Annotated in this window: 56 protein-coding genes (2 of these 56 cut by a window edge); 32 read left to right on the top strand and 24 right to left on the bottom strand. The window is 65.0% G+C overall.

Translation table 11 applies throughout. The features are described 5' to 3' along the window. The 8 genes from AC6IY7_RS01960 to lnt all read right to left on the bottom strand — a co-directional run. Positions 1-476: the 5' portion of an acyl-CoA thioesterase gene (locus AC6IY7_RS01960; RefSeq protein WP_497781337.1), read on the bottom strand. Its footprint begins 412 nt before the window's first position; 476 of the gene's 888 nt are visible here — the first part of the coding sequence; its start codon is at positions 474-476; its stop codon lies off the left edge, out of view. Positions 477-482: 6 nt separating this feature from the next. Beyond that, positions 483-713, bottom strand: coding sequence for a Trm112 family protein (locus AC6IY7_RS01955; RefSeq protein WP_497781336.1), 231 nt, complete (start codon positions 711-713; stop codon positions 483-485). A 56-nt stretch (positions 714-769) separates the two neighbouring features. Further along, a complete protein-coding gene (locus AC6IY7_RS01950; protein WP_497781335.1) occupies positions 770-1438 on the bottom strand; it encodes an LON peptidase substrate-binding domain-containing protein in 669 nt (222 codons plus the stop codon). 46 nt (positions 1439-1484) lie between these two features. Then, entirely contained in the window at positions 1485-2378 is an 894-nt protein-coding gene (locus AC6IY7_RS01945; protein WP_497781334.1) for a tetratricopeptide repeat protein, read from the bottom strand. A gap of 88 nt (positions 2379-2466) precedes the next feature. Next, complete coding sequence (trmB, locus tag AC6IY7_RS01940) at positions 2467-3204, bottom strand: tRNA (guanosine(46)-N7)-methyltransferase TrmB (RefSeq protein ID WP_497781332.1); 738 nt, start codon at positions 3202-3204, stop codon at positions 2467-2469. A 53-nt stretch (positions 3205-3257) separates the two neighbouring features. Then, entirely contained in the window at positions 3258-4448 is a 1191-nt protein-coding gene (gene metK, locus AC6IY7_RS01935; RefSeq protein WP_497781331.1) for a methionine adenosyltransferase, read from the bottom strand. Positions 4449-4586: 138 nt separating this feature from the next. Beyond that, positions 4587-5027: a helix-turn-helix domain-containing protein gene (locus tag AC6IY7_RS01930; RefSeq protein ID WP_497781330.1), complete on the bottom strand. Its 441-nt coding sequence runs from the start codon at positions 5025-5027 to the stop codon at positions 4587-4589. A gap of 122 nt (positions 5028-5149) precedes the next feature. Next, positions 5150-6832 (bottom strand): apolipoprotein N-acyltransferase, encoded by a 1683-nt coding sequence (gene lnt / locus AC6IY7_RS01925; RefSeq protein ID WP_497781329.1) that lies wholly within the window; start codon positions 6830-6832, stop codon positions 5150-5152. Positions 6833-6990: 158 nt separating this feature from the next. On the opposite strand from lnt, the gene AC6IY7_RS01920 reads away from it, so the two are divergent. From AC6IY7_RS01920 to AC6IY7_RS01905, 4 genes are all read left to right on the top strand, one after another. Further along, positions 6991-7452, top strand: a complete 462-nt coding sequence (locus tag AC6IY7_RS01920) for a flavodoxin family protein (RefSeq protein ID WP_497781328.1) — start codon at positions 6991-6993, stop codon at positions 7450-7452. A 72-nt stretch (positions 7453-7524) separates the two neighbouring features. After that, the gene (locus AC6IY7_RS01915) at positions 7525-7932 is read left to right on the top strand and encodes a DUF350 domain-containing protein (protein WP_497781327.1); all 408 of its coding nucleotides are present in this window, start codon (positions 7525-7527) and stop codon (positions 7930-7932) included. Between the two features lie 9 nt (positions 7933-7941). Continuing rightward, entirely contained in the window at positions 7942-8424 is a 483-nt protein-coding gene (locus AC6IY7_RS01910; protein ID WP_497781326.1) for a hypothetical protein, read from the top strand. Then, a complete protein-coding gene (locus AC6IY7_RS01905) occupies positions 8421-9575 on the top strand; it encodes a glutathionylspermidine synthase family protein (RefSeq protein ID WP_497781325.1) in 1155 nt (384 codons plus the stop codon). Before AC6IY7_RS01910 ends, AC6IY7_RS01905 begins: the two co-directional genes overlap by 4 nt. A 15-nt stretch (positions 9576-9590) precedes the next feature. Here AC6IY7_RS01905 and AC6IY7_RS01900 read toward each other — a convergent pair whose 3' ends face one another. After that, positions 9591-10589, bottom strand: coding sequence for a DUF4062 domain-containing protein (locus AC6IY7_RS01900; RefSeq protein WP_497781324.1), 999 nt, complete (start codon positions 10587-10589; stop codon positions 9591-9593). A gap of 180 nt (positions 10590-10769) precedes the next feature. Between AC6IY7_RS01900 and AC6IY7_RS01895 the strand changes: the two genes are divergently transcribed. From AC6IY7_RS01895 to AC6IY7_RS01880, 4 genes are all read left to right on the top strand, one after another. Then, a complete protein-coding gene (locus tag AC6IY7_RS01895) occupies positions 10770-11135 on the top strand; it encodes a 2Fe-2S iron-sulfur cluster-binding protein (RefSeq protein WP_497781323.1) in 366 nt (121 codons plus the stop codon). 379 nt (positions 11136-11514) lie between these two features. Then, complete coding sequence (locus tag AC6IY7_RS01890; RefSeq protein ID WP_497781322.1) at positions 11515-12204, top strand: tetratricopeptide repeat protein; 690 nt, start codon at positions 11515-11517, stop codon at positions 12202-12204. Positions 12205-12338: 134 nt separating this feature from the next. Then, positions 12339-13736, top strand: coding sequence for a ribosome biogenesis GTPase Der (der, locus tag AC6IY7_RS01885; protein ID WP_497781321.1), 1398 nt, complete (start codon positions 12339-12341; stop codon positions 13734-13736). 77 nt (positions 13737-13813) lie between these two features. Continuing rightward, positions 13814-14482 (top strand): hypothetical protein, encoded by a 669-nt coding sequence (locus tag AC6IY7_RS01880; RefSeq protein ID WP_497781320.1) that lies wholly within the window; start codon positions 13814-13816, stop codon positions 14480-14482. A gap of 59 nt (positions 14483-14541) precedes the next feature. Here AC6IY7_RS01880 and AC6IY7_RS01875 read toward each other — a convergent pair whose 3' ends face one another. Beyond that, positions 14542-15048 (bottom strand): J domain-containing protein, encoded by a 507-nt coding sequence (locus AC6IY7_RS01875; RefSeq protein WP_497781319.1) that lies wholly within the window; start codon positions 15046-15048, stop codon positions 14542-14544. Between the two features lie 244 nt (positions 15049-15292). Between AC6IY7_RS01875 and AC6IY7_RS01870 the strand changes: the two genes are divergently transcribed. The 6 genes from AC6IY7_RS01870 to AC6IY7_RS01845 all read left to right on the top strand — a co-directional run bounded on the left by AC6IY7_RS01870 (position 15293) and on the right by AC6IY7_RS01845 (position 21460). After that, positions 15293-15712, top strand: a complete 420-nt coding sequence (locus AC6IY7_RS01870; protein ID WP_196409150.1) for a rubrerythrin family protein — start codon at positions 15293-15295, stop codon at positions 15710-15712. A gap of 401 nt (positions 15713-16113) precedes the next feature. Next, a complete protein-coding gene (locus AC6IY7_RS01865) occupies positions 16114-17454 on the top strand; it encodes a heterodisulfide reductase-related iron-sulfur binding cluster (protein WP_497781318.1) in 1341 nt (446 codons plus the stop codon). A gap of 153 nt (positions 17455-17607) precedes the next feature. Beyond that, the gene (locus tag AC6IY7_RS01860; RefSeq protein ID WP_497781316.1) at positions 17608-18198 is read left to right on the top strand and encodes a DUF3501 family protein; all 591 of its coding nucleotides are present in this window, start codon (positions 17608-17610) and stop codon (positions 18196-18198) included. 236 nt (positions 18199-18434) lie between these two features. Next, positions 18435-18908, top strand: a complete 474-nt coding sequence (locus AC6IY7_RS01855; protein WP_497781315.1) for a hypothetical protein — start codon at positions 18435-18437, stop codon at positions 18906-18908. 115 nt (positions 18909-19023) lie between these two features. Beyond that, the gene (locus AC6IY7_RS01850) at positions 19024-20619 is read left to right on the top strand and encodes a peptide chain release factor 3 (RefSeq protein ID WP_497781314.1); all 1596 of its coding nucleotides are present in this window, start codon (positions 19024-19026) and stop codon (positions 20617-20619) included. Between the two features lie 457 nt (positions 20620-21076). After that, positions 21077-21460: a hypothetical protein gene (locus tag AC6IY7_RS01845; RefSeq protein ID WP_497781313.1), complete on the top strand. Its 384-nt coding sequence runs from the start codon at positions 21077-21079 to the stop codon at positions 21458-21460. A gap of 51 nt (positions 21461-21511) precedes the next feature. Here AC6IY7_RS01845 and AC6IY7_RS01840 read toward each other — a convergent pair whose 3' ends face one another. Both AC6IY7_RS01840 and AC6IY7_RS01835 read right to left on the bottom strand, forming a co-directional pair. Further along, positions 21512-21862 (bottom strand): hypothetical protein, encoded by a 351-nt coding sequence (locus AC6IY7_RS01840; RefSeq protein WP_497781312.1) that lies wholly within the window; start codon positions 21860-21862, stop codon positions 21512-21514. Positions 21863-22025: 163 nt separating this feature from the next. Then, the gene (locus tag AC6IY7_RS01835; RefSeq protein ID WP_497781310.1) at positions 22026-23771 is read right to left on the bottom strand and encodes an alkaline phosphatase family protein; all 1746 of its coding nucleotides are present in this window, start codon (positions 23769-23771) and stop codon (positions 22026-22028) included. Positions 23772-24203: 432 nt separating this feature from the next. Here AC6IY7_RS01835 and glyA point away from each other — a divergent pair, with 432 nt between their 5' ends. The 8 genes from glyA (at position 24204) to AC6IY7_RS01795 (ending at position 32744) form a co-directional block, all read left to right on the top strand. Next, entirely contained in the window at positions 24204-25478 is a 1275-nt protein-coding gene (gene glyA, locus AC6IY7_RS01830) for a serine hydroxymethyltransferase (RefSeq protein ID WP_497781309.1), read from the top strand. Positions 25479-25549: 71 nt separating this feature from the next. Further along, positions 25550-26059 (top strand): transcriptional regulator NrdR, encoded by a 510-nt coding sequence (nrdR, locus tag AC6IY7_RS01825; RefSeq protein WP_497781308.1) that lies wholly within the window; start codon positions 25550-25552, stop codon positions 26057-26059. After that, on the top strand, positions 26056-27195 hold the full coding sequence (ribD, locus tag AC6IY7_RS01820) for a bifunctional diaminohydroxyphosphoribosylaminopyrimidine deaminase/5-amino-6-(5-phosphoribosylamino)uracil reductase RibD (RefSeq protein WP_497781307.1): 1140 nt from the start codon (positions 26056-26058) through the stop codon (positions 27193-27195). Before nrdR ends, ribD begins: the two co-directional genes overlap by 4 nt. A gap of 1 nt (position 27196) precedes the next feature. Next, the gene (locus tag AC6IY7_RS01815) at positions 27197-27802 is read left to right on the top strand and encodes a riboflavin synthase (protein ID WP_497781306.1); all 606 of its coding nucleotides are present in this window, start codon (positions 27197-27199) and stop codon (positions 27800-27802) included. A 369-nt stretch (positions 27803-28171) separates the two neighbouring features. Then, the gene (gene ribH, locus AC6IY7_RS01810; RefSeq protein ID WP_497781304.1) at positions 28172-28672 is read left to right on the top strand and encodes a 6,7-dimethyl-8-ribityllumazine synthase; all 501 of its coding nucleotides are present in this window, start codon (positions 28172-28174) and stop codon (positions 28670-28672) included. After that, entirely contained in the window at positions 28669-29127 is a 459-nt protein-coding gene (gene nusB, locus AC6IY7_RS01805; RefSeq protein ID WP_497781302.1) for a transcription antitermination factor NusB, read from the top strand. The genes ribH and nusB overlap by 4 nt, the downstream gene beginning before the upstream one ends. 247 nt (positions 29128-29374) lie before the next feature. Further along, positions 29375-30358 (top strand): thiamine-phosphate kinase, encoded by a 984-nt coding sequence (thiL, locus tag AC6IY7_RS01800; RefSeq protein WP_497781300.1) that lies wholly within the window; start codon positions 29375-29377, stop codon positions 30356-30358. A 202-nt stretch (positions 30359-30560) separates the two neighbouring features. Further along, complete coding sequence (locus tag AC6IY7_RS01795) at positions 30561-32744, top strand: sodium-translocating pyrophosphatase (RefSeq protein ID WP_497781299.1); 2184 nt, start codon at positions 30561-30563, stop codon at positions 32742-32744. Between the two features lie 145 nt (positions 32745-32889). On the opposite strand, the gene AC6IY7_RS01790 is transcribed toward AC6IY7_RS01795, so the two are convergent. From AC6IY7_RS01790 to AC6IY7_RS01780, 3 genes are all read right to left on the bottom strand, one after another. Next, a complete protein-coding gene (locus AC6IY7_RS01790; protein WP_497781297.1) occupies positions 32890-33663 on the bottom strand; it encodes a hypothetical protein in 774 nt (257 codons plus the stop codon). Between the two features lie 52 nt (positions 33664-33715). Continuing rightward, entirely contained in the window at positions 33716-35221 is a 1506-nt protein-coding gene (locus AC6IY7_RS01785; protein ID WP_497781296.1) for a YcjX family GTP-binding protein, read from the bottom strand. 467 nt (positions 35222-35688) lie between these two features. Then, positions 35689-36228, bottom strand: coding sequence for a SixA phosphatase family protein (locus tag AC6IY7_RS01780; RefSeq protein ID WP_497781295.1), 540 nt, complete (start codon positions 36226-36228; stop codon positions 35689-35691). Positions 36229-36588: 360 nt separating this feature from the next. On the opposite strand from AC6IY7_RS01780, the gene AC6IY7_RS01775 reads away from it, so the two are divergent. The 4 genes from AC6IY7_RS01775 (at position 36589) to AC6IY7_RS01760 (ending at position 38419) form a co-directional block, all read left to right on the top strand. Next, the gene (locus tag AC6IY7_RS01775; RefSeq protein ID WP_497781294.1) at positions 36589-36894 is read left to right on the top strand and encodes a hypothetical protein; all 306 of its coding nucleotides are present in this window, start codon (positions 36589-36591) and stop codon (positions 36892-36894) included. 114 nt (positions 36895-37008) lie between these two features. Next, on the top strand, positions 37009-37374 hold the full coding sequence (locus AC6IY7_RS01770; RefSeq protein ID WP_497781293.1) for a tRNA-binding protein: 366 nt from the start codon (positions 37009-37011) through the stop codon (positions 37372-37374). An 87-nt stretch (positions 37375-37461) separates the two neighbouring features. Beyond that, the gene (locus AC6IY7_RS01765) at positions 37462-37722 is read left to right on the top strand and encodes a hypothetical protein (RefSeq protein ID WP_497782888.1); all 261 of its coding nucleotides are present in this window, start codon (positions 37462-37464) and stop codon (positions 37720-37722) included. 13 nt (positions 37723-37735) lie between these two features. Next, positions 37736-38419: a hypothetical protein gene (locus AC6IY7_RS01760; protein WP_497781292.1), complete on the top strand. Its 684-nt coding sequence runs from the start codon at positions 37736-37738 to the stop codon at positions 38417-38419. 147 nt (positions 38420-38566) lie between these two features. Here the strand turns inward: AC6IY7_RS01760 and AC6IY7_RS01755 are convergent, their stop codons facing one another. Both AC6IY7_RS01755 and AC6IY7_RS01750 read right to left on the bottom strand, forming a co-directional pair. Next, entirely contained in the window at positions 38567-39652 is a 1086-nt protein-coding gene (locus AC6IY7_RS01755; RefSeq protein WP_497781291.1) for a cell wall hydrolase, read from the bottom strand. Positions 39653-39804: 152 nt separating this feature from the next. Next, a complete protein-coding gene (locus tag AC6IY7_RS01750) occupies positions 39805-40224 on the bottom strand; it encodes a secondary thiamine-phosphate synthase enzyme YjbQ (protein ID WP_497781290.1) in 420 nt (139 codons plus the stop codon). A 230-nt stretch (positions 40225-40454) separates the two neighbouring features. Here AC6IY7_RS01750 and AC6IY7_RS01745 point away from each other — a divergent pair, with 230 nt between their 5' ends. Continuing rightward, complete coding sequence (locus AC6IY7_RS01745) at positions 40455-40895, top strand: hypothetical protein (protein ID WP_497781289.1); 441 nt, start codon at positions 40455-40457, stop codon at positions 40893-40895. Between the two features lie 104 nt (positions 40896-40999). Here AC6IY7_RS01745 and ppdK read toward each other — a convergent pair whose 3' ends face one another. Beyond that, positions 41000-43681, bottom strand: a complete 2682-nt coding sequence (ppdK, locus tag AC6IY7_RS01740) for a pyruvate, phosphate dikinase (RefSeq protein ID WP_497781288.1) — start codon at positions 43679-43681, stop codon at positions 41000-41002. Positions 43682-43977: 296 nt separating this feature from the next. On the opposite strand from ppdK, the gene AC6IY7_RS01735 reads away from it, so the two are divergent. Then, positions 43978-44199, top strand: a complete 222-nt coding sequence (locus tag AC6IY7_RS01735) for a DUF1192 family protein (protein ID WP_497781287.1) — start codon at positions 43978-43980, stop codon at positions 44197-44199. 233 nt (positions 44200-44432) lie between these two features. Here the strand turns inward: AC6IY7_RS01735 and AC6IY7_RS01730 are convergent, their stop codons facing one another. Beyond that, positions 44433-45848 (bottom strand): hypothetical protein, encoded by a 1416-nt coding sequence (locus AC6IY7_RS01730; RefSeq protein ID WP_497781286.1) that lies wholly within the window; start codon positions 45846-45848, stop codon positions 44433-44435. Positions 45849-46173: 325 nt separating this feature from the next. Here AC6IY7_RS01730 and AC6IY7_RS01725 point away from each other — a divergent pair, with 325 nt between their 5' ends. Both AC6IY7_RS01725 and AC6IY7_RS01720 read left to right on the top strand, forming a co-directional pair. Further along, positions 46174-47601, top strand: coding sequence for an MBOAT family O-acyltransferase (locus AC6IY7_RS01725; RefSeq protein ID WP_497781285.1), 1428 nt, complete (start codon positions 46174-46176; stop codon positions 47599-47601). A 3-nt stretch (positions 47602-47604) separates the two neighbouring features. Then, positions 47605-48819 carry an alginate O-acetyltransferase AlgX-related protein gene (locus tag AC6IY7_RS01720; protein ID WP_497781284.1) on the top strand — a complete coding sequence of 405 codons (1215 nt, stop codon included), beginning with the start codon at positions 47605-47607 and terminating at the stop codon, positions 48817-48819. A 72-nt stretch (positions 48820-48891) separates the two neighbouring features. Here AC6IY7_RS01720 and AC6IY7_RS01715 read toward each other — a convergent pair whose 3' ends face one another. Then, a complete protein-coding gene (locus tag AC6IY7_RS01715; RefSeq protein WP_497781283.1) occupies positions 48892-49695 on the bottom strand; it encodes an EcsC family protein in 804 nt (267 codons plus the stop codon). Between the two features lie 274 nt (positions 49696-49969). Here AC6IY7_RS01715 and AC6IY7_RS01710 point away from each other — a divergent pair, with 274 nt between their 5' ends. Continuing rightward, on the top strand, positions 49970-50530 hold the full coding sequence (locus AC6IY7_RS01710; RefSeq protein ID WP_497781282.1) for a DUF992 domain-containing protein: 561 nt from the start codon (positions 49970-49972) through the stop codon (positions 50528-50530). Positions 50531-50566: 36 nt separating this feature from the next. Here AC6IY7_RS01710 and AC6IY7_RS01705 read toward each other — a convergent pair whose 3' ends face one another. The 3 genes from AC6IY7_RS01705 to AC6IY7_RS01695 are packed head-to-tail and all read right to left on the bottom strand — an operon-like array spanning position 50567 to position 52476. Beyond that, entirely contained in the window at positions 50567-51298 is a 732-nt protein-coding gene (locus tag AC6IY7_RS01705; RefSeq protein WP_497781281.1) for an SDR family NAD(P)-dependent oxidoreductase, read from the bottom strand. Further along, complete coding sequence (locus AC6IY7_RS01700) at positions 51295-51846, bottom strand: Uma2 family endonuclease (protein WP_497781280.1); 552 nt, start codon at positions 51844-51846, stop codon at positions 51295-51297. The genes AC6IY7_RS01705 and AC6IY7_RS01700 overlap by 4 nt, the downstream gene beginning before the upstream one ends. Positions 51847-51852: 6 nt before the next feature. Continuing rightward, positions 51853-52476, bottom strand: coding sequence for a DUF938 domain-containing protein (locus AC6IY7_RS01695; RefSeq protein ID WP_497781278.1), 624 nt, complete (start codon positions 52474-52476; stop codon positions 51853-51855). A 141-nt stretch (positions 52477-52617) separates the two neighbouring features. On the opposite strand from AC6IY7_RS01695, the gene AC6IY7_RS01690 reads away from it, so the two are divergent. Beyond that, positions 52618-55758 carry an autotransporter family protein gene (locus AC6IY7_RS01690; protein WP_497781277.1) on the top strand — a complete coding sequence of 1047 codons (3141 nt, stop codon included), beginning with the start codon at positions 52618-52620 and terminating at the stop codon, positions 55756-55758. A gap of 62 nt (positions 55759-55820) precedes the next feature. On the opposite strand, the gene AC6IY7_RS01685 is transcribed toward AC6IY7_RS01690, so the two are convergent. Next, positions 55821-55926 carry the 3' portion of a PIN domain-containing protein gene (locus tag AC6IY7_RS01685; RefSeq protein ID WP_497781275.1) on the bottom strand. It continues 314 nt past the right edge of the window, so only the last 106 of its 420 coding nucleotides appear in the window; its start codon lies beyond the right edge, outside the window; the stop codon is at positions 55821-55823.

Raw genomic sequence — 55926 nt, 5'->3', positions numbered from 1 at the left:
ACGGCCGGCGATCCGGCGAGGCATTTCGCCGCGTCGAGCGGCAGGAAATCGGCGAAGCGCTCGGCCAGCGCATTTTTCGTCGGCAGGCTCTCGGGATCGGGAGCGGCCGGCGCGGGAAAAGCGTGCTCCAGGCCGGGCTCGTCGATCTGAAACGACGCCTCCATGGAGAAGATCTCGCGCCCCCGCTGCCGCGCCACGCAACGTCGCGTCGTGAAGCTCTTGCCGTCGCGCAGGCGCTCGACCGAAAAATCGATCGGCGCCCCGGGATCGCCGGGCAGGATGAAATAGGCGTGCAGCGAATGGGTGGGTCGGTCGGACGGAACGGTCCTCTGCGCGGCGACGAGCGCCTGCGCCACGACCTGCCCGCCATAGACGCGGGGGCTGCGGGATCTGCTATAGCCGCGGAAGGCGTCTTCGCCGATGGGCTCGAGATCGAGCAGCGCGACCAGCTCTTGCGTGGGGCGGGGGGCGTCCATGCGGGTTCAGTCGACCGGCCGCGCCTCCTCCGGCAGCATGATGGGGATGCCGTCGCGGATCGGATAGGCGAGCCGCGCGGAGCGGGAGATCAGCTCCTGGCGCTCGGCGTCATATTCGAGCGTCGATTTGGTGAGCGGGCAGACCAGAATCTCCAACAGGCGAGGATCGACCTTCGTCGCTGCGGAGGCGGGGACCTCCTCGCCCTCCGGCGCGGACTTCTCGGATTTGTCGTTCATCGGAGCGCCTTTCTGTAGGTCAGAAGCGGAACATGCCGCAGCGGCGGAAATAATCTCTAATGAAATTGTGGCGGATCGTCGCTGTTCTGCGCCAGATCGAGCTCGGCCAGCGCGACGAGAATCTCGGCGCGCGAGCGCAAATCGACCGCCTCGAGCAGCGCTTGCTTCTCGCTCGAGCCGAAGGGGCTCATCATCGCGAGCGCATTGACCAGCGCCTCGTTGGGAGCGGCGTCTATGCTGGTCCAGTCGACGTCGAGCTGCGAGCCGTCGGCGAATTCGCGCAGCATGCGGATCATTCCGGCGCGGTCGACGTCGTCCTCGCCGGCGCCGGGCTCGAGATCGACGAGGAAATCGTCATAGCTGACCCGGCAGGTCCGATAGGCCAGCGTCGTCGGCACTTCTTCCTCTATGCGGAAGCGCGCAATGCCGGTGAGGGAGATGAGATAGCGGCCGTCGCCGGTCTCGGAGAAGCGCGTGATGCGTCCGGCGCAGCCGATGCGATGCAGGACGGGGGTCGGCTCGCGCTCGTCCTGGCCGGGCAGCGGCTGGATCATGCCGATGACGCGCTGCGAGGCGATGGCGTCGTCGACCATCGCCAGATAGCGCGGCTCGAATATGTTGAGCGGCAGCTCGCCGCGCGGCAGCAGCAGCGCGCGGGTGAGCGGAAACACGGGAACGACGTTGGGCAACGCGTTCGGATCTCTATAGGGTTGATTGACGCTCATGTCGGTCGGCGGCGATCGCCGCCACTCCTCGAGAAACTCGCTCGCATCAGGAGAACAGCAGCGACGACAGGCGCCGCCTCGCGCCGATGGTCGCTTTGTCGAGCGGCCCCCAGGCGTCGAAGAATTGGATGAGTTGCTTCCTCGCCCCGTCGTCGCTCCAACTACGGTCCTTTCGGATGATGTCAAGGAGCACGGCGGCGGCCTCCTCGCGCTTGCCTTTCGCGTTGAGCGCGAGGGCGAGATCGAAGCGCGCCTGCAGATCGTCGGGATCGAAGGCGACGCGCTTCTGGAGCTCGTCGATCTCGCCGAGATCGGAGGCGGCGAGCGCATTCTCCAGCGACGCCGCCGCCGCCGCGACGAGCGGGTCCGCGGCGACCGCGGCGGGCAGGCCGTCGAGCAGCGCCTGCGCGTCGGCGAGACGGTCCTGCTCCACATAGAGGCGGATGAGTTCGGCCGCCGCTTTGGCGAAGGGCGGGGTCGCGCCGACGAGCTCGAGCAGGATCGCCTCGGCGGCCTCGAATTGGCCTTCGCCGATCAGCGCCTCTGCGGTCAGAAAATCGTCGGTTCCCTCGTCCTCGAGCGGTCCGGCGAGCCGTTCGATGAAGCCGCGCAGCTGCTTCTCCGGCAGCACGCCGACGAAACCGTCGGCCGGCCGGCCGCGCTGGAAGGCGACCACGGCGGGAATGGATTTGACGCCGAGCTGTCCAGCGACCTCCGGATGCTCGTCGATATTCATCTTGACGAGCTTCACCCGTCCGCCGGCGGCTTTGACGGCGCGCTCCAACACGGGCGCGAGCTGCTTGCAGGGCTCGCACCAAGGCGCCCAGAAATCGACGAGCACGGGCTGGCGCAGCGACGCCTCCAGAACGTCGGCGCGAAACGCCGCCGTCGTCGTCTCGGTCGTCCGGGCGTCGTCTTGCGCCGTCAGTTCCGCCGCCATCGCACCGTCTCCCGCACCGTCCCGCTCGAGCGTTTCCAGTCGAAGTAGACGCCGGTTCGGCGTTGGAAACGCGTCAAATCAAAAGCCTCTAGGCGTCGCTCGCGAGGTCTCGCTCGCGTTCTCGACCCCTCACGAAAGTCAGATAGACCGGTTTGCGTCCGGCCGCCATCGCTTTCGCCTCGTATTTCGTCTGCGTCCAGCCCTCCCAGGGCGTGAGCCAGTCCGTCGACGTCGCCGCGGTCCATGCAAAATCCGTGGCCTCCCGGACGCGCGCCAGCGTCCAGCCGGCATAATCGTCGATATCCGTCGCAAAACGCAATTGCGCGCCCGGCCGCATGACCCGCGCGAGCGCCTCCAATGTCTCTTTCGAGACGAAGCGCCGTTTGCGGTGGCGGCGCTTGGGCCAGGGGTCGGGATAGAAGAGGAAGGCCCGGCCGAGGCTCGCCGGCGGCAGCCAGCCGATGATCTCCGCCGCGTCGCCCTGATGCAGGCGGATATTGGCGAGGCCGAGCGCGTCGATCCGGGCGAGGAGCTTGGCCATGCCGTTGACGAAAGGCTCGCAGCCGATGAAGCCGACATCCGGCCGCGCCGCCGCGGCCGCGACGAGATGCTCGCCGCCGCCGAAGCCGATCTCGAGAAAGACATTCTGGACGGGAGTCGGAAACAGGCTCGGCGCGTGAGGGCAGGGCTGCGAGACGTCGAGCGTCAGCGTCGGCAGCAGCTCCTGCATGAGGCGGGCCTGGCCGGCGCGCAGCGCCTTGCCTTTGCTGCGGCCATAGAGACGGCGCGACACAGGGGTCGCGCCGCCGTCGGTCTCGTCGTCCATAGGGCTTTCTTGCAGGCTTTCTGGGACGTTTTTCTCGCCGAAGACGGCGTTGGTCAGGAGAAATGCGCCTTCAGCGCGTCGACGAGGTCGGTGCGCTCCCAGGAGAAGCCGCCTTCCTCGTCCGGCGTGCGGCCGAAATGGCCATAGGCCGAGGTGCGGGCGTAGATCGGCTTGTTGAGCTGCAGATGCTCGCGAATGCCGCGCGGCGACAGGCGCATGATCTGCGGCAGGATGGCCTCCAGCCTGTCCTCGGGAACCTGACCCGTGCCGTGCAGATCCACATAGATCGACAGCGGCTCGGCGACGCCGATGGCGTAGGAGAGCTGCAGCGTCGCGCGATCGGCGAGGCCGGCGGCGACGACGTTCTTGGCCAGATAGCGGGCGGCATAGGCGGCCGAGCGGTCGACCTTGGTCGGGTCCTTGCCGGAGAAGGCGCCGCCGCCGTGCGGAGCGGCTCCGCCATAGGTGTCGACGATGATCTTGCGGCCGGTGAGGCCGGCGTCGCCATCCGGGCCGCCGATGTGGAATTTGCCGGTCGGATTGACGTGCCACACCGTCTCCTTGGTCACGAAGCCCGCGGGCAGCGACTCGAGGATATAGGGCTCGACGAGGGCGCGTATGTCCTGCGGCGTGAGATTCTCGTCGGTGTGCTGATGCGAGAGCACGATCTGCGTGGCCTCGACCGGCTTGCCGTTCTCATAGCGCAGCGTGACCTGGCTCTTGGCGTCGGGGCCGAGGCCCTTCTCCTTGCCGGAATGGCGGGCGTGGGCGAGCTTCTCGAGAATTTTGTGCGCGTAATAGATCGGGGCCGGCAGCAGATCGGGCGTCTCGCGCACCGCATAGCCGAACATGATGCCCTGGTCGCCCGCGCCCTCGTCCTTATTGCCGGCGGCGTCGACGCCCTGGGCGATATCGGCCGATTGCGCATGCAGCAGCACTTCCACGTCGGCGTTCTGCCAGTGGAAGCCGGCCTGCTCATAACCGATAGATTTGATCGCCTTGCGGGCGACGTCGACGATCTGCTCCTTGGAGATGGCCGGGCCGCGCACCTCGCCGGCGATCACCACGCGATTGGTGGTGGCGAGAGTCTCGGCTGCCACGCGGATCTGATAGGGGTCGACGCCGAATTTGGCTCCCTCGCGAAAGAACAAATCGACGATTTCGTCTGAAATGCGGTCGCACACCTTGTCGGGATGGCCTTCCGAAACCGACTCACTGGTGAAAAGATAGTTCTGTCTCGTCACATCCGATCTCCGTCCAAGCGCCGGTCCGCCGCCCGCCGGCGGACAGACCTTTCCATGTGCCCAAATCAGTACAGGCGTCGTTCGTTTCGTCAAGCCGTATATGGCAAAATGTTCTTTATAGAGAACTCTGGCGTCGGCCTATTTGGCGGCGGGATCGCCGGCGTCCGTCACCTTGGCGGCCTCGTCCTGATCGGCGAGCGTCGAGATCAGGTCGATGACGCGCTTGCGCACCTTGGGATCCTTGATGCGGGCGAAGGCGCGATTGAGATGGAGGCCCTCTGCGGTCGACAGAAAATCGACGACATATTGCGAGGAGGATTCCTCGGCGAAGCCGTCTCCGGCGGGCTGTGTCGACGGCGCGCCGTCGAAGAAGAAGGAGGGCGGCACGTTCAGCGTCTTCGAAATCTGCTGCAGCCGGCTCGCGCCGATGCGGTTTGTGCCTTTTTCGTATTTCTGCACCTGTTGGAACGTCAGGCCCAAAGCCTCTCCGAGCTTCTCCTGGCTCATTTTCATCAGAATGCGCTGCATGCGCACGCGGCTCCCGACGTGCCGGTCGATCGGATCGGGCGCCTTTTTCACTGCGACAGGTTCCTTTTGCTCATCACGGTCCGGCCTTTTGTCGAAGGGGCTGATCTAAAGAGGGTCTCGCCGAGCCTATGGCCGGCGCGGACGTGTCCGCCGCGATTTCGAGGGGTGGTTCATTAACCACCCGTCCGAAACGCAGTCATACCCGCGAGGCCGCGAAAGCGTCCCAACAGGGCGAAAATTATTGTGAAGAACCAAAGCGTTGAAGTCCAGCGAAAAGGATGGGCGGCAAAAGGCGGCGCATCCGCGGCCCGCGGCAGGCGCGCGTCGATGACGCCATCGACGCCGAGCGGCAGGCGGTGGAGAACGCGCCCATAGGGGTCGACGACCGCGGAAATCCCGGTGTTGGCGACGCGCGCCAGCGGGAGGCCCTCCTCGATGCTGCGCAGACGCGCCTGGGCGAAATGCTGATAGGGGCCGCTGGTCATGCCGAACCAGCCGTCATTGGTCACATTGAGCAGCCATTGCGGCCGCTCGCCGGCGGGTTCGACCGTCTCGCCCGGAAAGATCGCCTCGTAGCAGACCAGCGGCGCGGCGAGCGGCAGGCCCGGCGCCGCGAACCGCCGCGGGCCGGTCCCCTCGTCCCAGGTTCCGGGAACGAGCTGCGTGACGCCGAGCGGCGCCAGCAGCTTCGAAAGCGGCAGATATTCGCCGAAGGGCACGAGATGGATCTTGTCATAGGCGGCGACGATGCGGCCGGCCTGCACGGCGAGAATCGAATTGAAGATTTTCGTGCGGCGTCTGCCGTCCTCGCGGCGCGCGTCGTCTTCGGCGCGAGCGGCGCCGGTGACGAGAACGGCTCCCCGCATCGTCGCGGCGACGCGGGCCAGCGCGTCCGGATCGCGCGACAGAATGAAGGGGAAGGCCGATTCCGGCCAGATGATATGGGTCGCGTCGGCGACGCCGGAGCGGCCCGGCGCGACGGCGCGGTCGGAGAGCTCGAGATAGCGGCTCAGAATCGCCGGGCCGTTCTCCGGCTTGAATTTCGCGTCCTGCGGGAGGTTCGGCTGCATCAGCCGCAATTTCACGCCGTCGACATATTCCGTCTTGCCCGACGCCAGCCGCAGCGCGCCATAGCCCGCCATCACGATGGCGAGGACGAGCGCGACGACGACCGCCGGGGTGAGGCGGCGACGGCCGTCGACGAGCGTCGCCGGCGCGGCGAACATGATCACCGCCAGAATATCGAGCCCGTGCTGACCGACGAGCGCCGCCGTCTGATCGAGGTAGGGGACGGCGGCGAGCGCCATGCCGAAATCATTCCACGGAAAGCCGGTGAACAGACTTCCGCGCAGCAGCTCCGAGGCGCCGAGACCGGCCGCGAGCGCGAAGATGCGCGCCGAGCCGCCGGACCACAGCGTCCGCGCCAGAGCGAAGCCCAGCGCCGGAAAGAACGCGAGAACCGCCGGCGCGCCGATGACGGCGAGCGGCAGCGCCCAGGCGAATTGGTCGGGCTCGACCAGCATGGCCGCGCCCAGCCACCAGAGCCCGGCGAGAAAATAGCCGAAGCCGAGCCACCAGCCGGCCCCGGCCGCGCGGCGAACCGAGGCGGCGAGATAAGAGAAGCCGCTCTCGCCGCTGGCGGCGGCGGAGCCATCGAGGAGCCAGACCGCGACGCACAGGGTCACGAACATGGCCGGCGTGAAATCGACCGGAGCCAGCGCTAGCGCGCCCACGGCGCCGGCGGCGAAGGCGATGGCGCGGCGTGTCCAGCCCTCGGCGAGGATGATGCGTTGTGGGAGGGTCGGACCTGTCCTCGCGCCGTCGGAAAGTGTCTGGGTGAGGAATTGCTGCGCCATGGGCATCCGTTCGATTCGAAGTGGCGCGCGGACTCTAGCTCGTCCGACGGCTCCGCCCTAGTGGCTCGCACGAGCCGAAAGAGGCGCTATCATCTTCGCGGAGGCCGCACTGTGCGGCGGCGCACAAGGCGTCGCATCAAAGGAGAATTATTCGCCCCATGACCGGCAAGCGTCTGCTCCTCCTCGCCCATGCGCCATCGCCCAATACGGAGCGATTGCGCGATTCCGTTCTTGCCGGCGCGCGCGAGATCGCCGGCGTCGAGATCGTCGTCCGCGCGCCGCTGGCGGCGACGCCGGACGATGTGCTGGCGGCGGATGCGCTCATTCTGGGGACGACGGAAAACCTCGGCTATATGAGCGGCGCGCTGAAGGATTTTTTCGACCGCTGCTATTATCCCTGCCTCGAGCGCACGCAGGGGCTTCCCTATGCGCTCTTTATTCGCGCCGGCAATGACGGCGCCGGCGCGCGGCGAAGCGTCGAGAGCGTGGCGACGGGATTGCGCTGGCGCGCCGTGCAGGAGCCGCTGATCTTTCGCGGGGAGTGGCGCGAGGAGTTCGCGGGCGCTTGCCATGAGCTCGGAATGGCGATGGCCGTCGGGCTCGAGGCGGGGGTGTTTTGACACATCGTCTCGTTCCTTTCGCGCGGCGACCCTGCTAACCTCTCCGCTCGATATTTCGTCAGAGGATCGACTTTGCCTGCAGACCTCGCCTCCGGCCTCCTGTCCTTCGCCGCCTATTTTCTCGGGACCATCGCTTATTGCGCCGCATTCTGCGTCGTCTACACGCGGCTCACGCCGCATTGTGAATTCGATCTCATCGTCAATGAGCACAACGCCTCTGCGGCCATCGCCTTCGGCGGCAGCCTCATCGGCTTCGCCATCGCGCTCGCCGGCGCGGTGCACAATACGCAATCGGGGCTCGAATTCATCATCTGGGGCTTCGTCGCCTTCGCCACGCAGATCATCGCCTATCTTCTCGCGCGCCTCGCGCACCCAGGGCTTTCGCAGGCGATCGAGCAGAACGCCATCGCCGCGGCCGTCTGGCTCGGCTCCGTCTCCATTGCCGCCGGCGTGCTCAGCGCCGCCTGCATGAGCCCTTGAGGCGGCGCCATGGCAGAGCAACCTCGGGCAGAGCAACCTCGGGCAAACCAACCGCGGGCGGAGCAACCCCGCAAGGAATTCGGACGCCGCGGGCAGGCGCCGCCTGTCGTCACCAATGCGCCCAAGGGGCTTCCGGGCGGCGGCGCGGGCGCGCCTTCCGGAAGCCGCAAGCGCTCGATCGCTATCGCGCTGATCGCCGCCGGCTCGCTGTCGATCGGGACCTATGCGGCGATCGAATATGCGCATCGGGGTGACTGTTCCAAGGCAGGCGACTGGGAACAGCAGGAAGAATGCCGTCAATCGCGCAGCCACGGCGGCGGCCATGGCGGCGGGTCTTCGAGCGGCTCATCGCACAGCTCGTCCTCCGGCGATTCGTCGCATGGCTCGTCGTCCTTTTCGTCCTCTTCGAATTCGAGCGGCTCCGCCTCCGGCCATGCGGTCTCCTTCGGCGGCTTCGGCGGCTCGGGCGTCGGCCATGGCGGCGGCTCGTGAGGCGCGAGCTTTCGCCGCCGCGGCCGGACTTCGCCGAAGAGGCGAGACGAATCGGCTTTCAATTCGCGCAAGCGGATGGCGAGCCCTATTGGGACGAGAGCGCGCGCTATATTTTTTCGATGCGCGAGATCGAGGATCGTCTGGAGACGGCGACGGCCGATCTCGCCGCGCTCTGCGAGGAGGTGGTCGCGCGCATCGTGACCGACGAGCAGGCGCTCGAACGTCTGCGCATACCGCGTCACGCATGGGGGCTCATCGCCGAGAGCCATGCGCGGCGCGATCCCTCGCTCTACGGACGCTTCGATTTTTCCTATGATGGAGAGGGGCCGCCCAAGCTGCTCGAATATAACGCCGACACGCCGACGAGCCTGTTCGAATCTTCCGTCGTGCAATGGTTCTGGCTCGAGCAGATGATCGAGCGCGGCCATTTGCCGAAAGGCGCGGATCAGTTCAATTCCCTGCATGATCGGCTGATCGCGCGATGGCGCGAGATCGCCGATGGCGGGCCTGTGCATTTCGCCTGCATGACGGCGAGCGTCGAGGATCGCGGCAATGTCGCCTATCTCGCCGATTGCGCGACGCAGGCGGGCTCGTGGACGGCGCGCATCGACATGCGCGACATCGGTCTTTGCGGCGAGACATTCGTCGATCGTCTGGGGCGGCGCGTCGAGCGACTGTTCAAGCTCTATCCCTGGGAGTGGATGTTCGCCGATTCTTTCGGCAAGTCTGCTGCGATGGGCGCGACGCGATTCGTCGAGCCGCCGTGGAAAGCGGTGGCCTCCAACAAAGGTTTTCTCGCTCTGTTGTGGGAGGCGGCGCCGGGCCATCCCAATCTTCTGCCCTGCTTCTTCGAGGATGATGCGCGCGCATCGTCATTGTCGCGCTATGCGCGCAAGCCGCTCTATTCGCGCGAGGGCGCCAATGTCGCGCTCGTCGACGGCGACGCGCGTCTCGCGGAGACGCAGGGAACATATGGCGGCGAAGGCTATGTGCGGCAGCAATTATGTCTGTTGCCGAATTGCGGCGGACGCTATCCCGTGCTGGGCTGCTGGCTCGTCGGCGGCGAGGCGGCCGGCATGGGCGTGCGTGAGGACTCGTCGCTGGTGACGACGGATCGCTCGCGCTTTTTGCCGCATGCGATCATCGATTGACGGGCTTGCGGTGGACTATGCGCCTGCTTTTTGATCAATCTTAATTGATACTATTTCAAATAGCGCACGTTTCCCTAGCTCCGTGAGTTCTATATCTTCTCCCCGTCTTCCGCTATTTGGATACAAATGGGTCAATATTTTCCAATATCCAATGGCTTCAAATTGAATTTTGATGATATCGAAATCTTGCTGGGAGATATCAACCGCTGTTTGGGCAGAAATATTTTTCTTGTCCCTTATATATCTAACTAGATATCCTCTGATGACTGCGGAAGACTGTGCGACGAGGGCGGATGGACCAAGGATAGAAAACAGCTCCTTCCACGTAAATCTACATTGTAAGAAATTTCCACCATTTATTGCATAGTCAATATTAAATATACTATCAAGCTGGGCGATGTTGACCTGGCTTTCTGGTTTCTGGCTTTCGGCCGCCCTAATTCGCTCAACTAGCTCTGCATTTTTCTTTCTTAACTCGTTTATCTCGTTTAGAATTTCTAGGCTCGCTGCCGCGCTTCCTCTTATCCATCCGACGCCGGGCTTTGCTTTCATTGAGTGTGTCAATGCTTGGGTTACTCGAAGACTTAGTTCGTTTATGTCGCTCCACTCTCGAACTAGCCTACCTTCGCGAGCTTTTGTGATAAAATTATCCAATCGTGCCCGCTTCTCTGTGTCGATTTCAGTCAAGCCAACTGCAATACGCTCAGGATGGGCGTGAATAAATGAAAGAATTGGAATGTTTCTTGATGCGGCGTAATCATATTCTTTTTCTGTAAAACTCACGCCATCTGCTGTTATGCTCCCATATCTCCCGCCTACTATAAGAACATAATAGTCGCTGTCGTCAATTATGGCTTTTATGTAGGATAGCTGCTCCTCATCGAAAGCGGGAAACGCTTCCATTCCTGCCGGGATGCAGTCGATCTTCGCCAGAGTGTCAAAAACTGCGGCTCTCTCGTCTTTGAGGTCGGTATATGTTGAGCTGACAAATACTTGGTATCTTTTCTTTTCCATGGAGCAGAATCTACGAGTGAGCAGCGTGCCAATGCACTATCGAATCATATTATGCGCGGCGTGACATGCGGGCGCAATACGCTGAGCACGGTGGCCAAGTGTGTGCTGCGTCGAAACGCCACGAAGGCGGACGTCGCGTCATTCGCTACAGTTGGCACCGCAAAATAAGGGAGGACGGCCATGCCTGACGTCACTTTCTCCACCCCTCTTCTCCACAAAAATGTGACGGTCTATGCGGTCGCCGGCGACACGCATACAATACTCGCCGTCGCCGAGGCGAATAAGATTCCGATCCCGCATGATTGCAAGGACGGCGAATGCGGCTCCTGCCTCATCGAGGTGGCGCCGCTCGACGACAAGACGATGGGCGCGACGCTCACCGAGAAAGAGAAAGCGCAGCTCAAGTCCATGGGCAAGATCACGGCGGAGGAGATTATCCGCGCCGAGGTCGACGACATTCCGCCGAAATATCGGCTCGCCTGCCAATATGTGGTGCGCGACCAGGATATATTGGTGAAATTCACCGGAGAGCCCGGCGGCGCGTGACGTCGCCGGCGCGGCGATCCGGGGCGAGCAGCGTCCCCGGATCGCTTCGTCGCTTCATGCCGATCTCGCGCGCCGATCTCGCGCGCATGGTCGCGCGCGCACGTCGCGTCTCGAGGCGCGTCTCCGAGAGTTCGCGCCCTATATCCGCGCCGAGGAACCCGAGACCGGCCGGGGAGCGTCCGAGAGCGCCCGCTCGGAGCGCGATCTCGGCGGCCGGCCTCCCGCGGCGATTTCTCATGCTCGAGGACGAGCCGGCCCTCAGGGCGGGCGCTCGGTGGGGCAGGCGCTCGGCGGGGGGAACTGGCCATGCGTCCCGCCTCATGCTAACAGCGGCCTCCGCGGCCGGATCGTCCCGGCGCCAATCGCGACAGGAGCGGCCATGTCCGACATTTTCCACGAGGTCGACGAAGACGTCCGCCGGGACAAGGCGGCAAACCTCTGGAAGCGTTATCAGACGCCGGTGATCGTCGGCGCTTTTCTGGTCGTCGTCGCGACAGGGGCGTACAGCTTCTACGAGAGCAACCGCGTCAAGGCCGCCGAGGGCGCCAATGTCCGCTTCGGCGCGGCCGCCGCGCTCGCTACCCAGGGCAATAGCGCCGAAGCGCTCGCCGCTTTCGAGGCCCTCGCCAAGGATTCGCCCAGGGGCTACGCCACTCTGGCGCGGATGCGCGCGGCGCAGGAGCTGGCGCAGAGCGACAAGGTCAAGGCGGTCGCCGCCTTCGACGCCATCTCCGAGGACAAGGGCGTCGACAAGCTCACGCAGCAGGTCGCCAAGCTGCGCGCCGGGCTTCTGCTGCTGGAGCAGGGCGAGCGGCAGAAAATGGCGGATCGCCTCGGCGAGCTCGTCACCGCCAATGGGCCGCTCCGCTTCACGGCGCAGGAGCTGCTGGCGCTCGATGCGCTGCAGGACGGCGATTTCAACGAGGCCGACCGCGTCTTCAAGCTCATCCTCAATGATCAGGAGGCGCCGCATGCGATGCGTCAGCGCGCCAGCGCTTATAAGGCGCTGCTCGACGCCGCGCGCGGCTCCGCTCCGCCGGCCGCCGCGCCCGCGCCGGACAGCAAGTAAGCGGGAAGGCTAGAGCGTTTCCAACGCCGGCTCGGCGTTGGAATGGCGTCGAAACAAAAGCATCGAGTCTTTTCGTGGAAACATGAAAAGCCTCTGGAGGCGGCGTCGCCGCGACGTTGGACCAAAGGGCCACAATGTCCTTCACGCTCGCCATCATCGGCCGGCCGAATGTCGGCAAGTCGACTTTATTCAACCGGCTCGTCGGCAAGAAGCTGGCGCTGGTCGACGACCGGCCCGGCGTCACCCGCGACCGCCGCGAGGGCGAGGCGCGCCTCGCCGATCTGCGCTTCACCATCATCGACACGGCGGGCCTCGAGGAAGGCGCCGCCGCGACGCTGGAAGGGCGCATGCGCGCGCAGACCGAGGCGGCGATCGACTCCGCCGACGCCATTCTCTTCATGATCGACGCGCGCGTCGGCGTGACGCCGGACGACAAATATTTCGCCGACCTCGTGCGCCGCGCCGGCAAGCCCGTGGTGCTCGCCGCCAATAAGGCGGAAGGGCGCAAAGGCGAGGCGGGCCTCGTCGAAGCTTATGAGCTCGGCCTCGGCGATCCGGTGCCGCTCTCGGCCGAGCATGGCGAGGGCATGAGCGCATTATTCGACGCGCTGCGCGAAGCTCTGCCGGAGGCGACCGAGGCGCCGGAGGAGGACGAAGAGGCCACGACGGATATCGCCGTCTCGGCGGATGAGGACGGCAGCGAGGCCGATCCGACCAAGCCCTTGCGCATCGCCGTCGTCGGGCGCCCCAACGCCGGCAAATCGACGCTGATCAACCGCCTGCTCGGCGAGGATCGCCTGCTCACCGGGCCGGAGGCGGGCATCACCCGCGATAGCATCTCCGTGCCCTTCCGCTGGCGCGACCGCGAGGTGAAGCTGTTCGACACCGCCGGCCTGCGCAAGCGCGCCAAGGTCGTCGACAAGCTGGAAAAGCTCGCCGGCGCCGATGCGCTGCGCGCCGTGCGCTTCTCGGAAGTCGTCGTGCTCTTGCTCGACTCGGCCATTCCCTTCGAGAAGCAGGATCTGACCATCGCCGATCTCGCCGCGCGCGAGGGCAGGGCGGTGGTCATCGCGCTCGGCAAATGGGATGCGGTCGACGATCCGGGAACGCGGCTCGCCAAGCTGCGCGAGGAGGCCGAGCGCCTGCTGCCGCAGATCAAGGGCACGCCGGTCGTTCCCGTCTCCGGCGTCACGGGCTACGGCCTCGACGGCCTGATGCGCGCGATTCTCGGGGCGCATGACGTTTGGAACCGGCGCATCTCGACGGCGCGGCTCAATCGCTGGCTCGAGAGCGCCATAGACGAGACGCCGCCGCCGGCGGTCTCCGGCCGGCGCATCAAGATTCGCTATATGACGCAGGCCAAGGCGCGGCCGCCGCATTTCATTTTGTTCGGCAATCAGCTCGACGAGCTGCCGACGAGCTATCTGCGCTTTCTCATGAACAGCCTGCGCCGCGGCTTCGATCTGCCCGGCACGCCGATCCGCATCTCCACGCGCTCGGGTGAGAATCCCTATGACAAGGGAAAAAAGTGACTTGGGCTTCCTTTGGGCGTGGCGTAGAATGATCCGTATTGAGGGCGCATTATTGTAGAGAAAAGGAAGACGGCGCGGTGTCGGAGGAAAGCAAAGCAACAAAGACTTCAAACATTGTAATCGCGTTTTCGGCTTTCGTCACAATGCTCGTAACGGGCGTTATCGCTTGCCTAACTAAAGAGTTGGCAAGTATTGCTAAGTTCGACCAGAGACCATGGATTGCGGTGGAAGAAATTTCTGTTATTTCTAAAATAGACGATGTGCAGCAGCTGTTTAATCCACGAAATCCGCAGCTTACTATTTCATTTAATCTTATCAACAAGGGGCATTCACCCGCTCGTGTAAAAATACGTGCGAGCCTTTTTAATTTCATAAACGCTGACGGCGGGCGCAATGGGCACGATTTAGAAGATCGAAAACGTGAGATGTGTGCAAAAACTATTGATAGTGATCTTGAGTATACCGTTTTTCCGGAAATTAAATTCCCATATTGGAAATATGACGTTGGTGATGATCGGATAATCCCAGAAAACGCCAAATTCTCTCCAAAAATTGTTGGGTGTGTTTTCTACCAATCTATAAATGAAGCTGATATTCATAAGACCCCTTTTTTTGGGGTTGTAGTAGTTGGAACCAAGGACTCTATCCAGAGAGGTGTAAATCCACTCTTTTTAACGGCTGATCCGGCTATTCCTGCGGCAAGTCTGGTTGTCAACGACTTGTCGTTTTATGGAGTTGCCAATTGAGAGATGGATCTCAAACTATTGCTTGAGACATAGCTGCAACTGTTTCTCCGATTCGGCAGCTAGCTCGCCCCTTCGAACTGCTCCAGCAGCGCGTCGCGCGCCTCGGCGATGCGGCGGTAATGCTCGGCGCTGCCGCCGGCGTCGGGATGCGCGGTCTTGGCCAGACGGCGGAAGGCGGCCTTGATCTCCGCAGGCTCGAGCGCGCCCTCCGTCGGCAGCTCCAGCGTCTCGCGGTGCTCCTGATTGTCGTCCTCGTCGAAATCGAACATCTTCTGGAAGGCGGCGCGCTGCTTGCGGCCCTCTATGCGCAATTCGACTTGATCCTCCTTCCAGCGTTGGAGCGACATCACGAAGCAGGCGCCGAAAGCGATACGGCCCTGCGTCTCCAGCTCGTCCAGGCTGAACGGCCCCACCACATCATAGGGCGGCGCGAGACAGGCGGTGCGGACGCCGTCGACCAGCTCGATGCGGCCGATCGTGACTTTGTCGGAAACGCCGAGCGAGCCATTCCAGACGACCCAGCCCAATTCCTCCGCCGATTCCTCCGCCATGCTGCGCGCTCTCATGCGTCTGGCGCCGCGCCCCGTCGCTTTTGTGCGAAAGGGCCCGCCGCGTTCGTACATTCTCGCGTTACATGCAGTTTCGAAGCCAATATCGCGCTGCAGCATGTTTTTGGCGCTTCGTCCCCAGCCGATGACGAGATTGGCGCTTGGCAATCATTAATTTCGAATTATTCTAAAGAAGGGCGTTCCGACTGGCCATCGGGACAGTGGCGGCGCCCCGATCAGGGTTCATCCAAGGAGCTGAGTTATGGCTACGCTCAAGGACACGAAGACCGAGCAGAATCTCAAAGCGGCCTTCGCCGGCGAGTCGCAGGCGAACCGCCGCTACCTGTATTTCGCCCAAAAGGCGGATGTCGAGGGCTACAATGATGTGGCGACCGTGTTCCGTTCCACCGCCGAGGGCGAGACGGGCCATGCGCATGGCCATCTCGAATTCCTCGAGGTGGTGGGCGATCCGGCGACCGGCCTGCCGATCGGCAAGACCGAGGACAATCTGAAGGCCGCCGTCGCCGGCGAGACGCATGAATATACGGATATGTATCCGGGCTTCGCGCGCTCCGCCCGCGAGGAGGGTTTCGAGGAGATCGCCGACTGGTTCGAGACGCTGGCCAAGGCCGAGCGCTCGCACGCCGGCCGCTTCCAGAAGGCGCTCGACGAGCTGAAGTAAGCGCGCGACCCGTTTTCCAGCCGATCGCTTCGCGCGGAGTTCGCCGCCTTCCCTCTCCCCGCACGCGGGGAGAAGGTGAGGATGAGGGGCTTATCGTGAGGCGCCGCGGCCGTCATGGCCGGGCTTGTCCCGGCTACCCACGCCAAGCGGCTGAGAAACCAAAGGAAAGCGCCCGCCATCGACGGATTTCCTCCCCCAGCGGGCGCCCCCAAGGCTTCGGCGTCACGCCAAACTTCTAAGACGCCTCGGCGCGTTGGCGTGGGTGGCCGGGACAAGCCCGGCCAGGACGTCGCGGGGGCGAGCGGAATCTGTGCATTCGATAGCCGCGCGCGGGGAGAGGGAGCGATGCGCCCGGAACCTACGAGCACATCAGAATAATTCGACCGGGGCTTGGAAGCGAGATGAGAGAAGGCGGGCTCGAGGCGCCCTTCCGGCGCCCGTTGGATTGGGAAAACCCCGATTTCTACGACGAGGCGAAGCTCGACGCCGAAATGCGCCGCGTGCTCGACATTTGCCATGGCTGCCGGCGCTGCTTCAATCTCTGCGATTCCTTTCCGCGCCTGTTCGATCTCGTCGACGAGTCTGCGAAAGGAGAGCTCGAGACGGTCGATAGCGCCGATTTCAAGAAGGTCGTCGACGCCTGCACGCTCTGCGACATGTGCTTTCTGACCAAATGTCCCTATGTGCCGCCGCATGAGTTCGATCTCGACTTCCCGCATCTGATGCTGCGTTATCGCGCCGTCGAGGCGAAGAAGAACGGCGTCGGTTTCGCGGATCGCCAACTCGCCGACACCGACCGCAATGGCGCAGTGGCGACCAAGCTCGCGCCGCTCGCCAATTGGGCGACCGACTGCTCGCATCATGCCGCGCGCAATGCGCTGGAGACGGTCGCCGGTCTCCATCACGAGGCCGCGCTGCCGAAATATTCGAAGAAGACGCTTCAAACGCTCGCGAAGGAGACGTTGGTCGAGGTGAATCGTGACGCGCCGGGCTTCGGCCGCAAGGCGGTGATCTACGCCACCTGCTTCGGCGAATATAATGATCCGGGCGTCGGCCTCGCCGCGCGCGCGGTGCTCGCCAAGAATGGCGTCGAGACGGAGATTCTGCATCCGCATTGCTGCGGAATGCCGCTGCTCGAGCAGGGGCTCATCGGCGAGGTCGCGGCCTCGGCAAAACAAGTGGCTGCCGCCTTCGAGCCTTGGATCGACAAGGGCTATGACATTATCGCGCTGGTTCCCTCTTGCGCGCTGATGCTGAAATTCGAATGGCCTTTGATCGCGACCGACGATCCAAAAGTGAAGCGCCTCTCCGCCTCGACCTATGATCTCAGCGAATATGTCGTCGGCATCGCTCGCAAGGAGGGGCTGGCGGAAGGGCTGTCGCCGATCGAGGGCGGCGTCGCCTTCCATGTCTCCTGCCATTCGCGCGCGCAGAACATCGGGCAGAAGGGCGCGGAGCTGCTGCGTCTGGTTCCGCAGGCGGATGTCGCCGTCATCGAGCGCTGCTCGGGCCATGGCGGCGCTTGGGGCTATAAGACGCCGAATTTCGAGACGGCGCTGAAGGTCGGCAAGCCGGTGGCGCGGCAGGCGCAATCGTCTGGCAAAGCCTATATCGTCTCCGAATGTCCGCTCTCCGGCCCGCATATCGTGCAGGGCATGGAGCAGCTGGACGCGGGGGCGAAAAAGCCCGAGGTCGTCGCGCATCCGATCGAGATTCTCGCGCGGGCCTATGGGGTGAAGTGACCGGGGAGGCCCCCTTCCTCACCCTCCCCCGCTTTGCGGGAGAGGGGGGCGGCGGGCGCCTCGCGAACCCTCGATGAAGGGCCGAATCTGCTCCCTCTCCCGCGAAGCGGGGAGGGGGCTCGACTCGCGCAGCCTGAAGAACTGGAGCGATAAATGGCGCAAAAGCACCACATCACCGTCGCCGATCTTCTTCCGCCGGACGAATATGCGAAGATTCGCGTCGATAGCCGGCGCCGCATCGCCGCGCGCAAGCGCAATCGCCGCATCGAGGTCGGACCGTTCGTGACCTTTTATTTCGAGGATTTCGAGACGATCTGGCTGCAGATCCAGGAGATGATCCACATCGAAAAGGGGACGCTCGAGCAGGCGCCGAGCGAGATCGCCGCCTATGATCCGCTCATCCCCAAGGGTCGCGAATTGGTCGCCACCTTCATGATCGAGATCGACGATCCGTTGCGCCGGAAGCGCGTGCTGGACACGCTCGGCGCGATAGAAGAGACCGCCTTCATCGAATTGGGCGGCGAGCGCATCGCCGGCGTCGCCGAAGCGGACCAGGACCGCACCAGGGCCGACGGTAAGGCCTCCGCCGTGCAATTCGTGCATTTTCCCTTCACCGATGCGCAGGCGGCGGCGTTCCGCACGCCGGGCGCGCGCGCGCTGATCGGCTTCACCCATCAGAATTACGGGCATATCGCCGTGATGCCGGAGGCGGTGCGGGAGGAGCTCTCGGGGGATTTCGCCTGAGAATTTCTTCGGGCGGCGCGGATTTCAGCGCGGCGAGCCCGCCCAGAGTTTTTCCCTGTCTCAGGGAAACATGAAAAGACTCTCTGCTTTTGTTTTGACGCGTTTCCGAAGCCGAACCGGCGTCCACTTCGGCTGGAAACGCTTCATGGCGCGCATCGTGGCGTTTGCCACATTATTTCGAGAGCGCGTCTGGCAAATATTCGTCCATCGACACACTGACAAGTCGGGGGACGAAAATGACCAACATCATGACCTATGAGAATTGGATGTCCTGCACCTGCCTCGTGAAAAAAAGAAGTCCGGAGCTGCGGGCGCTCGACGCTGCAATACTCGCTTTTCACATCTCTACGAACAAGAGCTCGGCTATTTTTATTCTCAGAGTGAAGCTCTGCGCTTTTATCGCCAAGCATAGCGGCGGCGTCGTCAAGGCTGTGGGCGGTCGGTTGGTCGGTTTGAAGTCGAGGCTCGACCGTATCGGCAACAATGGCCTCGGTCCGGTCAGCGAGCTCTATAATCAGGTGGAAGCCGAGTTCGTCGCCAGCACGTCGAGCACGACCGGATCGAGCACATCGACAACGACGGACGCATTCACCGGAACAGGAACCGGAGCCGGAACGGGAACCGGAGCCGGGACCGACGCTGGAAGCGGCTGGGGGGCTCCTCTGCGCAGTCCGGCCCCGCCGCCGCTGCCCGCCGGCGCTCTGCGATGAGGCTCGCGGGATCGATTCGGCTCGAGCGTCCGCCGACGCGAGGCTGGCCTTGCGGCGCAAATGACCTTAAAGGGCGTGGCGACTGTCGCCACCCCCTTCCCAGTGAGCCCACGCCTTGAGCACACCCTCCGCCGACCCCGTCTCGCGGCGGCGCACCTTCGCCATCATCTCCCACCCGGATGCGGGCAAGACCACGCTGACCGAGAAGCTTCTGCTGTTCGGCGGCGCGATCCAGCTCGCCGGCGCGGTGAAGGCCAAGCGCAACGCTCAGCAGACGCGCTCCGATTGGATGAGCATAGAGCGCGAGCGCGGCATTTCCGTCGTCACCTCGGTGATGACCTTCGAATATGGCGATTGCGTCTTCAACCTGCTCGACACGCCGGGCCATGAGGACTTTTCGGAAGACACCTATCGCACGCTCTCCGCCGTGGATGCGGCGGTGATGGTGATCGACGCCGCCAAGGGCATTGAAGCGCGCACGCGAAAACTCTTCGAAGTGTGCCGGCTGCGCGACATTCCGATCGTCACCTTCATCAACAAGCTGGACCGTGATGGGCGCGATCCCTTCTCGCTCCTCGACGAGATCGAGAAGACGCTGGCGCTCGACACCGCGCCCGTCACCTGGCCGATCGGCTCCGGCCGCAGCTTCGCCGGCACCTACTGCTTCGCGACCAAATCCGTGCGCAAGATCGACGCCGATACGGAGCCGATGACCGTCTCCGGCCTCGACGATCCGGCGTTGCTCGCGCTGCTGCCGGCGCATGAGGCGGACGCCTGGCTCGAGGAGGCCATGCTCGCCGAGGAAGGCTGCAAGAAGTTCGAGCTTTCGGCGTTTCGCGAGGGGCATCTGACGCCGGTCTTCTTCGGCAGCGCGCTGCGCAATTTCGGCGTGCGCGATCTCATCGACGCAATGGCCGAATATGCGCCCTCGCCGCGCGGGCAGGACGCCGACAAGCGCCATGTCGAGGCCAAGGAGCCGAAAATGGCTGGCTTCGTGTTCAAGATTCAGGCGAATATGGACCCCAACCATCGCGACCGCATCGCCTTCATGCGCGTCTGCTCGGGCAAGCTCTCGCGCGGCATGAAGGCGAAGATCGTGCGCACCGGCAAGACCATCTCGCTCAATGCGCCGCAATTCTTCTTCGCGCGCGACCGCTCCATCGCCGATGAAGCCTATGCGGGCGATGTCGTGGGCATTCCCAATCACGGCATATTGCGCATCGGCGACACGCTCACCGAGGGTGAGGAGATTTCCTTCCGCGGCGTGCCGAGCTTCGCGCCGGAAATTCTGCGCCGCATCGTCATCTCCGACGCGATGAAGGCCAAGAAGCTGCGCGAGGCGCTGCGCCAGCTGGCGGAGGAGGGCGTGGTGCAGCTCTTCCTGCCCAATGACGGCTCCGGCGCGCTGGTCGGCGTCGTCGGCGCGCTGCAGCTCGACGTGCTGGCGACGCGGCTCGAGGCCGAATATGGGCTGGAGACGAAATACGAGACCTCGCGCTTTGCGATCTGCCGCTGGATCACGTCGAATGATCCGATCGCGCTGAAGAGCTTCATCGAATCGCATGGCTCCTCCATGGCGGAGGACATAGACGGCGCGCCCGTGTTCATGTCGTCGAGCGAGTTCCAGCTGCGCTATGACGCGGAGCGGCATGCTGCGATCGTGTTCTCGGATGTGAAGGATTATCAGAAGAGCGAGGCGGCGAAGGGCTGACGAAAGCCCCGGCCGCGAGAAGCGCGTCCAGGGCCGGCCGGCGTTCGGCGATGTCGCGCGCGCGACGCATGACGGAAAAGCGAGCTTCCGAACGTCTCTCGACTATCGGCGATCGAGGCGGGAGTTGCGTGCGCTTATCTCGACTCCATACTCGCGAGCGCGGAAGAGTGCGGCTTGCCGCCTCTCAGGACCTCCATCATTCCGAAGGACCGCTGGCTGTCGTCCGTCGACCTCGTCGAATCCTTGCTCCCCGATCCGCGCTGCGCGCCGACCGTGAACGGGCTTCGTCGCGCTCATCCCGAATCCGCCCTCGCTCACGCGTCGAGCTGAAGGCCGGGCGCCGAGCGCGCTGCGGGCGGATTTGGATGACCGCGGACGTCCCCCGAGCCGAGCGAGACATTTGCGACGGCCTCGAATATGCTGCCGACTCCCGATCCGATCCCAGGAGCGCAGACCCATGTCCGAGGCGGCGTCCGGCCTCAATCTCGATCCCGATGGCGAAGATTTCATTCTGAGCCGCACAGGCGACGATGGCGTGACGGCCAGAATCGTCCTCACCGCCGCCGATATTCTCGATTTGACCCGCTCGGCCCTCGCGCTGCGCGAGAGGGGTCTCGCCGAGCGGCAGTCGGCGAGCGGCGAGGTCGAGGCGGTGCTGGCGACGCCGGTCGAGAATGTCGCGCTGCATCGCGAGATGCTCGGCGACAATCTGCTCCTCACTCTCGTCTCGCCCGACGGCAATCGGCTGGCCTTCGCTCTGCCATCGGCGCTCGCCGCCGATCTCGTCGAGCGGCTCACGGGCGTTCTCGCGACGCAGGCCGCCGCGCCGGCGCGCCAGTGAGCCGAGAGCGTTTCCAGCGCTCGGCGTTGGAAACGCGTCAAAACAAAGGCTTCAGGGCGAGACGCGATATTCCTCGGTGAGGTCGCCGCGGATCAGCGTGACGATCTTCTCCGTTCCCGAGCGAACCCAGCGCGCGTGGCAGATCTTCGGGCCGCACAGAACTTCGGGGAAGCGGTAGAGAGGCTTGCCGGAGGCGAGCTTGAGACCGAATTCGGCGTCCGGCCTCCAGCCCTGGGCGGCGAGCTGGTCGCGATACTCCCGATAGATCAGCAGCTGTGAGAAATCATCGTCCTGCGCCGCCGCCGCTCCCGAGACCAGGATCGAGCCCAGCGCCGAGGCCAGGACGAAAAGCGAGCCCGCGCAAGCGAGCTTGGCGAGCCGACCGAAGTCCGAGGAAATCATCTCTGCGAGCCCCCTCTGCGGCGCGAGCGGAACATGTTCGCGCCTGCGGATTTCATCGCACGATTCCTGCCGCTCTGAAAAGTTCGCCGCGCGACGAAACCGCCGCCCGAAAGCAATCGGCCCCGCTCGCGCGGGGCCGATCTTCTGTCCGCTTGGTCGCGGATCATCTCTCGGCGGGTTCGAGCGCTCGCGCCAGGCTGTGAACCTCCGCGTCGCGCGAGGCGAGCGGGGCGAGGTGGTGGCGCTCCTCGATCAGCTTCAGGATCGAGGTCGTGTCGTAATTCGCATGATCCACCCCGGAGCGATCGAAGCGCTTGGAGATCAGCAGCGCCGGGACACGGGTGCCGGGGCCCCAGCGGTCGTGCGCGCCGCCGCCGGTGTGATGATCATTGTGATGGTGATGCTCCGACTCGGCCACGCGCTCGGTCTGATAGGGCGGCGGCGGCACATGGTCCCAGGAGCCGCCGAACTCGTCATAGGTGACGATGATCAGCGTGTCGCGCCCATCCGGCCCGTTCACGATCGAAGCGATCAGATCGACGAGATGCGTGCTGCCGCCCGGCTCGCTGGCGTAGCCGGGATGCTCGTTCTCCGCGCCGATCAGCTTCACGAAGCTCACCGGCTTCAGCCGGCCGCTATTGGCGGCCTGGACGAACTCCGCCTCGTCGCGCAGATGCGCGGCGCGGGCCGCCGTGCCCGGCGCATAGGCCTTGAAATAGTTGAAGGGCTGATGGTGGTACTGGAACAGCTTGTCCGGGCAGTGCGGATAGACCGCCGTGGCCAGCGCATTCGCGTCGGCGCAATTCGGCCCGGCTCCATTGGTCCAGCCGGCCGCGCCGACGTCGCCATTGGCGTTGGACCAGCCGCCCGAATACCAGGCCCAGTCGATCCCGCGCGCCGAGAGACGATCGCCGATCGTCGGATTCTCGAGCGGGGGCAGGCGCTTCGCATCCGCCGTTCCGGGGGCGTAGGGCTGATAGAAGGGCTGGATCGTGTTGATCGCGAAATCGCCGCAGGCGATATTCGCCGGCGTCGCCGGCCGTCCCGACGGCGGATTGCAGGAGGCGGTCAGCTGCGCGTCCTTGGCGGAGGCGCCGAGCAGACTCGTGTAGAGCGGCGTGCTGGTCGCCATGCCGTTCGCGTCGACGACCGAATGAAGGTCGTTCCCGGAGGCGTCGTTGAGCGCATTGGCGAAAACCGGCGTCGTCGCGGCGACGAGCCATTGGTGATTGAGGAAGGAGCCGCCGAAGGCCGATTGGAAGAAATGATCGGCGATGACGTAATGCGGCGCGCCATGCTTGTGGAGCGCGACATAGATCGGCAGCTTGGTCGTGTCGTAATAGCCCAAGGAGAGGCCGACGGCGTCGCTGCCCGTCACATAGCGATTCTGCTTGCCGCCATTGATCTGGAACTGCTCGCTGTAATAGCGATGCACGAGATCGCGCGTGCAGCCGCCGGTGAGGGCGCCGGCGGAATTCTTCAACACGCCGTTCGAAGCGGAGACGCCCGGCGCCGGACAGGTCTTGTCGGTCGCGGCGATATAGTCGTCGATCTCGAAGGGCTTGTCGGGGAAGGCGCTCACGAAGGAGGACGCGCCGGTCGCATCCGTGCAGCTCGTCGCCAGCGGCGAGGGCGAGGTGAGATTCACATCGTTCTGCAGCAGGCAATTATAAGCGGTCGTTCCGTCGGCGTGGACCTGCTTCTTATGCGCCGGATCGGCGAAGGGCAGGCCCTGCACCGGCTCGCCATTCACCGCGCCCCACAGGCCGAACAAATTGTCGAAGCTGTGGTTTTCCTGGTAGATGACGACGATATGATCGAATTCTCGCAGAGACTCGGAACTCGCGGGGGTCGCAGCCGCCGCGCAGGCGACAGCCGCGAGGCCGCGGATGGAATGCTTCAGAAACATTTTTGTAGCCCCCAGATATCAGGCGGCGCGGAGGCTAGCGACGGAACATATCGAGGCGATGACGGCGGCGGCGGCGGAAAAAAGCCCGGCGGCGCCTCTTTCGGCCGCGCGCGGAGCGGCGCTGCGGCGGGACGAATGTCGTCGACGCGGCGACAAACTCCGGCGCCCGCGTCGGCGCCGCCCCTTTTCGTCCCTGCGAGAGCATGATAAGCGAACCCTCACACCGATGCGCGAGCGCGCATTCTGCGGGCGGATTTCGGTCGGCCGAGAGAATTTTGCGCTGAAAACGGGAGCTCGAGGCCGTTTCGGGATCGCCGCCTTCGGCGTTCCGCGCAAGGACCTCGCTTCCCGCGACCGGCTCCACCCGTGAGGCGCGGGCGAGCCGGGAGCCGCCGTCACTTGCTGCGCCTTGTCTCGCATAGAGGATGCTAAATGAGCCAATCCGCTTTCTTCACCACATCGCTCGCCGATTCGGATCCTGATCTCGCCAAGGCCATCGGCCTGGAGCTCGGCCGGCAGCGCGACGAGATCGAGCTCATCGCCTCCGAGAACATCGTGTCCAAGGCGGTCCTGGAAGCGCAAGGCTCTGTTCTGACGAACAAATATGCGGAGGGCTATCCGGGCAAGCGCTATTATGGCGGCTGCCAGTTCGTCGACATCGCCGAAAATCTCGCGATCGAGCGGGCCAAGCAGCTCTTCGGATGCGGCTTCGCCAATGTGCAGCCGAACTCCGGCAGCCAGGCCAATCAGTCGGTCTTCCTCGCCCTCGCGACGCCGGGCGACACCTTCATGGGCCTCGACCTCGCCGCGGGCGGCCATCTGACCCATGGCTCGCCGGTCAATCTCTCCGGCAAATGGTTCAAGCCGGTTCCCTATACGGTGCGCAAGGACGATCAACTCATCGATATGGAGCAGGTCGCCGCGCTCGCCGCCGAGCACAAGCCGAAGATCATCATCGCCGGCGGCTCCGGCTATTCGCGCATCTGGGACTTCGAGGCCTTCCGCAAGATCGCGGATAGCGTCGGCGCCTATTTCATGGTCGATATGGCGCATTTTGCCGGTCTGGTGGCGGCGGGCCTGCATCCCTCGCCCTTCCCGCATGCGCATATCGTCACCACCACCACGCATAAGACGCTGCGCGGCCCGCGCGGCGGCATGGTGCTGACCAATGACGAGGACATCGCCAAGAAGATCAATTCGGCGGTCTTCCCCGGCCTGCAGGGCGGCCCGCTGATGCATGTCATCGCCGGCAAGGCGGCGGCCTTCGGCGAGGCGCTGAAGCCGGAGTTCAAGGCCTATCAGCAACAGGTGAAGGACAACGCCAAGACGCTCGCCCAGACGCTCGTCGACGCGGGTCTGGCGATCGTCTCCGGCGGCACCGACAATCATCTGATGCTCGTCGATCTGCGCCCGAAGAAGCTGACCGGCAAAGCCGCGGAAGCCGCGCTCGGCCGCTCGCACATCACCTGCAACAAGAACGGCATTCCCTTCGATCCGGAGAAGCCCTTCGTCACCTCCGGCATCCGCCTCGGCTCGCCGGCCGCCACCTCGCGCGGCTTCGGCACGGCGGAGTTCAAGCTCGTCGGCGGCTATATCGTCGAGGTGCTGGACGGGCTCGCCGCCAAGGGCGAGGCCGAGAACGCCGCGACGGAAGCCGCGGTGAAGGAGAAGGTCCACGCGCTGACGGCGAAGTTCCCGATCTATTGATCGCGGCAATCACCCTCTCCCCGCGAGCGGGGAGAGGGAAGCAGCGCCATCGTCGGCGGTAAGGTGAGGCCATGCGCTGTCCCTATTGCGGTTCGCCCGACACGCAGGTGAAGGACTCGCGTCCGGCCGAGGATTCCTCCTCGATCCGTCGCCGCCGGGTATGTCCCGGCTGCGGCGGCCGGTTCACCACATTCGAGCGCGTGCAGCTGCGCGAGCTGATCGTGGTCAAGAAGTCGGGCCGCAGAGTCCCCTTCGATCGCGACAAGCTGATGCGCTCGCTGGAAGTGGCGTTGCGCAAGCGCCCCGTCGATCCAGAGCGCGTCGAGCGCATGGTGAATGGCGTCGTGCGCCAGCTCGAGAGCTCCGGCGATACGGAGATCGAGAGCGCGCAGATCGGCGAATTGGTGATTCAGGGCCTCAAATCGCTGGACGATGTGGCCTATGTGCGCTTCGCCTCGGTCTATCGCGATTTTCGCGAGGTCAGCGACTTCCATGCGCTGATCGACGAATTGTCGCATGGCGATGGCGAGCAGAGCGCGGATAAGACGCAGGACGCCGAAGCCACGCCGGGCGGGAGATGACCGCGACGAAGCCGGAAACCGTATCTCAGGCCCTCGTGGACGACGCCTTCATGGCGGCGGCGCTGGCGCTCGGCCGGCGCAATCTCGGCCGCACCGGGCCGAACCCTGCCGTCGGCGCGATCATCGTCAAGGATGGCGTCGTCATCGCGCGCGGCTATACGGCGCTGGGCGGCCGCCCGCACGCCGAGGCGATCGCTGTCGCGGCGGCCGGCGAGGCGGCGCGCGGCGCGACGCTCTATGCCACGCTAGAGCCTTGCTCCCATCACGGCGCGACGCCGCCCTGCGTGGACACGATCATCGCCGCCGGAATCGCGCGTGTCGTCTCGGCGCTCGAGGACCCGGATGCGCGGGTCGCCGGCCGCGGCCATGCGCGCCTGCGCGAGGCCGGCGTCGAGGTGACGACCGGCGTGCGCGCCGCGCAGGCCCGCGCCGATCATCTCGGCCATATATTGCGGGTGACGCAGGGCCGGCCCATGGTCACTTTGAAGCTCGCCCAGACCGCGGATGGCTACGCCGCCGGGGCGGAGCATGATCCGCGCCTGTTCATCACCGGCGCGCTCGCCGATTCCGTCACCCATATAGAGAGATCGCTGCATAGCGCGATCATGGTCGGCCATGGCACGGCCGCGGTGGACGATCCTCTGCTCACTGTGCGCCTGCCCGGCCTCGAGGCCTTCAAGCCGCTGCGCGTGGTGCTCGACGCGCGTCTGCGCCTGTCGCGCAGTTCGCGCCTCGCCGCCACCGCGCGCGAGACGCCGACGCTGGTCCTCGCCGGAGGGGGCGTCACGGACGCAGAGGCGCAGGATTTCGCCGCCGCGACGGGCATAGAGGTCGCGCGCATCGGGCTCGACGCCGCCGGCCGTCTCGCGCTGGGCGAGGCGCTCGCCGAGCTGGCGCGTCGCGGAATCACGCGCGTCTTCAGCGAGGGCGGCCCGCGCGTCGCCGAGAGTCTGCTCGTCGCTGCGCTCGCCGACGATGTCGTCTTGCATACGGGGTTGAAGCCGCTCGGTCGTCCGGGTCGGCTCGCTCTGTCCGCCACGGCGCGGGCCATTCTCGATGACCCGAGCCGCTATCGCCTCGCGGATGCGGCCATGCTCGGCGTCGACCGCCTGACGCGCTACGAGAGGATCGGCTGAAATGTTCACGGGCCTCGTCACCGATGTCGGCGAAATCCTTTCCGTCGAGCCGCGCGGTGAATTGCGCCGCATCGCCATCGCCTGCAACTATCCGGTGGAAGGGATCGCGCTCGGCGCCTCTATCGCCTGCTCCGGCCCTTGCCTGACGGCGGTGGGCCTGCGCCGCGAGGGCGCCCGCACTGTGTTCGAGGTCGACGCCGCCGCCGAGACGCTTGCGCGCACCAATGCGGGCGAATGGGCCGTCGGCCGCCGCATAAATCTCGAGCGCTCGCTGAAGATCGGCGACGAACTCGGCGGCCATATCGTCACCGGCCATGTCGACGGCGTCGCGACGATTGTCTCGCGCGAGGATTTCGACGGCATGTCGCGCTTCTCTATCGAAGCGCCGCATGATTATGCGCGCTTCATCGCCGAGAAGGGCTCTGTGGCGCTGGACGGAACCTCGCTCACCGTGAATGCGGTGGAGGGCGACCGTTTCTCGGTGCTGATCATCCCGCACACGCTCGCGGTGACGACCTGGGGCGGCTACAAAGCAGGCGATCGCCTCAATCTCGAGGTCGATCTGATGGCGAGATACGCTGCGCGCCTCGCGGAAGCGGGGACGTAGGGCGTTTCACTCCCCTTTAGGGGCAATCGGATTCACCCATCGCGAGACGCTGCGGCCGTCCTGGCCGGGACAAGCCCGGCCAGGACGTCGCGGGGGCGAGGAGGATGTGTGCATTCGATAGCCGCTCGCAGGGAGGGTCGCGTCCTTCTTTCGAAGCCTGCAGTAGGCTTTCCCCGAAAAAATGTGTATCGATCGCGGCTTCGTTTCACAGAGCGTCGCGAGCACCCTCCCCAGCCCTCCTCCGCCTCGCGGGAGAGGGGGCAGGTTGCACAGCTCCTAGAGAGTTCGCGTCGCGCTCGCCGCAGCCTTCTCCCGCAGAGCGGGGGAGGGTGAGGGAGGGGGCCTTCCCCTCCGCCCATGGAGTCATGAATGGCAGGATCCTACCGCGCCGATGACGATGATCTCGCGCCTGTCGAAGGCGCGCGCATTCTCGTCGTCGAATCGCATTTCAACGAAGATATCGTCGAGCTTCTGCACGAGGGCGCGGTCCATGCGCTGGAAGAGCTCGGCTGCGACGTCACCACCATCACCGTCCCCGGCGCGCTGGAGCTGGCGGCGGGCGCGGCGATAGCGCTCGACGCCGCCGAGGCCGCCGGCGCGCCATATGAGGGCGTGGTCGCGCTCGGCTGCGTCATTCGCGGCGACACATATCATTTCGAGATCGTCGCCAATGAGAGCGCTCGCGCTCTCACCGAGCTTTCGGTCGCGCGGCGTCTGCCGCTCGGCAATGGCGTCTTGACCGTGGACAATGAGGAGCAGGCCGTGCTGCGCGCCGATCCCAAGCAGGGCGGGGCCGACAAGGGCGGCGACGCCGCGCTGGCGGCGCTCGCTCTGGTGCGCTTGAAGCGCAAGCTCGGGGGCCGCTCGTGAGCGTCGAGGAGAGGTCGGCGGCGCGGCTCGCCATCGTGCAGGCGCTCTATCAGATGGAGGTCGCCGGCAAGGGGCTCAACGAGATCTACGCCGAATTCGAGGTGCATTGGATCGGCCGCGAGATCGAGGGCGTGCAATATAAGCCGGCCGAGCTGCAGTTCTTCCGCGATATCGTGAAAGGCGTGCTCGACAATCAGGAGACCATCGACCGCGCGCTCGATGGCGCGCTGCAAGGCGGCTGGCCGCTGCAGCGCATCGAATCGGTGATGCGCGCGATCCTGCGCGCCGGCGGCTATGAGCTGGGATTTCGGCGCGACATCCCTGTCAAAGTGGTCATCAAGGAATATGTGGACGTCGCCGGCGCCTTCTTCGGCGCGACCGAGTCCGGCATGATCAACGCCGTGCTGGATCGCCTGGCGCGACAGGCGCGGCCGGAGCATTTCGCCGAGAAGTGACGCGCGCGATCGAAAGCCCCGCGCCCTCATCCTGAGGCGCTTTTTGCGGAACGCAAAAAGCCTCGAAGGATGCTCCAGAAGGCGCGGCGGCCCATCCTTCGAGACGCCCGCGCACGAGTCGGGCAAGCCCGACTCGTGCATTATCATTTCGATCTCGGATAAACCCGAGATCGCTGCGGGCTCCTCAGGATGAGGGGACTGGTTCAAGGCGATGCGAGTCAAAAAGCTCGCTTCCGAGAGAGACCGCATGGGAGAGCGCCGTTTCAGCGAGGATGAGCTGATCGCCGAGATCTTCGCGCCTTTGGCGGGAGACGGCGCCTTCGGCCTGCGCGACGACGCGGCTCTGCTGCCGCTGCGCGGGGCGCGGGAGATCGTCGTCACCACCGATGCGCTCGTCTCCGGCGTGCATTTCTTCCCCGACGATCCGCCCGGCCTCGTCGCCAAAAAGGCCTTGCGCGTAAATCTCTCCGATCTCGCGGCCAAGGCGGCGGAGCCTTTGGGCTTTCTGCTCACTCTGGCGCTGCCGCCCGATTGGACCAATGATTTCGCGCGCAGCTTCGCCGCCGGCCTCGCCGAGGATGCGCGCGCCTTCGCCTGTCCGCTCCTCGGCGGCGACACCACGGCGACGCCCGGACCGCTGACCATCTCCATCACCGCCTTCGGCCGCGCGACGCGCTTCGTCTCGCGTTCGGGCGCGCGGCCGGGGGATCGCATTTTCGTCTCCGGGGCCATAGGCGACGCCGCCCTCGGCCTCGGCGTCAGGCGTGGCGAGGCTTTTGCCGCACGGCTCGGCGAGGCGGCGCGGGCGCAGCTCCTCGAGCGCTATCTTCTGCCGCAGCCGCGCCTGCCGCTGATCGCGGCGCTGCGCGATCATGCGAGCGCCGCCATGGATGTGTCGGACGGGCTCGCCGGCGATCTCGCCAAGCTTTTGCGCGCGAGCGGGGCCAGCGCGCGCGCGGAGCTCGCGAGGGTTCCGCTCTCGGAGGCGGCGCGCGCTGCGATCGCGCTCGAGCCCGCGCTCTTCGATCGCGCAGTCACTGGCGGCGACGATTATGAAATCCTCTGCTGCGCGGCGCCGGAGGCCTCGACGGCGATCGTGCAGGCGGCACGCGCGGCGGGCGTCGCCTTGACCGAAATCGGCGTGGCCGCAGCCGGCGCCGAGCCGCCACAATTCTTCAATTCGTCTGGAACTATTATAAATTTCAGTCGCCTATCCTTCAGCCACTTTTGACGGCGGCGGCGCCGGGCGACCTTGGCCGCCATTGCCGAAAACCTGCGTTTCTGGCATGACTGACGCGATATTCCCCGGCGCCGCAGACGAACGATTCGACTGCGGGAGGACGGTCGTTGTCGCCGGGACGAAATCGCCGCAAGCGCGGACGACGAGAACAAATCAGCGCGCGCGGCCGAGGAACGGAGAGGGCGCAAACGTCATGGTATTGTTTCTCAGCATCGTCTTTGGACTATTGTCCATCGCCTACGGCGTCAAGACTTCGCAAGAACTTCTCAAAGCCGACGCCGGCTCTGCGCGCATGCAGGAAATCTCCGGCGCCGTCGCCGAGGGCGCGCAGGCCTATCTGAAACGCCAATATACGACGATCGCCTATGTGGGCGGCGTCATCTTCGTTCTGCTCGTCATTCTGCTCGGCTGGTGGGTCGCCTTCGGCTTCCTCATCGGCGCGGTGCTCTCGGGCGGCGCCGGCTTCATCGGCATGAATGTCTCGGTGCGCGCCAATGTCCGCACCGCGCAGGCGGCGACGGTCTCGCTCGCCGGCGGCCTCGATATCGCCTTCAAGGCGGGCGCGATCACCGGCCTGCTCGTCGCCGGCCTCGCCCTGCTCGGCGTCGCGGTCTATTATTTCATCCTCACTGTCTTCGCGGGCTATGCGCCTTCCGACCGCACCGTCGTCGACGCGCTTGTCGCGCTCGGCTTCGGCGGCTCGCTGATCTCCATTTTCGCGCGTCTGGGCGGCGGCATCTTCACCAAGGGCGCCGATGTCGGCGCGGATCTCGTCGGCAAGGTCGAGGTCGGCATTCCGGAGGATGATCCGCGCAATCCGGCGACGATCGCCGATAATGTCGGCGACAATGTCGGCGATTGCGCCGGCATGGCGGCCGATCTCTTCGAGACCTATGTCGTGACCATTGTCGCGACCATGGTGTTGGCGTCGATCTTCTTCGCCGGCCAGGACGGGCTCTATTCGGCCATGGTCTATCCGCTGGCGATCGGCGGCCTCAGCATCGTCACCTCCATCGCCGGCACCTATTTCGTGAAGCTCGGCGCCGATGAGTCCGAGATCGGCAAGATCGCCGGCCCGCTGTTCGAGAAAATCGGCGTGCCGGACACGATCATGGGCGCGCTCTACAAGGGCCTCATCGCCGCCGGCGTGCTGTCGATCGGCGGCCTCTTCCTCGCCACCACTTTCACGGTCGGCTGGGGCGAGATCGGCAAGGCCAATGGCGAGGCGATCCACGGCTATGGCCTGTTCTTCGCCGGCCTCATCGGCCTCGTCGTGACGGGGCTCATCGTCTATATCACCGAATATTACACCGGCACGGGCAAGCGCCCGGTGGTGTCGATCGCCCAGGCCTCGGTGACGGGCCATGGCACCAATGTGATCCAGGGTCTCGCCGTCTCGCTCGAGGCGACGGCGGCGCCGGCTCTGGTGATCGCGCTCGGCATCATCTTCGCCTATCAGGCGGGCGGCCTCTATGGCGTCGCCATAGCGGTGACGACCATGCTCGGCCTCGCCGGCATCATCGTCGCGCTCGACGCTTTCGGCCCCGTCACCGACAATGCCGGCGGCATTGCGGAGATGGCCGGCCTGCCCAAGGAAGTGCGCCATAACACGGATGCGCTGGACGCGGTCGGCAACACCACCAAGGCGGTGACCAAGGGCTACGCCATCGGCTCCGCCGGTCTCGGCGCTCTGGTGCTGTTCGCCGCCTATTCCAATGATCTGCGGCATTTCACCGAGACTGGCGTTCCCTATTTCAAGGATGTCGGCAAGGTCGATTTCGATCTCGCCAATCCCTATGTCGTCGCCGGACTCATCCTCGGCGGCCTCATCCCCTATCTCTTCGGCGGCATCGCCATGACGGCGGTCGGCCGCGCGGCCGGCTCCGTGGTGGAGGAGGTGCGCCGGCAGTTCAAGGAGAAGCCCGGCATCATGGACGGCACGGAGCGCCCGGACTACGGCCGCGCCGTCGATCTGCTGACCCTGGCGGCGATCAAGGAGATGATCATCCCCTCGCTGTTGCCGGTGCTGGCGCCGATCGTCATCTATTTCGGCGTGACGCTGATTTCCGGCTCCAAGGCCAATGGCTTTGCGGCGCTGGGCGCGGCGCTGCTCGGCGTCATCGTCAACGGCCTGTTCGTCGCGGTCTCCATGACCTCCGGCGGCGGCGCCTGGGACAACGCCAAGAAGAGCTTCGAAGACGGCTTTGTCGATAAGGACGGCGTCACCCATTACAAGGGCGGCGACGCGCACAAGGCCTCCGTGACTGGCGACACGGTCGGCGACCCCTATAAGGACACCGCCGGCCCGGCCGTGAATCCGGCGATCAAGATCACCAATATTGTGGCGCTGCTGCTGCTGGCGATTTTGGCGCGGTGAGCGCGGGGCGGCGAGATAGCGAGTAGCGAATAGAGGCGGGGGAGACCCCGCCTTTTTCGTTGTCGAGTTCATTACGCGTGGAATTAGATCGAGTGCTATGAACTCATTTTATGTTTTGACACGGCAACCCGGCAGATGGCTCTTTTCAAGCGAATGCGACGCTTAGAAATTCCATAATGAATGCCGCCTTGATAATGTGAAAGGTTTCTTTGCCGCCACGAATGATGATGCCAGCAAAATATGCATGTGGCCGTCCGCCCTCGAGTTGGATAACGAACGCTGACCCGCCGCTCATGCCGTCTGGATGCTTATCCAGGGGTCGCGTGGCTCGGACAATATGCAGCGCTCTGTCGCTCGACTGCGAGTGAGGCAGGCATACGACGTTGCGGCGGGCGAGACCAATATGATTGTTTTCAGGAATGTCATAGGACTGATCATCTGATGGGAAACCACTCAGCAGCAACGCTACGACATCTGTATTCACGACGTCCGGCGGCCTTTCGTTCAATGCAAAGAACCGCCTTTTCAGTTCGGGACGAGCTGCGCAAGGTTCAGTGAAATCGAAAGCGACGATGTCGGTGGCGTCGGTGTCTGAACGAAGTGAAGGGTGGCGGAGTCCACCCGACGTTATGATATGGCTGCCTGAATCGGTCAGCATTGCCACCTGCGATTCGTCGATTCCTCGAAGTTGGTGCTGCGTTGCGATCAATACTTCACGATCTCGATAACGAACTGCGGTCGCGGAGCCTGCAAGAGAAATCTTGAACACCTCGTCATCGTTGTTCACGATCAAATTAAATGTATAGCGCGAGAGAGCGGACTCGATCGAACGTCCAGGGATGATCAGGCCATTGACGTTGACGCCTAGGTTGACGAATTGACCGAGAATAGTGTCTTGCAACGAATGTTCAGCATCCAAATGCCGCTCCTCTTGCGAAGCTACCTTAATTTTAATTGGCTGCGCAGCTACGTCACCCCAACCGATCCCCGAACAAAAACTCCATCGCCCGATCGAGCCTGATATGCGGCAAGGGCAGGGGCTCCTTGTCGCGGCCGAGCGAGGCGATCGGCGGGCGGAACTTCAAAAAGCGGAAATCGGCGTCCTCCTCGGCCAGCGCCAGCGCGTCGCCGCGGAAGACATGGCGCGGATCGGCCGGCAATTCGCCCGGAAAAATCGCTCCCTCCGCAATTCCGTCGAAGACGTCGTCGCCGATGCGCTCGCCCTCGATCGGCGTGCCGACGATGGCGGCGAGCGATTCGCCGTCATGCTTGACGATGGCCTCGCGCGTCGCGCGCACGGCGGCGAGCGCGATCACGTCTATGGTCGCGCCGACGCCCTCGGCCCGCTCGATCGCGCGCGAGGTGAGATGCCGCAGCACCGCCTCGAGCCGATCATGGCTCGTATGGTGGAGATGATCGGCCTTGGTGGCCGCAAAGAGAATGCGGTCGATCTTCGGGCGGAAGATCGTCGCTAGCAGATTGGAGCGGCCGGTGCGAAAGGCCGTCAGCACATCGGCGAGCGCTGTCTCGAGATCGCGCACGGCGGCGGGGCCGGAGTTCAGCGCGGCGAGCGCGTCCACCAGCACGATCTGCCGATCGAGCCGGGCGAAATGATCGCGGAAGAAGGGCCGCACCACATGGGTCTTATAGGCCTCGTAGCGGCGCTCCATCATCGCAGCGAGGCTTCCGGACGGGGGCGCGGAGCCTTCTTCCACCGGCAGCGGCGCGAAGGTCAGCGCCGGCGAGCCCTCGAGCTCGCCCGGCATCAGAAAGCGCCCCGGCGGCAGCGTCGAGAGCGCGAAGCGCTCGGTCTTGGCGGCGCGCAGATAATTGGTGAACAGCGCCGCGAGCTTGCGCGCGTCGTCTTCCGAGGCGCGGCCGAGCGGATCGACCCCGGCCGTCGCGCCGCGCCAATCGGCGGCGATCGTCGCGCGCGCGGCGGAGGCGGCGGCCTCCAGCGTCTCGCGCGACCATTGCGCGTAGGATTTTTCGAGCAGCGGCAGGTCCAGTAGCCATTCGCCGGGATAGTCGACAATGTCTATGTCGAGCCGCGCCGGGCCTGGGCGCAAGCTTCCCAGCAGCCCGGCGGATTTGCGGTCATATTCCAGCGTCACCCGCAGCTCGGAGATGCGCCGCGTCGATTGCGGCCAATGGCGGTCGGCGCCGGTCAGAGCGGAAAGGTGCTCCTCATAGGCGAAGCGCGGCACGGCGTCGTCCGGCTGCGGATCGAGATGGGCGCTGCGCAGCCGATTCTCGGCGGCGACGCGGAACACGGGCAGCTGATTCTTGCGGCTGGGTCCGGCGGTCCGCGCAGCGACGGCGCGCGTCAGATGATGCACGAGCGAGGTGATGAACACCGTCTTGCCCGAGCGCGACAGGCCGGTGACGCCGAGCCGCAAGCGGCCGCCCGCCAGAAAATCCTTGAGGCTGGCGGCGGCGACGGTGGTCTCGAAGAGAAGGTCGGAAATCTGCGACAAGGGGGCGGCTCGGGCGTGCGGGGACGTCTGATGTAACAAGCGGCCGGCGATTTGGGTAGCAGGGCGCGCAATGTTCGTCAGCGCACAAACGCCAAAGGGAGCGGCGGCTAATCTCCACACATCGCAAACGATGCGAAACACAAAACTCGGAGAAACCCCATGAAGAAGCTTTTCCTGACCCTCGGCCTCATCGCCGGCTTCGTCTTCAGCGCCGCCGGCGCTCAGGCCTTCAATCCGCAGCCCGATCCGCCCGGCGTCCACGGCGGCGACGAGTAAGGGCCGCGCGGCGGCCGCTCTTCAGACATTCGCGAATGACGCGAGACATTGATTTCGGAGAAACCCCATGAAGAAGCTTTTCCTGACCCTTAGCCTCATCGCCGGCTTCGTCTTCAGCGCCGCTGGCGCCCAGGCTTTCAATCCTCAGCCCGATCCGCCCGGCGTCCATGGCGGCGACGAGTAAGGACGCCTCAGTCCGGCTCGTCGGCGACGCCGCCGCGCAGATCGCCCGGCGTCACGAAACGCTCGAGATGGCCGGCGCCTTCGGCCACCTCCGCCCAGTCCGCTGCGTCGAAATCCAGCACGGCCAGAGCCGCGGTCGGATATTTGGAGCGCATGCGGTTGAGCGCCGCGGGCTCGCCGTCGGCGGCGAGCGCCGAGGCGAGCTCGGCGAAGCCCGGGTTGTGGCCGATGGCGAGCAAGGTCGATATCTCGGCCGGCGTCTGGCGCACGGCGTCCAGCAGCCGATCAGGCGTCGCGAGATAGAATTCGTCGTCCAGCCGGCGCTCGACCGCCTTGGGGAAGGCCTCGAGCGTCAGATCCAGCGTCCGCTTGGCGCGGCGCGCGTCGGAGGCGACGGCGAGATCCGGCGCCAGCCCGGCCTCGGCCAGATAGCGGCCGACGGAGCGGGCGTCGTCCTCGCCGCGCTTGGTCAGCGGGCGCTGGCGGTCGCCCCCGGCGGAATGGGCGTCGGCTTTGGCGTGGCGCAGCAGGATGAGACGTCGAATCATTCGTTCGGTCCGATCGCGAGAGGCGGCGCGGAGCGGGGCGCCCCGAGCGGCTTTGAGGAAAAACGCGCCGCGCCGGCGCTCCGGACCCCCGTCCGGCTAAAATCACTCTTTGCCGATCATAGCGAAAGTTTCGCGACGCGGCGCGCCCATATGCGTGGCGCCGCGCGCCGGTCCGGCGAGCGAATTGCCGCGCCGATCCGCTCGCGTGCGAGGTTTTCGAAGCGCCTCGGTTGCGCTATAGCATTTTCCCCAATGGCGGCCAGCCGCCGTTCCGCGCGCCCGAGGACGGAAATCTCCTGCGCGCGGTGGACATTGTCGATGGCGGCGCTCGCGCCGTGAGAACTTGGGGGATGGGAACGCATGATCCGCGAATTCCAATATCGTGGCGAAACTTTCAGGGTCAACGCGCATGGCGTCGCCGGGCACGAGGAGGTGTTCATCATGCACCTCGTCGAGGGCGAGGAAGAGGGCGAGATCTCCATCGATCGCATGACCGAGGAGAACGACACCAGCGCGCCGATCGACGCCATCTGCGTGATGCTGTGCGATAAGCTCATCATCGAGAACAGCATCGCCGTCGCTGATCCGGACGGAGCCTTCGCCTGGGTCGAGATGAAGACGCAGCGCGACGTGCTGCCGACGCGCGACGACTGGGCCACGCACTGACGCCGGCGCCGGCCCGCCGAGAGCGTGGGCCGGCGGCGAGTTTTCTTTGTCGAGAGGCCGCCGCGTGCGGCTTCTCGACGAAACCGCGCGAGGGCTCGCCATGGATGAGACCCGATGAGCTCCGACCCTGCCGCGCCTGCGGCCGAACGGATCGATTTTACGCATTTTTCGGCCGTGGACATTCGCATCGGCACGATCGTCGCCGCCCATACCTTTCCCGAGGCGCGCAAGCCCGCTTACAAGCTCGAGATCGATCTCGGCCCTAGCCTCGGCGTGAAGCGCTCCAGCGCGCAGATCACGGCTCATTACGATGTTTCGACGCTGGTCGGGCGTCAGGTGGCGGCGGTGGTGAATTTCCCGCCGCGGCAGATCGGCAAATTCATGTCCGAGGTGCTGGTGCTCGGCTTTCCGGACGAAAATGGCGATGTGGTGCTGGTCGCGCCGGAGCGGGCGGTGCCGAATGGGGCGCGGTTGTATTGAGGGGGCGCGTATTTGAGGCTTCGGTCTGGTTTGAAATTCCGATAGTGACCCATTGCCGCTATTGTCACGGCTCCGATCGAGCCGGACGTGCCGCGGCAGGAGGGCGAGACCTCGGGCAGAAACCGCATCTACCGTCTCTATCGTGAGGAGGAGCTGACGGTGAGGATGCTGCGCGCCCACCCGCATTCATCGCTCGGCTACGCGACGCCGGCGGAATATGCGGCCAGCCTCACCGCAACAGGCGATCGGCTGCGCAACCCCGGCCAGCTCCGCCGATCGCCTGTTGCTGCATTGGCGCCTCGGGCGCATCAACCGGAAGGGCTCAAATCGCAGCTGGATGAAAGTTGAGGAGCAGGTCAACATGACTGCACTTCTAACGTTGAATGGCATCCCGCCTCGTATTCTCGGCTCGTTGACTGAAGAACAACGGAAAGCCGTGGCTTCTTACGCTTCCAGCGACCGGCGCGAATCTTACGATGATTGGTGGCAAAACGGCGTCGCAGAACCAATCCGCCCATTTGCAAAATTTGTTAGCGGCGCAGCGAGCAGTTTTGTACGGTGGGGGGCGACCATCCTCAACAATAATAGAATCGTTGTCATTTCGTCACAGGTCGGAATTGGTCAATCAACCTATAGCGGCCTCGATACAAATCTGCACTCGGATATGAGGGTTGCGCTAGAACGGCTCAAAGAAGAACGCTTTATTTGTTTGCGACTGCTCTGCGTTTCCAGTGCAGCAGCAGCTTTTATCGATTTGACAGATCAAGAAAATATGGACTCCATTCTCGACTCACACAGGATCGATAATGGCCGCACTTATAAGACGGAGTTACTGACCCTGGTGCAGAAGAATAGACACACCGTAAACCCAAAACCTTGGGATGTCATCGTGTTCGATGCAAACACGCCACACATTCCTCCGGGTGCACTTGAATCCAATCAGCGTGTTTTTCAGCAAGCGTGGATAGAAATGCAGTTGCCTCCAAATTGGCGCCTACGCCTGAGAAGCGACAATGGGCCATTGTTCATGTCGCGAAATTCTTGATTTTCGTAACAGTCTGCGCCGTGCGAGCTGAGCTGAAAGTAGCCTTCGAGGTATCGGGCGAAGGTCGGCTCATGGCGCATCTTGGAAGCTCGCGCCCTATGCCATCCGATCTGTCGCAGAGCGCGATTCGATTTGGCGCACTACACCTCATGTCTGCCCCGGCCGCAGCCGATAGAAGATATGATGGCCGATCTTGTCCATCTTCTTCAGCTGCTTGGCCCAGCGCGGTTTCACATAATTCGCATGGTAATGGGTCGAGCGGCCGACGTCGGAAATATAGGTGTGGCCGTTCATCACCTCGTCGGCGACGCGCTGGGCGGTCGCCCAGGAATCGGGCTCGGTGACGCGCAGCTTGCGGCCCTCGCAGGCGAAGGAGAATTGGCAGGCCTTGTAATGGCTGCGGTTCTGATAGACGACGCCGCAGACGCTGGTCGGATAGAGGCCCGAGGACACGCGATTCAGCACCACTTGCGCCACCGCGGCCTGACCCGCCTCCGGCTCGCTGCGCGATTCGAAATAGACCGCCTCGGCGAGGCAACGCTTCTCGCGCGCGAGCTTGTCCGGATCGATGAGCGAGGCGTAATTCGGCGGCGACTTCGTGTCCTGCAGAGCGCGCGAGGGCGCGAAAGAGGCGACGGCGATCGGCACAGCGTCGGGCTGCGCGGGCGTCGAGGAGGCCAGCGCCGCGGCGCGCGCGACCTGCGGGGTGGCGCCATGGGCGGCGCGCTCGCGCATCGCCTCGAGATTGCGCTGCGTCGTCGCCGAGCCGCGCTGCGTGGGCGAGGCCTGGCCATTGCCGCGCTGCGTGGTCGGCGCGCCGCCGGAATCGGCGGGGAGATCGGCGGCCTCCGGGCCGGCGAGGGAGATCGTCGTCGTCTCGCCATCGGCGCCGAGTGAGACCTCGACTGTCTCGGTTTCGTTCCGCCGCGAGTCGAAGGAGGGCCGCATGGCGATGAGCGGATCGCCCTTTTTGGTGCGGTCGACCTCGGGGAAAGCCTCGGCGTGTGGCTTCAGCGCGGCATGCGGCTCGCGTTCGTCCGGCTGCGCGTGAACATCCTCCTGCGAGCCGACGGCGAGGCGCGCCGTCTGCACGCGCGCGAGATGGGGCGGAATATTCCAGCCCTGCGACGGGTCCTGTCCGGCCGCCGCGGTGAAGGACACCAACAGGCCAGCGCCCAGCCACCAAGGCGCGATGACGCCCATGGCCCAGCTCACTCCCGACCGACGACCCATACGCTGACGCCCCGTCTCGACTCGCTCGAGCGTGGCCGACACACCACACGCAAACGCAGAAAAGCTTACGGGGAAAACTTATCGCGCATTAGGCTTGCGGGTCTGTTAAGGCGGCGCTCCTGGCGCGTCCCGGTTTGGATCAGCCTCGCGCGCTACTCGCCGAGGAGATGGGCGACGAGCTCGCGCGTCTGCGCGCCGTGGCGATGCTCGCAGAGATAGATCGCCTGCCATGTTCCCAGAACCAGCGCGCCGCGCGACAGCGGAATGGAAAGCTGAGTCTGTGTCAGCGCCGTGCGGATATGGGCGGGCATGTCGTCCGGACCTTCAGTGTCGTGCTCATAGAGGCCATCGCCCTCGGGCGCGAGGCCGGAGAAGGCGCGCTCGAGGTCGCGTAGCACGGCCGGATCGGCGTTCTCCTGGATGAGCAGCGAGGCCGATGTGTGCCGGCAGAAGAGGGTGAGCAGGCCGGTCGTCAGCCCCTCGCCGCGCGCCCAGGCGGAGACGACGCGGGTGACGTCGTAAAAACCCTTGCCGCGGGTCTCGACATGGAAGTGATGGAGCGCCTGTCGCATGGGGGGAATGTGCGGGCGAAGGGCGGCGAAGTCCAGCGTGGCGCGGCGCAGGCAGGCGGAGATTCGTTCACCGGTGACGAAACATGGACGTGGTCGGTCGTTCTGTATTCGTTCAATGATTTATCGGAAGCGGCGACTGGATCGTTCAAATTATTAGGGGACCGTTAATCAACGCGCGCGAGCCTGTGTTCATTGAGTTTTTACATTGTTTACATTCCAAGGAGGGACCTATGTGGCGATTCTTCACCACGCTTGGCCTTGTGGCCGTTTGGGGCGTCCTCGGGTTGCAACAAGGGTTCGGCGCGCCGCAATCTCGAAAACCCGCGCTCGGGACGGCGTCGAGCGCCGATCCTCTCATTTGGCAGCCGCCAGCGGAAATCGCGGATAAAGCTCTCGCAAAGGACGAGGTGACCGGCACGGTCGGCTATGAGCGCAGCGACGCGCACGGGCCCGCCTCGATCGACGCGGCGGCGTTCGAGAAGTTGCGGACCGAGGTGTCGGCGTTGCGCCGCGCGATCGACACGATTTCCGCCCATGAAAACCAGCCGCCCGACCAGGCGTCGACGTTCGGCGGCGTCGTCAAGGCGATAAGAGGGGTGGAAAAGCGGCTCGCCATTCTCGAAGCGCGCCGTTCTTCGCGATCATCAGTCTCATCCAGTCCCCGGCCTTGACAGGCGAAGCTCACGAGAACGGGGCCGCGATCGCCGGCGAGAATCACTGGCAAGTGCGGCTGCGCTCCCCGTTCGACTCGCGCGCTGAAAATCGTCGACGCGGCTCACATCGTCCCGGCTGCGGCCTCCTTGCCCAGCGCCGCTTGCGCGGCGGCGAGGCGGGCGATCGGCACGCGATAGGGCGAGCAGGACACGTAATCGAGCCCGACGCTCTCGAAGAAAGCGATGGAGGCCGGATCGCCGCCATGCTCGCCGCAAATGCCGAGCTTGATCGAAGGGCGCGTGGCGCGGGCGCGCTCGGCGGCGATGCGCACCAGCTCGCCGACGCCCTGCTGGTCGATGGTCACGAAAGGATCGGCCGCCAATATGCCCTTTTGCGCATAGGCGCCGAGGAAAGAGCCGGCGTCGTCGCGCGAGACGCCGAGCGCCGTCTGGGTGAGGTCGTTGGTGCCGAAGGAGAAGAATTCCGCCGTCTCGGCGATCTCGGCGGCGCGCAGGCAGGCGCGCGGCAGCTCGATCATCGTGCCGATTTGATATTTGGGCGAAAGGCCGGTCTCGGCTTCGACCGCCTTCGCCATCGCCCTTATGCGCTCGGCGACGAAATCGAGCTCGGCCTTGGAGAAGACGAGCGGCACCATGATCTCGATCAGAGCCGCAACGCCGGTCTCGATCGTCGAGGCGATCGCCGCCTCGAAGATCGCGCGCGCCTGCATCTCGGCGATCTCGGGGAAGGCCACGGCGAGGCGCACGCCGCGAAAGCCGAGCATGGGGTTGAACTCGGAGAGCTCCTTGGCGCGCTGGCGCAGCTTGGCCGGGTCCGCGCCCATTGCCAGCGCCACCTCGGCGATCTCGGCTTCGCTGTGCGGCAGGAATTCGTGCAGCGGCGGGTCGAGCAGGCGGATCGTCACCGGCAGGCCGGCCATGATCTCGAACAGCTCCTGAAAATCGCCGCGCTGGATCGGCAGCAGCTTGGCGAGCGCGGCGCGGCGGCCCTCGACATCGTCGGCGAGGATCATCTCGCGCACGGCGATGATGCGGTCGTCCTCGAAGAACATATGCTCGGTGCGGGCGAGGCCGACGCCCTCGGCGCCGAAGCGGCGCGCGGCGCGGGCGTCGGCGGGCGTCTCGGCATTGGCGCGCACGCGCATGCGGCGGGCTTTGTCGGCCCATTCCATCAGCACGGCGAATTCCCCGGTGAGCTCGGGCTGGCGCATCTTCACCGCGCCGGCGATGACGCGGCCGGCGGAGCCGTCGATGGTGATGAGATCGCCCTTGGCGAAGCGCCGCCCGGCGATCGAGAAGCTCTGGTCCTCATAGCTGACGCGAATCGCGCCGACGCCGGAGACGCAGGGCTTGCCCATGCCGCGCGCCACCACGGCGGCGTGGGAGGTCATGCCGCCGCGCGTCGTCAATATGCCTTCGGCGACATGCATGCCGCCTATGTCCTCCGGGCTCGTCTCGACGCGCACCAGAATGATTTTGCGCCCCGCGGCGGAGAGCGCCTCCGCTTCCTCGGCGTCGAAGACGATCTCGCCGACCGCGGCGCCGGGCGAGGCGGGGAGGCCGGTCGCGAGAATCATCGGCGTCGCATCCGGGTCGATGGTCGGATGCAGCAATTGGTCGAGCGACAGCGGATCGATGCGCAAAATGGCCTCGTCGCGCGTGATCAGCCCTTCATTGGCCATATCCACGGCGATTTTCAGCGCGGCGGGCGCTGTGCGCTTGCCGGTTCGCGTCTGCAGCATCCAGAGCTTGCCGCGCTCGACGGTGAACTCCATGTCCTGCATGTCGCGATAGTGCCTCTCCAGCAGATCGGAAACGTGGCGGAACTCCTCGAACACATCCGGCAGCGCGGCCTCCATCGAGGGCCGGCTGGAGCCGCCGGCGCGGCGCGCGGCCTCGGTGATCGACTGCGGCGTGCGAATGCCGGCGACGACATCCTCGCCCTGGGCGTTGATCAGAAACTCGCCATAGAGCTCGCGCAGGCCGGTCGAAGGATTGCGGGTGAAGGCGACGCCGGTCGCGGAATTGTCGTCCATATTGCCGAAGACCATGGCCTGCACATTGACGGCGGTGCCCCATTCTTCGGGAATATTGTGCAGCTGCCGGTAGATGAGCGCGCGATGATTCATCCAGGACGAGAACACCGCGCCGATCGCGCCCCATAATTGCTCGCGCGGCTCCTGCGGAAAGGGGCGGGAAGTCGCTTTCTCGACAATCGTCTTGAATGTGCCGACCATATTGCGCCAATCGCCGGCCGAGAGGTCGGTGTCGAGGACGAGGCCTTTCTCCGCCTTGTAATGCTCCAGCGCGTCCTCGAATTCATGATGCCCGAGGCCGAGCACCACGGTCGAATACATTTCGATGAAACGGCGGTAGGAATCATAGGCGAAGCGCTCGTTGCGGGCGATCGCCGCCAGCGCTCCGACCGTGTCGTCGTTGAGGCCGAGGTTCAGCACCGTGTCCATCATGCCGGGCATGGAGGCGCGCGCGCCGGAGCGCACGGAGACGAGCAGCGGCCATTTCGCCTCGCCGAAGCTGTGGCCGGCGAGCTTGCCGAGGCGCTCCAGCGCGGCGTCGATCTGCGCGCCGAGCTCGGCCGGATAGGTCTTGCCATTCGCGTAGAAATGCGAGCAGACCTCGGTGGTTATGGTGAAGCCCGGGGGGACCGGCAAGCCGAGCCCGGCCATTTCGGCGAGATTGGCTCCCTTGCCGCCGAGCAGGTTCTTCATCACGGCCGCGCCTTCGGCCGCGCCGCCGCCGAAATTATAGACCCATTTGGTCATAGCATCGTTTTCCGGGCGCCTCGCTGCGGCGCAACATACAAGAACCGGACCGGCCGAATGTTTCTCAGCGTCGCGAGCTACGAGTTTCGCATATTCGAGCTCACGCTCGCAACGGGCGGCGCCGGGACCGGCCGGCGAATGGTCCCGTTGTGTCACAAAATAGGTCGGCCGAGACGAATATTCCGTGAACGGCGCTCCCGCCTGCATAGAAAAGGGACGCGAGCTCCGGGGCATGGCGAGCGGCGCGCTTTCGTGGTCTAATGCGGTCACGACAGGAACGGCCGGGAAAGGCGCCCATGATCGACGACCAGGACGAGCCGCGCGCCGGACCGGGGATCGGCAAGATCGCCTCCCATGAGGCCGTCTCCCACGAGATCGGCCAGCCGCTGGACGCGCTCTCCGTCGCCGAATTCGACGCCCGCATCGCGCTGCTGCGCGCCGAGATCGAGCGGTTGGAGCAGGCGCGCGCCGCCAAAGCGGCCTCGCTCGCCGCCGCCGACGCTTTTTTCAAGAAGTGATATGATTTCCGGCTGAATGGTTCGGCGCGTTCCCCCTCTCCCCGCGAGCGGGGCGAAGGCAGGCGGCGAATACCGCATGAACCAATCAGCCGGAAGCCGTATGACGCGGTTTCCGATTCGCGGCGCCGTCGGCGCCTCGTGAGGTGAGCGCTTGCTCTGGATTCCCGGTCAGGCCATCGGCCTGCCGGGAATGACGACGCCCTTTCGGCTCGAGCGATCCTGCGCCCGAAACCTCAGCGCAAGTTCGATGTCACGCGGCCGGTGATGAGGTTCGGCACGGCGTAGGGCGAGCCATAGGCCAGCACATGGCTGAGCGCGATGAGGCGGTTCGCCAGCGGAGGCGGGCTCTGCTGGAAGGAGTAGGATGTCGGATTGTGGCAGGTGAAACAATTCTGCACATTTGCGATCGGCTGATTGCGCGCCTCCTGGACGAAAGTCTCCGCCGTCGTATTGGCGAGATTGACCGAGCCCACCGCATTGGTCTGATTGCTGTTCAGATTATAGCTCTTGGGCGCCATCCAGACCGTGCCGCCGAGATTGTAATTGGCGAAGAGCGACTGCGGGGCCGGCTCGCCGGCGAGGAAAGTCTGGCCGGAGGCGTTCACCGACAGCACATTGGCCTGTCCTCCCGTCTGGTTCTCGCCGCCGGTGCGATTCTCCAGCACGACATTATTGACCGGCGCGAAACGCTGTGTGCGGAGGTCGAAGGTCAGAGCCGGCGGAACATTGGCGCTATTCACCGTCGAAAAGGGCGTGTTCGCCGCATAGAAAGTGAAAGCGTTGGGATTCTTCGCCGTCGGCGAGGGCGAGAATGTGTTGTCGGCGACGGCGGGCGCGTTGCGCTTGTGCTCGAATGTCGCCCAGAGGAATTCCGGGTGGTTCACCGTGCTGCCGACGACATGCAGTCCGACGAGAGCGACCTGCGCCTTCACGAATTGCCCGGCGACCGGCAGGATGGCGATCGACGTCTTGGTGCGCAGCACAGTCAGCACCGGAACCTCGGCTTCCGTCACATAGGCGCCGGCCGGCGGCTTCTCGCCCGGCGCGAGCCGCAGCCATGTCGCCTTGAACACGGCGGCGCCGGTCTGGAAGGAGGAATCCTGCGGCTGCGTCGCATAGCCATTGGTGACGATCAGATTCTTCTTCGCGGTCGCGAAATAGGATTGGTTCATGTGAACCGACGCCAGAACGGGATAGCCATTAGGTCCGACGAGCACATTGCCGTCGGCCTCGACGATGGCGCCGGCGCCCTCCGTATAGCCGGCCGAGCCATGCGGCATCAGCGAGCGCGCCGCGAGCTTTAGCGTGCGCGGGCCGATCTCGGCGGCTTTCGCATTGGTCGAGAGCAGATCGTCGGGCGTCGGCAGCGTCAGGAAGCGCGGCGTTCCATTCGCGTCCAGCGCCGTCGCCCAGACATAGGCCTCGAAGGACCATTCGTGGAAATTGCAGTCGGGCGTCGGGACCGAGGCCGTGTCCTGCGTCGGAAAGGCGGCGTTCGGCTTTTGAAAATCGCCCAAATTCTCCTGCCAGCCGGGCGGCGGACAAGCGCCGGCCGCGGCGGCGGGCGCGGTTTCATATTCCGGTTCTTTGGCGATGGCCGATGTGTAGAGGAGCGGCGCGACGACGAGAACGAGAGCTGAGCGTTTCATTTCAGAATATCCTGATGGTCGCCCTTCGCGGACAGTCGCGGCGCGACGCTCTCGAAAAGCGATGTGCGAAAAAAAACGAGAGATGCGAGCGCATGATATTGTGAGAGCGGCGGCGCGTCCAGCGGCGGAAGAGCCCGCGCAGGGCTGCGAATCCAGGTTAACAACTCCTATACAGCCGTGACAAGCGCGGCCGTGACGCTGGAAACATGTCTGCTCGTTAACCCGAATGCGGAGCCCTGAGAGCCCGCGAGGGGCTTTCTTGCCCACGCTCGGCCGCTCTGCTAAGACGCAGGCCTCTTCGAGGGAAAGGGCCGCGGACGCCGGAATGCTCTTTTACGAACCGCTGTTCCTGTTCCTGTTCGCCCCCGCGGTCTATGGCCTCTATCTGCTCATCGGCGGCAATCGCGGCGCGCGTCTCGGCGTCTTGCTCGCGGCGAGCCTTCTCTTCTACGCCTGGAGCGAGCCGCTCTTCGTCTTCGTGGTGCTCGCCTCCGCTTTCACCGACGTCTTCATCGCCCGCCGCATCGACGCGCTTCCGCCGGACGATAAAGCGCGCAAGCTCTGGCTCGCGCTCGGCGTCGCGGCCAATCTCGGCCTGCTCGTCTATTTCAAATATGCGGGCTTTCTCGTCGCCAATCTCGACGTCGTCCTGCGCGCGCTGACCATGCCGGGGCTGGCCATCGCCTCGATCGCTCTGCCGATCGGCGTCTCCTTCATCGTCTTCGAGAAGATCACCTTCCTCGTCGACGTGCATCGCGGCGTGACCAAGCCGGCGCAGAGCCTCTCGCTCTACGCTTTCTATGTGTTCTTCTTCCCCAAGCTGCTCGCCGGGCCGATCGTGAAATATCACGACATCGCCGAGCAATTGGCGCGTTTCCGCCATGCGACGAGCGAGGATTTCGCCCTAGGCTTCTCGCGCTTCATGCTCGGCGTCGGCAAGAAGCTCCTCCTCGCCGACACGCTCGCCGGCGGCGCCGATCTCGTCTTCTCGCAAGACGCCGTGCATCTCGACTTTCTCGACGCATGGGCGGGCGTGCTGTTCTTCACCTTTCAGATCTATTTCGATTTCTCCGGCTATTCCGACATGGCGATCGGCCTCGCGCGTATGTTCGGCTTTCGGCTACAGGAGAATTTCGACATGCCCTATGTGGCGGCGAGCGTCAGCGAATTCTGGCGCCGCTGGCACATGTCGCTGACCTCCTGGATTCGCGACTATCTCTATATTCCGCTCGGCGGCAATCGGCGTGGCGAATTGCGCATGCAGGTCAATCTCTGGCTCTGCTTCCTCGCCTCGGGCCTGTGGCACGGCGCGGCTTGGACCTATGTCGCCTGGGGCGCCTATAATGGCCTCTTCCTCGTGCTCGATCGTTTGTTCCTCGTCGATTGGCTGAAGCGCCGTCCGGTCTTCGTCGCCAATCTCCTCACCTTCTTCGTCGTGACGATCGGCTGGACCGTTTTTCGAGCGTCTTCCCTGCAGCAGGCGGGCGTATTCTACGCCGCAATGGCGCAGCCCTTCGCGTCCGGCGTCGAGCCTGTCGCCATTCCGGCCTATCATTTCACCGTCCTCGCGATAGCGGCGGCGATCTGTCTCGCGCAGCGGCTCTATCTCTCGTTCGGCGACAGGCTGTCTTGGAGCCTTCTCGCGCAGCGCCATGCTCTCGCGATGAATTGCGCTTTGGCGTTGCTCTTCGTCTGCGCGGTGGGCAAGGGTCTCGCCGATCCGTTCAAGCCCTTCATCTATTTCCGGTTCTAAACGATGCGTCGCACGCTCCTGCATCGCTTGCCGATCTACGCCGCCGCCGGCGGCGTCTTGTTTTTCTTTCTCGCGACGCTGTGGAATTACGCCGTCGAGCGCGATCACCCCAAGTGGCGGCTGCGCAGCGCCGATCCGCTCGCCGGCGTCGCGCGGCCGGCGGCCACAGAGGTGTCGCTCGACAAAATCCTCTCCGGCGAGACGCAGAAGAGCTTTTCCGACAATCTCGCGCAATCTCTACCGATGTTTCCCTTCGCCGTGCGTGCGCGCAATCAACTGCTCTATTCGCTGTTCGGCGCTTCCGGCGCGGGCGGCCTCGTCATCGGGCGCGGCGAGCAATTGTTCGAGCGTTTCTATATCGATGAATTCTGCCGGCGCGGCGCGGCGCCGAATGAGACGACGCTCTCACGCTGGGCGCAGCGCGTCGCCGAGAACGAGGCCGCCGCCCATGCGCGCGGAAAAGGCTTCGCCTATCTGATCTCGCCGTCCAAGGCGTCGCAATATCCGCAATATTTCCCCGCGGGAGCGAAATGCCCGGCGCTCGCGCGCGGAACCATCGACAAGCTCGCGCCCTATCGCGCCGCGCTGGCGGCGCGTGGTCTTCGCTTCGTGGATTCGCCGGCGCTGCTCGAGGCGCGCAAACGGGATTTCGACATAGATCTCTTCCCGCGCGGCGGCACGCATTGGAATCTGCTCGGCGCGGCGCTGGCGACGCGCGAGGCGGCGCGGCTCATCGGCGAAGAAGCGGGCCTCGGCCTGTTCGATTTCGATTGGCGTCGCAGCGATGTCGCCTTGGGAACGGATCGCGATCTGCTCGATCTGCTCAATCTTCTATGGCCCGATCCGCATTATCCGGTCGCGACCATTCTGCGCGCGCCGCAGACGACACGATGCGAGCGCGCGCCCAAGCTGCTCGCGCTCGGCGGCAGCTTCGTGCGCGAGATCATCGTCTCTCTCGCGCAGGCGCCTTGCCCGCCGCAGATCGATTATTGGTTCTCCATGCGGCTCGCCAATGATGATTTCGACCTCGTTCGCTATCACACGACGCCCGGCGAGACCGGCAATGGCGAGCGGCTGCCGGCCGATCTCGCCGAGCTGCGCGCCAGCGCGCAAGAGGCCGACGCCATTTTGCTCGAGGAGAACGAGGCCAATATCGGCACGCTGAGCCAGGTGGAAAATCTCTGGCGCGCGCTGCATCCGGCGGAAGTGGCGAAATAGCGAGTAGCGAGTAGCGAGTAGCGAGTAGAGATTCTTACTATTCGCTATTCGCTATTCGCCGCGCCGCGCCGATCAGGCGGAGCCGGCGGTCTCCGTGCGTCCGGCCATTCGCGCATATTCGCGATAGACGATGTCGCGGCCATAGGCGCGCTCCAATCGCCGCACGGTGAAATGGCCGCGCGCCAGCGATTGGAAGTGCCGCGTGAAGGCGACATTGACCGCCGCGCCGCCGAACGCCCCGAGGATGGGCGCCGCCTGCGCCGCCGCCTTTTGCGAGACGATGACGCCGAAGCGCGTCGAGAGCAGCGCGACCAGTCGCACGAGCACCGGCGCCGTCTCGTCGGCGACGGCGGTCGCCGCCACATAGCGTGCCGCGTCGCTCACCGATTTGGCGAGCAGGCCGCGAATGGCGAGATAGCCGCCCTCGAGAATATTGCCTTCCTCCGCATGGCCGCCGAGCGCGAAGACCTGCAGGCAGGCGATCGTCGCCTCCGGATCGGCGAGGTTCTCGCCCTCGCGGCGGGCGATGTCGGCGATCGAGCGCAGCATGATGACGGTGGAGACGGGCAGCTCGATCGGCAGGCTGGCGAGGCCGACGGCGCCGCCGATCGCGCCGCTCGCCGCCGCGAGGCGCAGATGCAGACGGGACGCGTCGTGCGCCGGCGCGCCGCGGTCGAGGCTCGATATTGCGACGCGCAGCGCCGATTTCAGGCCCCGGCGGGCGGCGCTGGCGGCGACCTCCTGCAGCGCTGTCGGAATCATGCGCCCGGCGAAGCCGATCTGCCGTCCGGCGAGCGTGGTGAGCCGCTCGGCGAAGCTCTCGCGCTCCAATATCTCGACCGCCGCTCGCAGAGCGGCGCGGTCGGCCTCCGTCATGGACCGCTCGATCGCGACGGGAAGTGCCTGCGACACGCTTGTTCATCCTCTTCGATCGCTCTCCCCCGGCCGATAAGATCGGATGAACGGGCCCGCGCCGCAAGGGCGAGCACGGGTCTTGTCGAGTGCGGGGCTTCGCCGAGCGCGAGCCTGTGCGCCGGAGCACTTTCATCCGTCATGCGCGGCGCTTATGTGCCGGTGAAGCACAAGACGGGCTTTCGAAAGCCGCGCGGCGTCCCCCTCGAGGGCGGGCGTGGACAACTGGGAGGTAGCTATGACCAATTATCTGAAGTCTCTGTTTCGCATGGCGGCGGCGCCGGTCGGCGTCGCGGCGCTTCTGGCGGCGCTCGCGCCGGTATCCGCCTCGGCGCATGGCCGGGCCGGCGTGCTGGAGTGCAAGCTCTCCGGCGACAAGGTCGCGATCATCGTCGAGGAGCGGACGGTCGATTGCCTGTTCGAGGATGAGAGCGGCGCGCCGCCGGTCCATTATGTCGGCAGCGTCACCAATGTCGGCGCAGTGATCGGCGTCGGCGGCCCGGGCGAGCTCGCCTGGGGCGTGGTGGCGGCGAGCGGCGCCACGGGTCCCGGCGCTCTGGCCGGCGATTATATCGGCGCCCATGGCTCCTTCGCGCTCGGCGTCGGCGGCGGCGGCTCGGTGCTCGTCGGCGGCTCCAATGACACTGTGACGTTGCAGCCGATCTCGGTCGAGGCGAATACGGGCCTCATCCTGTCGGCCGGCGTCGGCCATCTGAGCCTGCGTTACGCGCCGGAGCCGGCCGGTCATCACGGACGTTTCTGCCATCGACACCATCACCATCACCATCATCACCACTGAGGGTGAGGCGGAGCGGCGTGGGCGCCCTTTGGGCGCTCACGCGAAATCGATGACGCTGTCGGTCGGAAAGTCGTAGAGCTTGCCGGTCTCGGCCCAGTCCGGCCGGCACAGAGCGACGAGCTTAGGCGCCAATTCCTCGGGCGTGCGCAGCGTCATCGGATCTTCGCCCGGCATTGCGGCGGCGCGCATCTGCGTGCGCAGCGGGCCGGGATTGGCGAGCATCACCTTCACTTGGCTCGTGGTCTGCGTCTCGACCGCATAAGTGCGTCCGAGCGCGTTCAGCGCCGCTTTGGTGATGGCGTAGGGGCCCCAATAGGGCTTGATGCGATGCGCAGCGCCGGAGGTGACGAACACCGTCCGCCCGGCGTCGGAGGAGCGCAGCAGCACATCCATTGCGCGAATGAGCCGCCAATTGGCGGTGACATTCACATCGAAGAGACGGCTCCATTGCGGCGGATCGACATGGGGGAGCGGCGTGAGCGGACCGAGCAGGCCGGCGTTGCCGACCAGAATGTCGAGCTTCTTCCAGCGTTCGTGGATGCAGGCGCCGAGCCGATCGAGATTGTCGAATTCGGTGACGTCGAGCGGCACGATCGTCGCCTCGCCGCCGAAGCCGACGATCTCGTCATAGAGAAATTCGAGCGGGCCTTGCCCGCGCGCCAGCGCGACGACATGCGCGCCCTCGCGCGCGAGCGCGACGGCGAGAGCCCGGCCTATGCCGCGCGAGGCTCCTGTGACGAGAGCGACACGGCCTTCGAGTGTTGTCATGCGAAAATATCCTCGAGCGCGAGATCGAGTCCCGGCGGGTCGAGCCGGATCGATCCTTCGGTCACGGTCTCTTGTCGAAAGGCGGCCTCGTCGTTGCGGCTGTGGTGCGCCACGGCGCGGCGGCCGAGATCGACGACGAGATAATGGGCGAGGCTCGCCACACGGAAATAGCCCGCCCGCTTCACCTCCTTGTCGATCGTGTCGGAGGTGGGCCAGAGCAGCTCGACGATGATGATGGGGGCAGGGGCGAGCATCTCTTCCGTTGCGATGGGATCGCCGCAATTCACCAGAATGTCCGGCTCGTAGACATTATGCGCATCCACCGCGACGCCGAGGCCGCCGACATAGGCCTCGCAGGGCGCCCCGGCGCGCGCCAGCGCTTCGGCGACGGCGCGCCAGATCTTGCCCTTCGTCGCCACATGCTCCGGCTTCTCGCGCGGCATGGCGACGACCTCGCCATCGACGAGCTCGTAATGGCGTTCCTCGTGCCGCTCCGACCAGGCGAGGAATTCCGGTATCGTCATGAGCTCGCGGGCGGGCGCTGTCATGAGCGCCTATCTAGCACGGCGCAGGCGAAACACGAGGGTCAGATTATTGGCCGGCATCTCGACGATGCGCGGCTCGGAAAACCCGTTCTTCTGCGCGCAGGCGACGACCGTCTCTATGTCGCGCACGCCCCAGGCGGGATTGTTGGCGCGCAGGCTCGCGTCGAACTCTTCGTTGCTGGGCGCGGTATGGACGCCGCCGCGCTTATAGGGGCCGTAGAGGCAGACCGGCGCGCCCTCCGGCAGCATCGCCGCGGCGGTGGCGAAGAGGCTCTCCGTCGACTCCCAAGGCGAGATATGGACCATGTTGATGCAGAGAATGGCGTCCGCCTTGGCGACGGGCCAGGGCCGCTGCGTCGCATCCAGCGCGAGCGGCGCGCGCAGATTGGGAAGGCCCATCGCCGCGACCCAGGCGGCGACGCTCTCCCGCGCTCTTTCGTCGCGGTCCGTGGGCTGGAAGACGAGGCTCGGCAGATTGGTGGCGAAATGCGCGGAATGCTCGCCCGTGCCGCTGGCGATCTCCAGCACGAGCCCTTCCGCCGGCAGCTCCTCGCGCAGCACGTCGAGAATCGGCCCGCGATTGCGCGCGGCGGCGGGGGCGTAGAGGCGTTTGTCGTCGGCTTCGGGCGTCATGCGGTCTGTGTCCTCGAACCGCGTCCAAGCAAGAGAGAGGCCGTCGCGATTCCGCGCGCCGACGCCCGCTTCGTCATCAAGCATACATGTCGCCGAAATAATTGCGAAAAACGAATAGTCGAGCTTAAGGAGCTCCCCGGCATGAACAATCGCTTTTTCGCGTCGATGGCGCTGGTCGGCGCGGTCGGCTTTTCGGCCGCGGGCGCTCGGGCGCAGACCGCGACGAATATCGACAACGCCAATCTGTTGTCGGGGTTCAGCCTGCTCCGCAACACGCCGGCGGGCGTCTCCGTGCTGAACCAGAATCTCGCCACGGCGATCGCCATCAACAATAACTCCTCCGCGGCCGTGCGCGCGCAGGCGGTCTCCGACAACACGATCGCGGCGCTCATCGGCTCCATGCAGAACGGCATGACGGTAGCCGACGGCCTCGGCTCCAAGCTTCTCGCGGTTTTCGCGACGAAGGACAGCGTTGCGCAGAATTTCACCGCCACCAGCCTCTCGACGAATTTCTCCAGCCTCTTCACCCAGATCAACACGCTGATCACGGCGAGCGATTCCGCCTTCACCAAGAATTTCTTCGCCAATGGCAGCACGGATGGCAATCCGGCGCATCAGGCCGTCGGCGTCTCGCTGCCGGCGGGCGGCCAGTTCAATGTCTATGACAAGGCCTATAATCCGCTGCCCGCCAACGCCAATACGGTCGGCGACAGCCGGCCGGCGCAGGTCGCGCCGAGCCAGATTCAGACTTTCGTCGCCAACGACTATTTCGGCGTCAGCACCGATACGGCCACGGCCGTCATCCCGACGCTGAAGAGCAACGCCTCCTTCCCCAGCGGCCATTCCACCTATGGCTTCACATCCAGCCTATTGCTGGCGATCATGGTTCCCGAGCGTTTTCAGCAGCTGATCACCCGCGGCGCCGAATTCGGCAATAGCCGCATCGTGCTCGGCGCGCATTATCCGCTCGACGTCATCGGCGCGCGCATCCAGACCTATTATGATCTGGTGCAGATATTGAACGGCAGTTCGAAATACGAAAATCAGACCGTGCCCGGCCTGCTCGGCGGGACCATCACCACGACCAGCGATTTCCCTGCGCTTTTCACCGCCGCGCAGAGCGACCTTCGCACGCTGCTGAGCACATGTTCCGGCGGGGTCGCCGCCTGCGCGACGACATCGGCGACGGATCGCTTCAGCAGTCTTTCGACGGACAAGGCCAATTTCACCTATTGGCTGACCTATGGTCTCGCGCCTGTCGGCCCCACCAATCTCGCGCCGGTCGTCCCCGTCGGCGCCGAAGTCCTGATCGCGAGCCGCTTTCCCTATCTCACGACGGCGCAGCTTCGCGACGTGCTGGCGACGACGGAGCTCGCCTCCGGCCAGCCGCTCGACGACGGCTCGGGCTATGCGCGGCTCAATCTCTTCGCCGCCGCGGACGGCTATGGCGCCTTCAACTCGCAGGTCTCCATTGCGATGAACGCCTCTCTGGGCGGCTTCAATGCGAAGGACTCCTGGAACAACGACATTTCCGGCTCGGGCGGCCTCACGCTGAACGGCACGGGCCGGCTGACGCTCACCGGAACGGACACTTACACCGGCCCGACCATCGTCAATGGCGGCACGCTCGAGATCGCGGGCTCGATCGTCTCGGCGAGCACAGTGAATTCCGGCGGCGCGCTCGCCGGCGCCGGAACGGTCGGCAATGTGACGGTGAATTCGGGCGGAACGCTCGCGCCCGGCGCTGCGGACACGATCGGGACATTGACCGTCAAGGGCGCGCTCGCCTTCCAGCCCGGCTCGATCTATTCGGTGCGCGCGACGCCTTTCGTCGCGGATCGGACCAATGTCACGGGAGCGGCGTCGCTCAATGGCTCGGTGAGCGTTCTCGCCGGCTCCGGCCTCTATCTGCCGAGCACCTCCTATACGATCCTCAACGCCCAGGGCGGCGTGTCGGGGAGCTTCTCCGGCGCCTCGACCAATCTGGCGTTTCTGACGCCCTGGCTCGGCTATGACGCGAACAATGTCTATCTGAGCTTGAACCGCAATGATCTCGCCTTCGGCGCGGTGGCGGCCAACGCCAATCAGCGCGCTGTCGCCAATGCGCTGACGGCGGCGAGCAAGGGCCCCTATGGCGCAGCGGGCGCGAGCCTCTTCAACACGCTCTATCTGCAGACGGCGCAGGGCGCGCAATCGAGCTTCGATACGCTGAGCGGCGCCGGCCTCGCGGGCGCGCAATCGACGGCGATCCATATCGGCGCATTGGCGAGCTCGACGATCTCCGATCAGGCCGCCTTCTGGCGCTCCGGCGAGACCAGCGACGTCACCGGAATCACCTCGCGCGAGAGCGTCGCCGGCGCGCTCAACTACACGCGGCTCGAATCGCGCAAAGGGCCGATCGTCGTGAAGAGCCCGCCGGTCTTCACCCGCACATGGCGCGCCTGGGGCTCCTTCTTCGGCGGCGCCGTCGATATCTCGTCCGACGCCGGTCTCGGCTCGCCGTCCGCCAAAGCCAATTATTACGGCGGGATCATCGGCCTCGATTATCAGATCGATCCCGATTGGCTCCTCGGCGTCGCGGCGGGCGGCAGCTCGTCGAATTTCTCTGTCGCGTCGCAGCAGAGCAGCGGCGAAATCACCGCTTTCCACGGCGGCCTCTATACGAGCCGTCGCTTCGGCCGCTCCTATGTCGAATTGAGCGAGACTTTCAGCGTCTTCCAGAATTCGACGACGCGCACGGCCGGCGGCTTCGGCTTCCTGCCCTATGACAAGCTCACCGCGGATTTCTCTTCGCGCGAATATCGCACGCGCGGCGAGATCGGCCATGGCTATGACATCGGCGCCGTGAAGCTGACGCCCTTCGCGGCGGCGGAAGTCGCCTTCTACGAATCCGACGCCTTCACCGAGAAGGGCCTCAATCCCGCGAGCCCGCTGGCGCTGACGAACAAGGGCCAGTCGACGACCGCGCTGCCGACATTTCTCGGCCTGCGCTTCTCCAACGGCTTCCGCCTCGACAATGGCTGGCGGGTGGCGCCGACGGGCAGCGTCGCCTGGGTGCACGAGTTCTTCCCGCAGCGGCGCATGACCAATGCGCTGGTGGCGCTGCCGGGGGCGAGCTTCACCGTCTTCGGCCCGCGCGAAGCCTCCAATCTCGCGCAGATCAAGGCCGGCGTGCAGCTCCATCTCGAGGATCGCCTCGCGCTCTTCGTGGATTTCCAGGGCGAGTTTTCGGATCTGACGCGCAGCTATGGCGGCAAGGGCGGTCTGAAATACAGCTGGTGAGGCGAGCGCGCCGCTCCCGAGTTTGTCGGGAGCGGCGTTTCGTTCGCGCGGACGCCCGCGTCTCACTCATTCCAAGGATTCGTCGCCTCGACATCGAGATCGGCGAAATCGCGCAGATTGCGTGTCACGAGCCGCGCGCGATGGGCGAGAGCAATGCCGGCGATCTGC

The organism is Methylosinus sp. is20ea (assembly GCF_059718135.1).
This window is presented reverse-complemented; position numbering and strand designations above follow the sequence as displayed.

Coding starts and splice junctions, on each gene's coding strand:
- AC6IY7_RS01875 (WP_497781319.1), bottom strand. CDS start 15,048: ATGAGAGCGCGCAGCATGGCGGAGGAATCGGCGGAGGAATTGGGCTGG.
- AC6IY7_RS01950 (WP_497781335.1), bottom strand. CDS start 1,438: ATGAGCGTCAATCAACCCTATAGAGATCCGAACGCGTTGCCCAACGTC.
- AC6IY7_RS01900 (WP_497781324.1), bottom strand. CDS start 10,589: ATGGAAAAGAAAAGATACCAAGTATTTGTCAGCTCAACATATACCGAC.
- AC6IY7_RS01855 (WP_497781315.1), top strand. CDS start 18,435: ATGACCAACATCATGACCTATGAGAATTGGATGTCCTGCACCTGCCTC.
- AC6IY7_RS01920 (WP_497781328.1), top strand. CDS start 6,991: ATGACCGGCAAGCGTCTGCTCCTCCTCGCCCATGCGCCATCGCCCAAT.
- AC6IY7_RS01955 (WP_497781336.1), bottom strand. CDS start 713: ATGAACGACAAATCCGAGAAGTCCGCGCCGGAGGGCGAGGAGGTCCCC.
- AC6IY7_RS01710 (WP_497781282.1), top strand. CDS start 49,970: ATGACCAATTATCTGAAGTCTCTGTTTCGCATGGCGGCGGCGCCGGTC.
- AC6IY7_RS01860 (WP_497781316.1), top strand. CDS start 17,608: ATGGCGCAAAAGCACCACATCACCGTCGCCGATCTTCTTCCGCCGGAC.
- AC6IY7_RS01750 (WP_497781290.1), bottom strand. CDS start 40,224: ATGCGACAGGCGCTCCATCACTTCCATGTCGAGACCCGCGGCAAGGGT.
- AC6IY7_RS01735 (WP_497781287.1), top strand. CDS start 43,978: ATGATCGACGACCAGGACGAGCCGCGCGCCGGACCGGGGATCGGCAAG.
- AC6IY7_RS01715 (WP_497781283.1), bottom strand. CDS start 49,695: ATGACGGAGGCCGACCGCGCCGCTCTGCGAGCGGCGGTCGAGATATTG.
- AC6IY7_RS01695 (WP_497781278.1), bottom strand. CDS start 52,476: ATGACGCCCGAAGCCGACGACAAACGCCTCTACGCCCCCGCCGCCGCG.
- AC6IY7_RS01870 (WP_196409150.1), top strand. CDS start 15,293: ATGGCTACGCTCAAGGACACGAAGACCGAGCAGAATCTCAAAGCGGCC.
- AC6IY7_RS01720 (WP_497781284.1), top strand. CDS start 47,605: ATGCGTCGCACGCTCCTGCATCGCTTGCCGATCTACGCCGCCGCCGGC.
- AC6IY7_RS01755 (WP_497781291.1), bottom strand. CDS start 39,652: ATGGGTCGTCGGTCGGGAGTGAGCTGGGCCATGGGCGTCATCGCGCCT.
- trmB (WP_497781332.1), bottom strand. CDS start 3,204: ATGGACGACGAGACCGACGGCGGCGCGACCCCTGTGTCGCGCCGTCTC.
- AC6IY7_RS01775 (WP_497781294.1), top strand. CDS start 36,589: ATGATCCGCGAATTCCAATATCGTGGCGAAACTTTCAGGGTCAACGCG.
- AC6IY7_RS01895 (WP_497781323.1), top strand. CDS start 10,770: ATGCCTGACGTCACTTTCTCCACCCCTCTTCTCCACAAAAATGTGACG.
- ribD (WP_497781307.1), top strand. CDS start 26,056: ATGACCGCGACGAAGCCGGAAACCGTATCTCAGGCCCTCGTGGACGAC.
- AC6IY7_RS01690 (WP_497781277.1), top strand. CDS start 52,618: ATGAACAATCGCTTTTTCGCGTCGATGGCGCTGGTCGGCGCGGTCGGC.
- ppdK (WP_497781288.1), bottom strand. CDS start 43,681: ATGACCAAATGGGTCTATAATTTCGGCGGCGGCGCGGCCGAAGGCGCG.
- ribH (WP_497781304.1), top strand. CDS start 28,172: ATGGCAGGATCCTACCGCGCCGATGACGATGATCTCGCGCCTGTCGAA.
- AC6IY7_RS01845 (WP_497781313.1), top strand. CDS start 21,077: ATGTCCGAGGCGGCGTCCGGCCTCAATCTCGATCCCGATGGCGAAGAT.
- AC6IY7_RS01795 (WP_497781299.1), top strand. CDS start 30,561: ATGGTATTGTTTCTCAGCATCGTCTTTGGACTATTGTCCATCGCCTAC.
- nrdR (WP_497781308.1), top strand. CDS start 25,550: ATGCGCTGTCCCTATTGCGGTTCGCCCGACACGCAGGTGAAGGACTCG.
- AC6IY7_RS01945 (WP_497781334.1), bottom strand. CDS start 2,378: ATGGCGGCGGAACTGACGGCGCAAGACGACGCCCGGACGACCGAGACG.
- AC6IY7_RS01890 (WP_497781322.1), top strand. CDS start 11,515: ATGTCCGACATTTTCCACGAGGTCGACGAAGACGTCCGCCGGGACAAG.
- AC6IY7_RS01865 (WP_497781318.1), top strand. CDS start 16,114: ATGAGAGAAGGCGGGCTCGAGGCGCCCTTCCGGCGCCCGTTGGATTGG.
- AC6IY7_RS01815 (WP_497781306.1), top strand. CDS start 27,197: ATGTTCACGGGCCTCGTCACCGATGTCGGCGAAATCCTTTCCGTCGAG.
- AC6IY7_RS01835 (WP_497781310.1), bottom strand. CDS start 23,771: ATGTTTCTGAAGCATTCCATCCGCGGCCTCGCGGCTGTCGCCTGCGCG.
- AC6IY7_RS01840 (WP_497781312.1), bottom strand. CDS start 21,862: ATGATTTCCTCGGACTTCGGTCGGCTCGCCAAGCTCGCTTGCGCGGGC.
- AC6IY7_RS01700 (WP_497781280.1), bottom strand. CDS start 51,846: ATGACAGCGCCCGCCCGCGAGCTCATGACGATACCGGAATTCCTCGCC.
- AC6IY7_RS01780 (WP_497781295.1), bottom strand. CDS start 36,228: ATGATTCGACGTCTCATCCTGCTGCGCCACGCCAAAGCCGACGCCCAT.
- glyA (WP_497781309.1), top strand. CDS start 24,204: ATGAGCCAATCCGCTTTCTTCACCACATCGCTCGCCGATTCGGATCCT.
- AC6IY7_RS01745 (WP_497781289.1), top strand. CDS start 40,455: ATGTGGCGATTCTTCACCACGCTTGGCCTTGTGGCCGTTTGGGGCGTC.
- thiL (WP_497781300.1), top strand. CDS start 29,375: ATGGGAGAGCGCCGTTTCAGCGAGGATGAGCTGATCGCCGAGATCTTC.
- AC6IY7_RS01730 (WP_497781286.1), bottom strand. CDS start 45,848: ATGAAACGCTCAGCTCTCGTTCTCGTCGTCGCGCCGCTCCTCTACACA.
- der (WP_497781321.1), top strand. CDS start 12,339: ATGTCCTTCACGCTCGCCATCATCGGCCGGCCGAATGTCGGCAAGTCG.
- AC6IY7_RS01770 (WP_497781293.1), top strand. CDS start 37,009: ATGAGCTCCGACCCTGCCGCGCCTGCGGCCGAACGGATCGATTTTACG.
- AC6IY7_RS01725 (WP_497781285.1), top strand. CDS start 46,174: ATGCTCTTTTACGAACCGCTGTTCCTGTTCCTGTTCGCCCCCGCGGTC.
- AC6IY7_RS01760 (WP_497781292.1), top strand. CDS start 37,736: ATGACTGCACTTCTAACGTTGAATGGCATCCCGCCTCGTATTCTCGGC.
- lnt (WP_497781329.1), bottom strand. CDS start 6,832: ATGGCGCAGCAATTCCTCACCCAGACACTTTCCGACGGCGCGAGGACA.
- AC6IY7_RS01705 (WP_497781281.1), bottom strand. CDS start 51,298: ATGACAACACTCGAAGGCCGTGTCGCTCTCGTCACAGGAGCCTCGCGC.
- AC6IY7_RS01910 (WP_497781326.1), top strand. CDS start 7,942: ATGGCAGAGCAACCTCGGGCAGAGCAACCTCGGGCAAACCAACCGCGG.